The organism is Helicobacter sp. 11S02629-2 (genome assembly GCF_002272875.1).
In the GTDB taxonomy this organism is placed as follows: Bacteria; Campylobacterota; Campylobacteria; order Campylobacterales; family Helicobacteraceae; genus Helicobacter_I.
Window position 1 is genome coordinate 115,343 of the sequence record NZ_MLAN01000001.1, and the last position, 57,671, is coordinate 173,013.

Annotated in this window: 45 protein-coding genes (2 of these 45 running past the window's edge); 23 read left to right on the plus strand and 22 right to left on the minus strand. The window is 36.1% G+C overall.

What is annotated here, in order from left to right; all coding sequences use genetic code 11:
• The 3 genes from BKH40_RS00525 to cooS form a co-directional block, all read left to right on the plus strand.
• A protein-coding gene (locus BKH40_RS00525) for an autotransporter outer membrane beta-barrel domain-containing protein (RefSeq protein ID WP_095275871.1) crosses the window boundary here: on the plus strand, positions 1-139 show its 3' end. 2,588 nt of this gene lie to the left of the window's left edge; the window shows 139 of its 2,727 coding nt (coding positions 2,589-2,727); its start codon lies beyond the left edge, outside the window; its stop codon occupies positions 137-139.
• 61 nt (positions 140-200) lie between these two features.
• Positions 201-2,555: a phosphoribosylformylglycinamidine synthase subunit PurL gene (purL, locus tag BKH40_RS00530; RefSeq protein ID WP_095275873.1), complete on the plus strand. Its 2,355-nt coding sequence runs from the start codon at positions 201-203 to the stop codon at positions 2,553-2,555.
• A gap of 454 nt (positions 2,556-3,009) precedes the next feature.
• Positions 3,010-5,052: an anaerobic carbon-monoxide dehydrogenase catalytic subunit gene (gene cooS / locus BKH40_RS00535; RefSeq protein ID WP_095275874.1), complete on the plus strand. Its 2,043-nt coding sequence runs from the start codon at positions 3,010-3,012 to the stop codon at positions 5,050-5,052.
• Positions 5,053-5,267: 215 nt separating this feature from the next.
• On the opposite strand, the gene BKH40_RS00540 is transcribed toward cooS, so the two are convergent.
• A complete protein-coding gene (locus BKH40_RS00540; protein ID WP_095275876.1) occupies positions 5,268-6,470 on the minus strand; it encodes an aminofutalosine deaminase family hydrolase in 1,203 nt (400 codons plus the stop codon).
• Between the two features lie 4 nt (positions 6,471-6,474).
• Positions 6,475-7,269 (minus strand): mechanosensitive ion channel domain-containing protein, encoded by a 795-nt coding sequence (locus tag BKH40_RS00545; protein WP_095275878.1) that lies wholly within the window; start codon positions 7,267-7,269, stop codon positions 6,475-6,477.
• Between the two features lie 91 nt (positions 7,270-7,360).
• Here BKH40_RS00545 and BKH40_RS00550 point away from each other — a divergent pair, with 91 nt between their 5' ends.
• A complete protein-coding gene (locus BKH40_RS00550; protein ID WP_095275880.1) occupies positions 7,361-8,029 on the plus strand; it encodes a superoxide dismutase in 669 nt (222 codons plus the stop codon).
• Between the two features lie 105 nt (positions 8,030-8,134).
• Here the strand turns inward: BKH40_RS00550 and BKH40_RS00555 are convergent, their stop codons facing one another.
• Together BKH40_RS00555 and trpB are read right to left on the minus strand one after the other, a co-directional pair.
• Complete coding sequence (locus tag BKH40_RS00555; protein ID WP_095275882.1) at positions 8,135-8,971, minus strand: hypothetical protein; 837 nt, start codon at positions 8,969-8,971, stop codon at positions 8,135-8,137.
• Positions 8,972-9,567: 596 nt separating this feature from the next.
• Positions 9,568-10,881, minus strand: coding sequence for a tryptophan synthase subunit beta (trpB, locus tag BKH40_RS00560; RefSeq protein WP_095275884.1), 1,314 nt, complete (start codon positions 10,879-10,881; stop codon positions 9,568-9,570).
• 112 nt (positions 10,882-10,993) lie between these two features.
• On the opposite strand from trpB, the gene BKH40_RS08910 reads away from it, so the two are divergent.
• The 3 genes from BKH40_RS08910 to waaF are packed head-to-tail and all read left to right on the plus strand — an operon-like array spanning position 10,994 to position 13,264.
• On the plus strand, positions 10,994-11,119 hold the full coding sequence (locus tag BKH40_RS08910; RefSeq protein ID WP_257842460.1) for a hypothetical protein: 126 nt from the start codon (positions 10,994-10,996) through the stop codon (positions 11,117-11,119).
• Between the two features lie 34 nt (positions 11,120-11,153).
• Complete coding sequence (gene nadD, locus BKH40_RS00565) at positions 11,154-12,020, plus strand: nicotinate (nicotinamide) nucleotide adenylyltransferase (RefSeq protein WP_095275886.1); 867 nt, start codon at positions 11,154-11,156, stop codon at positions 12,018-12,020.
• Between the two features lie 2 nt (positions 12,021-12,022).
• Entirely contained in the window at positions 12,023-13,264 is a 1,242-nt protein-coding gene (gene waaF / locus BKH40_RS00570; protein WP_095275888.1) for a lipopolysaccharide heptosyltransferase II, read from the plus strand.
• Here waaF and BKH40_RS00575 read toward each other — a convergent pair.
• Positions 13,244-13,951 (minus strand): uracil-DNA glycosylase family protein, encoded by a 708-nt coding sequence (locus BKH40_RS00575; RefSeq protein ID WP_095275890.1) that lies wholly within the window; start codon positions 13,949-13,951, stop codon positions 13,244-13,246. The two genes, waaF and BKH40_RS00575, sit on opposite strands and share 21 nt — an antisense overlap.
• Positions 13,952-13,968: 17 nt before the next feature.
• On the minus strand, positions 13,969-15,381 hold the full coding sequence (aspA, locus tag BKH40_RS00580; RefSeq protein WP_095275891.1) for an aspartate ammonia-lyase: 1,413 nt from the start codon (positions 15,379-15,381) through the stop codon (positions 13,969-13,971).
• Between the two features lie 191 nt (positions 15,382-15,572).
• Here aspA and BKH40_RS00585 point away from each other — a divergent pair, with 191 nt between their 5' ends.
• Positions 15,573-17,969, plus strand: a complete 2,397-nt coding sequence (locus BKH40_RS00585) for a tetratricopeptide repeat protein (RefSeq protein WP_095275893.1) — start codon at positions 15,573-15,575, stop codon at positions 17,967-17,969.
• 404 nt (positions 17,970-18,373) lie between these two features.
• Here BKH40_RS00585 and BKH40_RS00590 read toward each other — a convergent pair whose 3' ends face one another.
• From BKH40_RS00590 to BKH40_RS00615, 6 genes are all read right to left on the minus strand, one after another.
• On the minus strand, positions 18,374-19,009 hold the full coding sequence (locus BKH40_RS00590) for a UPF0323 family lipoprotein (RefSeq protein WP_095275895.1): 636 nt from the start codon (positions 19,007-19,009) through the stop codon (positions 18,374-18,376).
• 6 nt (positions 19,010-19,015) lie between these two features.
• Positions 19,016-21,442 (minus strand): pyruvate, water dikinase, encoded by a 2,427-nt coding sequence (ppsA, locus tag BKH40_RS00595; RefSeq protein WP_095275897.1) that lies wholly within the window; start codon positions 21,440-21,442, stop codon positions 19,016-19,018.
• A 296-nt stretch (positions 21,443-21,738) separates the two neighbouring features.
• Positions 21,739-23,052: a hydroxylamine reductase gene (gene hcp, locus BKH40_RS00600; RefSeq protein ID WP_095275899.1), complete on the minus strand. Its 1,314-nt coding sequence runs from the start codon at positions 23,050-23,052 to the stop codon at positions 21,739-21,741.
• Between the two features lie 247 nt (positions 23,053-23,299).
• On the minus strand, positions 23,300-23,683 hold the full coding sequence (locus BKH40_RS00605) for a hypothetical protein (RefSeq protein ID WP_095275901.1): 384 nt from the start codon (positions 23,681-23,683) through the stop codon (positions 23,300-23,302).
• Between the two features lie 197 nt (positions 23,684-23,880).
• A complete protein-coding gene (locus BKH40_RS00610; RefSeq protein WP_095275903.1) occupies positions 23,881-25,443 on the minus strand; it encodes a 2-isopropylmalate synthase in 1,563 nt (520 codons plus the stop codon).
• Between the two features lie 43 nt (positions 25,444-25,486).
• Positions 25,487-25,897, minus strand: a complete 411-nt coding sequence (locus BKH40_RS00615) for a hypothetical protein (RefSeq protein WP_095275905.1) — start codon at positions 25,895-25,897, stop codon at positions 25,487-25,489.
• 142 nt (positions 25,898-26,039) lie between these two features.
• Here BKH40_RS00615 and uvrA point away from each other — a divergent pair, with 142 nt between their 5' ends.
• The 4 genes from uvrA to BKH40_RS00635 all read left to right on the plus strand — a co-directional run bounded on the left by uvrA (position 26,040) and on the right by BKH40_RS00635 (position 33,350).
• Positions 26,040-28,901, plus strand: coding sequence for an excinuclease ABC subunit UvrA (gene uvrA / locus BKH40_RS00620; RefSeq protein WP_095276139.1), 2,862 nt, complete (start codon positions 26,040-26,042; stop codon positions 28,899-28,901).
• A 26-nt stretch (positions 28,902-28,927) separates the two neighbouring features.
• Entirely contained in the window at positions 28,928-30,124 is a 1,197-nt protein-coding gene (locus BKH40_RS00625; protein WP_095275907.1) for a mechanosensitive ion channel domain-containing protein, read from the plus strand.
• Positions 30,125-30,209: 85 nt separating this feature from the next.
• A complete protein-coding gene (locus BKH40_RS00630) occupies positions 30,210-31,397 on the plus strand; it encodes a NusA N-terminal domain-containing protein (RefSeq protein WP_095276141.1) in 1,188 nt (395 codons plus the stop codon).
• Positions 31,398-33,350 (plus strand): ABC-F family ATP-binding cassette domain-containing protein, encoded by a 1,953-nt coding sequence (locus tag BKH40_RS00635; protein WP_095275909.1) that lies wholly within the window; start codon positions 31,398-31,400, stop codon positions 33,348-33,350. It begins immediately after the preceding gene.
• A 23-nt stretch (positions 33,351-33,373) separates the two neighbouring features.
• Here the strand turns inward: BKH40_RS00635 and BKH40_RS00640 are convergent, their stop codons facing one another.
• Positions 33,374-34,156: a hypothetical protein gene (locus tag BKH40_RS00640; protein ID WP_095275910.1), complete on the minus strand. Its 783-nt coding sequence runs from the start codon at positions 34,154-34,156 to the stop codon at positions 33,374-33,376.
• A gap of 463 nt (positions 34,157-34,619) precedes the next feature.
• Between BKH40_RS00640 and BKH40_RS00645 the strand changes: the two genes are divergently transcribed.
• A complete protein-coding gene (locus tag BKH40_RS00645) occupies positions 34,620-35,126 on the plus strand; it encodes a pyridoxamine 5'-phosphate oxidase family protein (protein ID WP_095275912.1) in 507 nt (168 codons plus the stop codon).
• 114 nt (positions 35,127-35,240) lie between these two features.
• Here BKH40_RS00645 and BKH40_RS00650 read toward each other — a convergent pair whose 3' ends face one another.
• A complete protein-coding gene (locus BKH40_RS00650; RefSeq protein ID WP_095275913.1) occupies positions 35,241-36,101 on the minus strand; it encodes a bifunctional riboflavin kinase/FAD synthetase in 861 nt (286 codons plus the stop codon).
• Positions 36,101-36,742, minus strand: coding sequence for a hypothetical protein (locus BKH40_RS00655; RefSeq protein ID WP_095275915.1), 642 nt, complete (start codon positions 36,740-36,742; stop codon positions 36,101-36,103). Before BKH40_RS00655 ends, BKH40_RS00650 begins: the two co-directional genes overlap by 1 nt.
• 364 nt (positions 36,743-37,106) lie before the next feature.
• Here BKH40_RS00655 and gatA point away from each other — a divergent pair, with 364 nt between their 5' ends.
• The 6 genes from gatA to BKH40_RS00685 are packed head-to-tail and all read left to right on the plus strand — an operon-like array spanning position 37,107 to position 44,938.
• The gene (gene gatA / locus BKH40_RS00660) at positions 37,107-38,447 is read left to right on the plus strand and encodes an Asp-tRNA(Asn)/Glu-tRNA(Gln) amidotransferase subunit GatA (RefSeq protein WP_095275916.1); all 1,341 of its coding nucleotides are present in this window, start codon (positions 37,107-37,109) and stop codon (positions 38,445-38,447) included.
• A 13-nt stretch (positions 38,448-38,460) separates the two neighbouring features.
• Positions 38,461-39,006, plus strand: a complete 546-nt coding sequence (gene hslV / locus BKH40_RS00665) for an ATP-dependent protease subunit HslV (protein WP_095275918.1) — start codon at positions 38,461-38,463, stop codon at positions 39,004-39,006.
• A complete protein-coding gene (hslU, locus tag BKH40_RS00670) occupies positions 39,006-40,352 on the plus strand; it encodes an HslU--HslV peptidase ATPase subunit (protein WP_095275919.1) in 1,347 nt (448 codons plus the stop codon). Before hslV ends, hslU begins: the two co-directional genes overlap by 1 nt.
• A gap of 46 nt (positions 40,353-40,398) precedes the next feature.
• Positions 40,399-41,658, plus strand: a complete 1,260-nt coding sequence (gene serS / locus BKH40_RS00675; RefSeq protein WP_095275921.1) for a serine--tRNA ligase — start codon at positions 40,399-40,401, stop codon at positions 41,656-41,658.
• A gap of 24 nt (positions 41,659-41,682) precedes the next feature.
• Positions 41,683-44,205 carry a tetratricopeptide repeat protein gene (locus tag BKH40_RS00680; RefSeq protein WP_095275923.1) on the plus strand — a complete coding sequence of 841 codons (2,523 nt, stop codon included), beginning with the start codon at positions 41,683-41,685 and terminating at the stop codon, positions 44,203-44,205.
• Between the two features lie 28 nt (positions 44,206-44,233).
• Positions 44,234-44,938, plus strand: a complete 705-nt coding sequence (locus tag BKH40_RS00685) for an ABC transporter ATP-binding protein (RefSeq protein WP_095275925.1) — start codon at positions 44,234-44,236, stop codon at positions 44,936-44,938.
• Between the two features lie 154 nt (positions 44,939-45,092).
• Here BKH40_RS00685 and coaE read toward each other — a convergent pair whose 3' ends face one another.
• Entirely contained in the window at positions 45,093-45,698 is a 606-nt protein-coding gene (gene coaE, locus BKH40_RS00690) for a dephospho-CoA kinase (RefSeq protein ID WP_180675037.1), read from the minus strand.
• Between the two features lie 132 nt (positions 45,699-45,830).
• Here coaE and moaA point away from each other — a divergent pair, with 132 nt between their 5' ends.
• Positions 45,831-46,799 (plus strand): GTP 3',8-cyclase MoaA, encoded by a 969-nt coding sequence (gene moaA / locus BKH40_RS00695; RefSeq protein WP_095275928.1) that lies wholly within the window; start codon positions 45,831-45,833, stop codon positions 46,797-46,799.
• A gap of 43 nt (positions 46,800-46,842) precedes the next feature.
• Entirely contained in the window at positions 46,843-48,264 is a 1,422-nt protein-coding gene (locus tag BKH40_RS00700) for a nicotinate phosphoribosyltransferase (RefSeq protein ID WP_095275929.1), read from the plus strand.
• Between the two features lie 536 nt (positions 48,265-48,800).
• Here BKH40_RS00700 and BKH40_RS00705 read toward each other — a convergent pair.
• From BKH40_RS00705 to leuC, 4 genes are all read right to left on the minus strand, one after another.
• On the minus strand, positions 48,801-50,282 hold the full coding sequence (locus tag BKH40_RS00705) for a hypothetical protein (RefSeq protein WP_095275931.1): 1,482 nt from the start codon (positions 50,280-50,282) through the stop codon (positions 48,801-48,803).
• Positions 50,283-50,335: 53 nt separating this feature from the next.
• Entirely contained in the window at positions 50,336-52,108 is a 1,773-nt protein-coding gene (locus tag BKH40_RS00710) for a hypothetical protein (protein WP_095275932.1), read from the minus strand.
• A gap of 513 nt (positions 52,109-52,621) precedes the next feature.
• On the minus strand, positions 52,622-53,062 hold the full coding sequence (locus BKH40_RS00715; RefSeq protein WP_219350143.1) for a DUF417 family protein: 441 nt from the start codon (positions 53,060-53,062) through the stop codon (positions 52,622-52,624).
• A gap of 235 nt (positions 53,063-53,297) precedes the next feature.
• Entirely contained in the window at positions 53,298-54,575 is a 1,278-nt protein-coding gene (gene leuC / locus BKH40_RS00720) for a 3-isopropylmalate dehydratase large subunit (protein ID WP_095275935.1), read from the minus strand.
• 120 nt (positions 54,576-54,695) lie between these two features.
• Between leuC and trpA the strand changes: the two genes are divergently transcribed.
• Positions 54,696-55,466, plus strand: coding sequence for a tryptophan synthase subunit alpha (gene trpA, locus BKH40_RS00725; RefSeq protein WP_095275936.1), 771 nt, complete (start codon positions 54,696-54,698; stop codon positions 55,464-55,466).
• A 27-nt stretch (positions 55,467-55,493) separates the two neighbouring features.
• On the plus strand, positions 55,494-56,657 hold the full coding sequence (locus tag BKH40_RS00730) for a PLP-dependent aspartate aminotransferase family protein (RefSeq protein ID WP_095275939.1): 1,164 nt from the start codon (positions 55,494-55,496) through the stop codon (positions 56,655-56,657).
• A gap of 129 nt (positions 56,658-56,786) precedes the next feature.
• Here BKH40_RS00730 and BKH40_RS00735 read toward each other — a convergent pair whose 3' ends face one another.
• On the minus strand, positions 56,787-57,587 hold the full coding sequence (locus BKH40_RS00735) for a shikimate dehydrogenase (protein WP_095275940.1): 801 nt from the start codon (positions 57,585-57,587) through the stop codon (positions 56,787-56,789).
• Positions 57,580-57,671, minus strand: partial view of an SH3 domain-containing protein gene (locus BKH40_RS00740; RefSeq protein WP_095275942.1) — the 3' portion only. It continues 1,330 nt past the right edge of the window; only the last 92 of its 1,422 coding nucleotides appear in the window; its start codon lies beyond the right edge, outside the window — the gene reads right to left on this strand; the stop codon is at positions 57,580-57,582. The genes BKH40_RS00735 and BKH40_RS00740 overlap by 8 nt, the downstream gene beginning before the upstream one ends.

A 57,671-nucleotide genomic window follows, 5' to 3' on the forward strand; every position in this document is an offset into this window, starting at 1 on the left:
ACCTCTTGGAGGCAACGTAAATGCAAGCATAAAGTATGATATAAATTCTAGTAATAATATATCACTTAGCTATCTTGGCACTTTTAAAGAAGCCCTTATCGCTACTGCTTTTAGCTTTAGGTATGGCTATAAGTTTTAAAAGCCTAGCTTTTTTGCTAGAATCAAGGCTTATAAAACACCTTAGCCTATAGGACTTCTACATGTCACAACATCCTTCAAAAAGCAACCATTTTATAGATGATAGCAAACTCCCAAAAGTCTTAAAGCAGCATAAACTTAGCGAGCAAGACTACAAAGAGATAAAGGCTATCTTGGGGCGGATTCCAAACTTCTTAGAGCTTGGAATCTTTTCTGCGATGTGGAGTGAGCACTGTAGCTATAAGTCAAGTAGGAAGTATCTAAAGGGGCTTTTTGTGGAGGCAACTCAGGTGGTGCAAGGTCCCGGAGAAAATGCCGGGATAATTGACCTAGGAGATAATCTCTGTGCAGTCTTTAAGATGGAATCTCACAACCACCCAAGCTTTATAGAGCCTCACGCAGGGGCTGCTACTGGAGTTGGGGGTATTATGAGAGATGTGTTTACTATGGGGGCTGACTTGCTAGCAAGTCTAAACTTTTTATGCTTTGGAGATATAGAATCTAAAAGCATGAAAAAGCTTCACACTAGGCTAGTTTCTGGTGTAAGCGAAGGCATAGCCCACTATGGAAACTGCATGGGCGTGCCAACTATCGCAAGCAAAAGCCTTTTTGAGCCTTGCTATAATGGCAACATATTAGTTAACGCCTTTAGCCTAGGTCTAGTTGAAAGAGATAAAATCTTTTATGCAAAAACTACTAATGCAAAAAATACTAATGCAAAGAATACTAATGAAAGTAACTCTACTATAGAAAGCCCAGTGATTTATGTAGGAAGTAAGACTGGAAAAGATGGTCTTGGTGGGGCTGTGATGAGTAGTGATAGTTTTGGAGAAGATTCCAAGTCTTTAAAGCCAACTGTGCAAATAGGCGATCCTTTTACTGAAAAGCTATTACTTGATGCCTGCTTAGAAGTCTTTAACAAAGATCTAATCATAGGTATACAAGATATGGGCGCAGCTGGTCTTACAAGCTCTAGCTTTGAGATGGCATCCCGTTCAGAATCTGGTATGAGACTAGATCTTGATAAAGTGCCTATGAGAGAAGAGGGGATGAGTCCTTATGACTTAATGCTTAGTGAAAGTCAAGAGAGGATGCTTTTAGTCGCTAAAGCTGGCAAGGAAGAAGAAGTACTTAAGATATTTGAAAGCTATGAGCTTTCAACTGCGATAATTGGCAAAGTGACTAACACTAAAAGTATGGAGCTTTACTGGCATGGTGAGTGTGTATCAAGCATGCCTATAGCTGCAGTCACTGAAAACGCACCTATGTTAGAGCGTGCTTTAAAACACCCAGACTACTTAGACAAGGTAGCAAGTTTAGATTCTAGTGTGTATGAGAATCTAGATCTAAGTGAGTGCCTTAAAAAGCTTTTAAGCAGTCCTGAGATAGCCAATAAAGCTTATATCTATGATCAGTTTGATGATAGTATAAAGGCTTCTACCTTAAAAGGCTGTGCAAGTCTTAATGATCCAGTTATAGCCCTCCCACGCAACATGTATAAAAATGCAAATAATGCTAGCAAAGCCCTCTCTATGGCACTTCGCTGCTACCCTAGGAAAAACTATCTTAATCCAAAAGAGGGCGTAAAACAAGCCATATTAAACGCTGCACTTGGCTTAGCTATAAACTCTGCAAAGCCCTTAGCGATAACTGACTGCTTAAACTTTGGCAGCCCAGAAAACCCTAGCGTCATGTGGCAGTTTAAAGAAAGCATAGAAGGCATAAAAGAAGCTTGCATAGCACTAGATACACCTGTAGTTAGTGGTAATGTCTCTTTATATAATCAAAGCGTAAGCGAAGAAGGTAGTAAAGATATCTATCCAACTCCAAGCATAGTTATGGTAGGGCTTGCAAGTGATAAGACGAAAGTTTTGCCAGATCACTTTGTGGGTGAAAGCACTACGCTTTGTGTGATAGGAGACTTAGAAGCCTTGCAAGCTACAAGCATGGAATCTAAGTTTGCAGGGGCTAGCTTACAAAAGATCTTGAGAGAAAAAGTAAGTGGAAGCCTAAAAAGCTTTGATGTGAGCAAGCATAAGGCTATGGTAGATTTTGTATTAGAAGCAACTAGGAGTAAACTTTTACTTAGTGCGTTAAATGTAGAAGAAGGCGGCTTGGCGGTAGCTATAACCAAGATGGCTATAAAGTCACAGTTTGGCTGTATGGTGAAGACTTCAGTTGTAAAAGAGGGGTTTGAAAGTATAAATCTTTTTGCAGAAAACACTCCTTTAGTGCTTTGTGAGCTAAGTCGCACAGGTGAAGAAGCACTCTGTGAGCTTGCTTCAAAGCATCATGTGCCATTAAGCTTTATAGGCGTGACTAGTGGGGAAGCTTTAATAAGTATAGATTCTATAAATATTAGCCTAGATGAAGCTAGGACACTTTATAACAAAGGCTTTATAGATACTTTAGCTTAGAATCTTGGCTTAAATATTAGTCTTGTTTTAGTGCCTTGCTTTGCTGTTTGATACTAGAAGAGTAGGGCTAGTAAAAAATATAGCAAGTATAAAAGTAGCAAGTTAGATAAAAGATCTTTAAAGCACTTACTAGCTTTTAACTTTTAGTACTTTTTATCTAGGGTCATAGCAAGCATAAAGATGAGAACTTTTATAGAATCTAGTTTTATCTCCTTAACTTGCAGGCCTTAAGCTTGTAGAAAGCGTTTCTTTTTTGGACGTTAAAAACCATCTTTATCTTTATAAGCTTTACTTTTACACATGGCATGATCTTCATTAACCTTACATTATTTAACTTTTATCTCAAAAAAATATAAAAAAACCAGCTTTTATTCTCAAAATGCATCCAAAAGTAGTAAGATTCCACTAGGTGAAATTTAAGGGTAACCTATAAACCAACTAAAGGAAGGTAACAATGGACACTAGAGAACAAATAAGTGAACTACACGCTGAAGCAGACGGAAGCCCAAAAACTACTAGTAGCCATGGCCATGAACATGGAGTTGATGACTATGACTATATGAAAGCAGTTAACGCATATAGGAAAACTTTTGCTAGCAAACAAGATGTTTTAGATCAAACACCAGACCCGGCAGTAAGAGAGATGTTGCTTTATCTAACTGAAAAAGGCATATCTACTCCTTTTGATAGATTTGATAGTCAAAAACCTCAGTGCGGATATGGGTTGTCAGGGATTTGTTGTAAAAACTGCAACATGGGACCTTGTAAGATAACTAAAAAAAGCCCTAAAGGTGTGTGTGGGGCTGATGAAAATATCATCGTTTCAAGAAACATGCTTAGAGCTATAGCTGGTGGTACTGCAGCACATGGTATACATGCTAGAGAAGTTATACTAGCTTTAAAGTTTGCAGCACAAGGCAAGCTAGATCTACCAATACTTGGTGAAAATGTACTAAGAGAAGTAGCACCCGGACTTGGTGTTGAAAACTCTGAGAAAAAAGGGCTAAAAGAGTTAGCTATAGAAGTAGCTGATGCTTTATTAGAAGACTTATCAAGAACTAGCCCTGATGAGTATAAAGTTTTGAAAGCTTTTGCACCAGCAGAGCGTCAAAAAGTATGGGAAGAAATGGATGCTATACCTATCTCTGCTTATCATGAAGTTTTTGAAGCCTTACATAGAAGTAATGAAGCAACAGATGGCGACTGGAGAAATATAATGAAACAGTTCACAAGATGTGGGCTAACTTTCTTATTCTCAACTGTTGTAGCGCCTGCTCTTGCTACTGATATCTTATTTGGCTTACCTACAAGAAAAATGTCAAGGGTAAACGTAGGTGCACTAGAAGAAGGCTATGTAAACATAGCAGTTCATGGTCACTTACCAGTGCTAATAAGTAAAGTCATCGAGCTTGGTAGAAGCCAAGAGTTTGTCGACCTAGCTAAGTCAAAAGGTGCAAAAGGCATCAAGTTTTATGGAATCTGCTGTACTGGACTTACTTCAATGTATAGATTTGGAGATGTAGTGCCTTTATCTAACTCAGTAGGTGCTGAACTTGTGCTTGGTACTGGTGCACTAGATTGCTGGGTGGCTGATATACAAGATGTTTTCCCGGGCATTATGGAAGTTGCAAAATGCTTTAAAACTACAGTTATCACAACAAGTGACTCTGCAAGGCTTATAGGTGCTGAACACTATGCTTATGACCATCACCATAGCAACGTTGCAGACACTGATAAGATAGCTAGAAAAATTATGAATAGAGCTATAGAAAGCTATGTAGATAGACGTGATGTAGAAGTACGTATACCAAAATATGAAGTTAACGCACTAGTAGGTTTTACTTCTCAAAATGTAGCTGAAACTTATGGTGGTTTTGAACCTTTAGCTAATGCTATAAAAGAAGGAAAAATCCTAGGTATAGTTAACCTAGTAGGCTGTACTAACCCAAGGGTGATTTATGAAAAAGCAGTTTATGATATAACTAAAAAACTTATCGCAAACAACATCTTAATCACAACTAATGGCTGTGCTTCTTTCCCTATGCTAAAAATGGGTCTTTGTGATCCAAGTGCTAGCAAGTTTGCAGGTGAAGGCTTAAGAGAGTTTGTAGAAGCTAAAGGTCTTCCTCCAATCTGGCATGTTGGTGAGTGTGTAGATAACACTAGATCAGTTGAGATATTTGGCGGCGTGGCTTCAGTCTTTGGTAAAGAGATGATGGAGATGCCTTTTGCTATGTCAAGTCCAGAGTGGGCGAATGAAAAAGGTATAGGTGCATCTTACTGCTTTAGACTTTTAGGTATGGATACCTTCCACTGCGTGCATCCGCCAGTATATGGTGCACCAGAAGTTATGGACGCTGTGCTACACCCTAAAGCTTTAGGCTCTACTATGAACGTAGATACAGACCCACTAGCCTTAGCTGATAAAATCATCGCTAACCTAAAATCTAAAAGAGCAAAACTTGGATGGGTTGTTGACACTAAAGTAGAAGCTTAGTCCTAGTGTCTCTTTTGGTACCTTGTGCATTTTCAAAATGTAAGACTTTTTAGATAAAAGTCTTACATTGTTTTCTCCTATAAGCAGGCCTTGGCTTGCTTAGATTTTATATCCATTTTTTATATATATTTTATATCTTAACTTTATAGACAAGTTTTGTAAGTCTATATTTTAGACCTTAAACCCTGCCTAAATACAAAGCTTTAAAGACTAGCTTAGAATCTTTCTACCCCGCCAACTATAAGACTTTGTGCCTCTTTTGCATAGAGTAATAGATGTAAGCTTATATCTTTTATATCTTCTAGCTTAGGAAAGCTAAAAAGTGCCATATCTGCTAACTTACCACTTTGTAAGCTGCCATTTTCTAGTCTTAAAGCAAGGGCAGCTTTGCAAGTTACGCTTTGAAGTAGTTTTATGGCTAAAGATTCTAAGTTAGTAGGATTTAAAGCTATGCTTGTAAAAAATGCAGCCCTTAACTCATCTAGCATATTTAGATTTATATTAGAGCTTTTTCCATCAGTGGCTACTATCTCATTAAGCCCCATTTTTTGATTTAAAAGAAGATTTGACCTTGGACAAGAGACAATCTTGCCTTTACTTAGAATCTTTTGCAACACACTTTCATCAGCTTGCAAGCAGTGCACAAAAAGGCAGTCTAGGTCATAAAAAGATTCTAAAAAACCTTCAACGCTAAAGTTTGGCTTTGGATTAGAGATGTGTAAGATATCTTCATAGAAGTGCTTGAAAAAGCCGCTACTAGATTCTAACCACTCTAGTTCTTCTTTGCTTTCTAGGAAGTGAGTGCTTACGAGTAAGTTTAGATTCCTAGCTAGATTTAGAGTGTATTCTAAAAGCTCTTTACTTATAGAGTAGGGTGAGTGCACGGCAAGACTTGGGATAAACATAGCACTTTTATGACTTAAGCTAGTTTCTAGCCTTTTAGCAAGGGCATCTATTTGAGATTGCAACTCAGTAATATTAGCCCCTAAAACTTCACTAAAGTAGACTGTTCTTAGACCAGATTCTAAAAGTGTGTTTAAGTCCATGTCATAGCTGCTAATAGCCCCTATAGTCCCAACTCCACTTTTTTTACTCTCGCTTATAGCTTCTTTTATAGCCTTGCTTGCATCTTTTAAAACCTCACCTCTGTTGCCAATCACACTTTCTAGCCAAGCCCCAAAGCTTCCATATCTAAACTCACCACTATTTTTACTAAACTCAAAATGCACATGGGCGTTTATAAAAGCAGGCGTAAGGATGGAATCTTTATAAAAGCTTTTATCCTCTGTCTTTAAACTTAAAGCTTCATAACTTCCAACTTCTACTATCTTATCGCCTTCATAAAGCACAGCGCCATTTTCTAGTATGGAAAAACTCTCATCAGCAGTTAGTACGTATCTTGCACCTAGTAGTTTCATAAGCTTAGCCTTTATGTTTGATGTATTCTTCTTGTAGTATATGTTTTAAAGCAGATGATAAGGCTTCTTTAGTTTGATCTAGCTCTAGCTTATCACACCATATCTTTATACTTGCTGCTACATAGTCTTCTTCAAAGCTAGTTATATCTACTTTATAGCCCTTTTCTTGGACTACGTTTTTAAGTGTCGCTAGAGTAGCTTTTAGATTCTCTTTTATAGAATCTAGATTTGTTTCATAAGGTAGCTTTAGGTTATAAGTCACTTCTTCTATGGATAAAATCTCATTTACTCCAGAGTTTATGATAGTTGAGTTTGCTGCGGCGTTATTAGGCATCGTTACTATTTTGCCATCGTCAGTTTTTAAGATAGTAGTGAAAAGATTTATAGCTTGCACTACCCCTTCAGTGCCTCCTATCTTTATAGTATCTCCTTTTTTATAAGGCCTTAAAACTATTAGTATGATACCGCCTGCAACTGAAGAAAGTGAGTTTTTTAAAGCTAGGGCTATGGCGACACCTATGGTACCAAGCAGGGCGATTATTGAAGCTATCTGCACGCCTAGGGCACTAAGGACGGCAATGCCTGCTATTACAAGGATGATGGCACTTGCTGCCTGAGAGATGAAGTTAGCTAGGATTTCGTCATTATTTGTAGCTTTATTAACTACGTGAAAGATACGCTTTTTAACTATCCTAGCTAGATAAAGCCCAACTATTAATATAACAATAGCCTTCAATATAGCTAGACCTAAAAGCTCTCCTGTGCTTAAAGCTTTACTTAATAATGCCTGCGAATCCATTTTTAACCTTTAAGTTTTCTTAATTATAAATCAACATAAGCTATACTTATCTAACTCTTATAGTAATTGTAGAGTATATCAAGGAGATAATATGTTTAAATTAAGAAATTTACCTAATCCAGTTAACGCTTTTAAAGATTTTTATAGTGAAGAAGCTTTTTCTTACCACCACGGCAAGCATCACCAAGCCTACGTAACTAATCTAAATAATCTAATAAAAGGCACAGACTACGAAAACGCAAAACTTTATGACATTATAGAAAAATCAAGTGGCGGCCTTTTTAATAATGCTGCACAGATCTATAATCACGACTTTTTTTGGGACTGCTTTGCCCCACTAGAAGGAAGCCCTAATAAAGGCGGTTGCTTAAAATGTCTAAGTGATGAACTTAAAAAAGCTATAGATTCTAAGTTTGGCTCATTTGATAAGTTCAAAGAAGAGTTTTTAAAATCCGCCACTACACTTTTTGGCTCAGGCTGGGCTTGGCTAGTTTATAACCTAGACACTAAAAGCTTAGAGTTAGTTCAAACCACTAATGCACAAACCCCTATCACTGAGCACAAAGTACCACTTTTAGTAGTTGATGTATGGGAGCACTCTTACTACATAGACTATAGAAACTTGCGTCCTAGCTATCTAGAAAAGTTTTTTAATCACATAAACTGGGCGTTTGTAAGCCAAGCTTATGAGTGGGCACTTAAAAATGGCAAAGGCACAGTTGCTTTTTATATCGATTCTATACACAAAGAAGAAAGATAAAAGCTTTAAGGCTTTTATGTGTAGACTTAGCTTACTTTGAAGTAGTCACATATTACTACAAGCCTGTTTAGACAGGCTTGTGTCTTAGAAAGCAACTTTTATATTTTAAAACACATGTGTATATCCAAAAGTGTATATATAGTTTCCTAAGACAACACTATTATCGCTATTGGTATAACTTACTAAAACAGGTGAAACTACCGTTACCCCAAGACTTATGATATTTTTACCAACCTTTTTGCCTGGTAGGTACTCAATGCCAAAATTACCAGTATATATAAATGAATTTCTATTTTGTATTTGATTGGCATTTGAAAAACCATTTAATCCGCTAAAAGAAATGGTGAATCCATTGTTAGAGGTGATGGAAGATGGCCTACTAAGACCATCAAAAACAGTTTGCACTCCTGATCCTCCTCCTACATATAAGCCCCACTTTCTAGTAAAGTTATAGTAAAAGTCTATATTTGCTAGCAATGAGTTAATCATCCATTCAGGGCCTACAGAAAAGCTATCACTTAGATAGAATCTCATTCCTATATATTTTGTAAAGGCTACTTGATAGCCAAGACGTAAGCCAAGTAATGCACCAGGAGCACTCCTATTTGAGTAAGAATCAGCACTTTGATAAGAGATACCTGCATCTATGCCAAAAAGTACACCACTAATTTTAGCCCTTTCCCCACCATGCACACTAACTCCTTGATCGTCATCACTGTTAAGAATGGTTACAGTAGGGTTTGTTTGAGTTGTAGGGTTTGCACTACTTGTCTGTTCTGGTAGATTAAGCCCTTGTTGACTGCAAAGAAATGATCCGGGATGATCTTGTGAAGGTAGACATATTAAACTAAAAGGTTTTAACTCATCCGCTTTTAAAATACTGCTACTTAGACTAAGTAAGGCTATTAGCGTAAATGAGCTAGCCAGTGCATATTTTTTCATTATTTCTCCTTAAAGTGTTTTTTGTTTTAAAATAAACTTGGTATGTTTGATTTGACTTGTGCATCTAAGTCTTGTGATAAGGTTATATTTGTTTTATTTAACAAATATTAACTTTTTTAGTTTTTATATTTGTAGATGCGGGAATATTATAAGCCGTTTTTTTTTTTTTTTAATTAAAGTAAGCTTAAAGTTGGATTTTTACTAAGTGCAGTACTTATTCTTATTAAAAATTAGTAAAAAAGTTTTTATTTAATCTTTGCTTGCTTGTATAAAAACTTTTTTCTTTTATCTTTAGTATGAGAAGTGAAGGCGTTATGGAAGATGCTAGGAGAAAAGTAGTATCCTTGTAAAGCAGCTTACTCAAATCTTTCTCTATGCCACTTTTTATAACATACTAAAATTTAAACATTAGCTTATCACACTAGACTTATGCCTTCTTAGTATATGACATAGTAGGGATTACCATGCCTTGCCTATGAAGACATATTATGAAGGCATCTTGCAGTGACATTTAATTAATAGTCCTATTTATAATTACCATGCATTAAGATATTTATAGACCTTAGTTTTACTAAGTAAAAGCGCTTTAGTATTTTTTAATCTTTCATACTTTCTAGCTCAGCTTCCAAAAAGGCCTTCCATCTATCTTTATCTAATACCTTGGCAGTTATAAAGATATCTTTATCGCCTCTTCCACTTACATTTACCACTATGTTTTTATCTTTAACTTTTTTACATACTTTGATGCATCCTGCTAGTGCGTGGGCAGATTCTAAGGCTGGGAGTATGCCTTCATTTTTAGCAAAAAACTCTAAGGCGTATAAAGCTTCTTTATCCCTAGCGTAGATAAACTCTACTCTTTTTTTCTTGCCTAAATTTGCAAGCTGAGGACTTATACCGCCATAATCAAGCCCTGCTGATATAGAGTGAGTTAGCTCTAATTGACCATTTTTATCTTGTAAGAAAAAGCTTTTATAGCCTTGGGCTATGCCAACTTTTGCATGGCCATTCATCCTCATAGCGTGCTCACCTTTTTTATCACTAAGTCCACCTGCTTCAACGCCTACTAGATGCACTTTTTTAGATTCTATATAGTGGCTAAAAACACCCATGGCATTACTCCCGCCACCAACACAGGCTATAACGTAGTCTGGCTTGCCTTTAAAGTAGGCCTTAGTTTGTTTTAAAAGCTCTTTACTTATGATGCTTTGTGCATCACGCACCATGTCTGGATATGGACTTGGCCCAAGGGCACTGCCTAGTACATAAAATATATTTTTAGAATCTTTACTCCACTCACGCAAGGCTTCATTAACAGCGTCTTTTAGCGTCTTTTCACCACTTTCTACGCTTACTACTTTAGCCCCAAAACGCTCCATTATAAAGACATTAGGTCTTTGACGCTTTATATCTACACTGCCCATGTATATAACACACTCCATACCTAGATATGCACAAGCACTGGCAGTTGCAAGCCCATGCTGCCCAGCACCAGTTTCGGCTATAACTTTCTTTTTGCCCATCTTTTTGGCTAGTAAGACTTGGGCTAGGGCGTTATTAATCTTATGGGCTCCTGTGTTTGCTAGGCCTTCAAATTTAAGATAGATGTTGTTTTTAAGTAGTTTTGAGGCATTTTTAGCGTGTATTAAAGGAGTAGGGCGAGAGATAAAGTTTTTATGTAAGAATCTAAGTTCTTTTTGAAAAGCTTTGGTTTGAAAGATAGTTTTATAAGCAACTTCAAGCTCACTTAAAGCAACATATAAAATCTCAGGTATATAACATCCCCCAAAGTCTCCAAAGTACCCATCCAAACTTTTTAAACTCTTTGGTAAACTTTTACTTAAGTTGCTTGAAGTTTTATCCTTAAGTATCGCGTTTTTCTTTTTCTCAATCTTTTTTGTGTCGTTCATAAATATCCTTTTTAACTACATTTTATCAAAAAGCTTGAAAGTAAAAGAGGTTTTGCTTCTAAAAAGCAAGCCTAAGAAGGTAAACTTAAGATTTTAGTAGGAGTTTTTAAAGATGGATGTTACTTCAGCCTTTGATCTAAGCAAGCCTATAGGCAACATAGAAGTTTTTAGTACAATAGTTGTTGTAGTTGTAATCTGTGCTGTGATCTTTTTGATACTTAGAAGTATAAAACCTTGAATGTTTTAAATGTGAACAAAAGGCCTTTGTAGTTATGAATCTAGCCTTATTTGGCGGTAGCTTTGATCCGGTGCATAAGGGGCATAATAAGTTAGTAAGACTTGCTTTAAAAAGCTTAGATATAGACTTGCTAGTTATCATGCCAGCTTTTTGTAATCCCTTTAAGGATAAAACACTTTTAGATTCTAAGACTAGATTAAGGCTTTGTAAAAAGGCTTTTTCTAGTTTTGATAGGGTAGAAGTTAGTGACTATGAAGTTCTAAAAAAAGATAAGTCTTACACCATAGACACAGTTAGATACTTAAAAGAGAAGTTTAAGCCTAAAAAGTTTTATCTTTTATTAGGCGAAGATAATCTTAAAAGTTTAGAAAGCTGGAAAGACTATAAAGACTTAAAAAAGCTAGTAAGTTTTGTAGTCTTTAGCAGACATGGATATGAAGAAGTTAGTAGAGATTCTAAGTTTATCTATATAGATATGGATGAAGATATAAGCTCTAGCTCTATAAGAAAAAGACTAGAAAGTATAAAAAAAGACCTCTGGGAAGAGGAGATATTAAAATCACTAGGAGAAAATATGGACTATTTAGAAAGCATAAAGACAGTTTTAGAAGATAAAAAAGCAAGCAATGTAGAAGTGTTAAACTTAAAAGATAAAGACTATATAAGTGACTATGTAGTAGTAGCAACTGCTATGGCACCAAAACATGCAGAAGGTCTACTAAACTACTTAAAAGATGACTTAAAGCCAAAAGGAGCAAAGTTTTACGCAGTAGATGATAGTAATAGCGAGTGGATAATAGCAGACCTTGGAGAGATAATAGTACACATACTAACTGAAGAGTATAGAAATAAATACCAACTAGAAGACTTTTTAAAAGAAGAGTTTTTAACTAGAAAGTAGCCATGCAAGATAGTGTTAATGCAGATTCTAAGCCAGTAGATTCTAAGATGATAAATCCCAAGATAGAAGAAAACCTTAAAGAGACCTTGCTTATACGCCTTCCAAACTGGTTAGGTGACTGCGTTATGCTAACTCCTACTTTAGAGCTTTTAAAAAAGCACTTTGAAGTAGTTTTAGTTGGTAACAAGCTTGTTTTAGAGCTTTTTAGCTGTGATAGTTTTATAAAAGAGCTAGTTATAGATAGCACTAAAGAAGATTCTAAAAAGCATAGATTTAAGCTTTTAGCAAGGATTAAAGCTACTATAAGTCTTGCTAAAAGCCTTAAAAAAAAGCATAACTTCAAATACGCTATAACTTTTCAAAATGCCTTTTTTTCAGCCCTCTTACTACGCTTTAGCTCTGCTAAAGTTAGGATAGGCTACTCTGGATTAAGAAGCTTTTTACTAACTCATCCTATAAAAAAAGCACTAGGCAAAGCACCAGTTTGCAAGCATCAAGTTTTAAGCTATGCAAGCTTACTAACTCCACTTGCAAGCTTGCTAGACTTAGAATCTAAAAACCTTAAAAGTCCCCTTTATGACACCGCTTTAATGAGTAAAAATCAAGCCTTAATATATGAAAATCTAGGAGCTTTAAGACTAAAAGTAAGAAGTAAAAAGCAAGATAGTTTAGATACTAAGATCTTAGGACTTTCTTTTGGGGCGTCCTTTGGCATTTCAAAAAGGTGGCCTTTAGAGTACTACGCTGAGCTTGCAAGCTACTTTTTATCTAAAGGATATGAAGTTAGGCTTTTTGGTGCTTTAAGTGAAAAAGACTTAGGCGATAGACTAGAAGCTTTAATCACTAAAAACGCTAGCAACCTTAAGTCTTTAAATAACTTAGTTGGAAAAACTACTATAAAAACTTTAATAGATTCTATAAATGAGTGCAGTGTACATGTTGGCAATGATAGTGGAAACTCCCACATAGCAGTAGCTTTAAGTGTGCCTTCTATATCCTTTTATGGTCCAACTCCTTCAAGGTGGGGCTACCCTTGGCATGTAACTAGTAAGGGTGCTGATGCTGGAGTGGATGAAGATGATCATACTTTTTTAGGAAGATTTATAGCCATTAGAAAAAAAGAGCTTCCTTGTCTTGGCTGCAAGCAAAGAATCTGCCCTCTAAAACATCACAACTGCATGAAGCTTATAACTCCAGATGAAGTTATAGACTTAAGTAACTATCTAGTTAGCCACAACTTTTAATAAATTTAGATGGCTTAGTGCGTCTTTTTTAAGGCTAGGATTTTTAAGCATATCTAGCAAGTCAAAAGTAACTATGCACTTGGCATTTTTATACTCTAAAATCTTCCCTAAGGCATCTTTTAACTCCAAACCAAAAAGGCTTTTTGCAAGAAGGCTTCCAAAAAATATGGCGTACTTTTTGTTTTCTAGTTCAGATTCTAAGTAGGGCTTACAAGTTTTGATATTGCTTTCTAAAGGCTGCGTTGTGCCACACTTTACTAGGCTTAAAAAGCAAGTCTTGCTAGGGTCTAGCTTGTATATATTTTGTGCTATGTTTTTTAAAGTGAGATTTATCTTAGTATCACTTAAACTCCCATCTTTTTCTAGACTTAAAGTTGGTGCTATAAAAGCAAAGCTTGATTCTATATTTGAGCCTTCTAGATTCAAGCTTGGGCAAGGCTTAAAGCTATTAGACCTTTCGCAAAGCTTGCAGTTTAAAATCTTATCTCTTAGACTTATGCTAGCTTGATTAGTAGTTTCTTCTTGCATAGCCTTAGAATCTAAAGACTTTAAACTAGCCCCTTGCTTTGAAGTGCTTTGTGCTTCTTTTAAAGTCTTGCCATCTTTAGTGCTTATATACTCAACTCCTAAGCTTTCAAGCTTATAGAGTTTTTCTAAGGTCTTTAATTTTTCTAAGTAAGAAGACATCTAGCTTAGCTTTTAATCTACTTTTTACCCATTTTTTCCATGCGTGGGTTAAGCATGTTTTCTGGTTTAAGTAAGGAATCTAGTTCTTCTTTTTTTAGATAGCCATGTTCTAGCACTAAGTCATAAACGCTTTTACCAGTTTTAAGTGCTTCTTTTGCGATGGAGGCTGAGACTTCATAGCCAAGCACTGGGTTTAGTGCTGTTACTATACCTATTGAGTGAAGCACTAACTCTTTGCACCTTTCTTCATTAGCTGTGATTCCAACTATGCACTTATCAACTAAGGTTTTAAAGGCGTTATTCATCATCATGATAGATTCTAAGATCCTAGAAGCGATAACTGGCTCAAAGACGTTTAGTTGGAGTTGTCCTTCAAGGGCAGCTAGCGTTACAGTTACATCATTACCTATAACTGCAAAACAGACTTGATTTACTACTTCTGGGATAACTGGGTTTACTTTGCCCGGCATTATAGAGCTTCCGGGTTGCATCTTAGGAAGATTTATCTCATTAATCCCAGTTCTAGGACCACTGCTTAATAGTCTTAAGTCATTACATATCTTAGATATTTCACCTGCTACTCTTTTTAAAACCCCACTTATTTGAACATAAGCACCTGTATCTTGTGTAGCTTGGATTAGATCGTGGGCTATCTTATAGTCTCTTCCAGTTATCTCTCTAAGGTATTTTTCTACGGTGTGTTTATATTTTGGGTGAGAGTTTATACCTGTGCCTATAGCAGTTCCGCCAAGGTTTATCTCTAAAAGTAGCTTATCTGCTTCTGCCACTCTGTGTATGCAGTTTTCAACCGAACTTGAAAAGGCGTGAAACTCCTGTCCTAAGGTCATAGGAACGGCATCTTGAAGCTGGGTTCTGCCCATTTTTATAACGTGCTTAAACTCTAAAGACTTTTTATAAAAAGCCTCTTTTAAGACTTGCATCGTATCTCTTAGCACAAGGCTTCTTTCATAGATAGCCATTCTTAAAGCTGTAGGATAGGTGTCATTAGTTGATTGAGAAAGGTTTACGTGGTCATTTGGATGGCAGTACTTATACTCACCTTTTTTATGTCCCATGATTTCTAAAGCGACATTTGCTATAACTTCATTTACGTTCATATTAGTAGAAGTTCCAGCACCACCTTGGATGATGTCTACTACAAACTGATCATGAAACTTACCAGCAAGGATTTCATCACAAGCTTTAACTATGGCATCTTTGATTTTAGAATCTAAAAGCCCTAACTCAAAGTTAGCTAGTGCTGCTGCTTTTTTTACTTGAACAAAAGAGCGAACTAAGAAATCATAAAAGCCTATATTTCTACCTGAAATGTGAAAGTTATTAAGCGCTCTAAAAGTTTGCACTCCATAATAGCAACTATTATCAATCTCTAATTCACCTATAAAATCATGTTCTATTCTAGTACTCATTTTATCTCCAATTAATATAAATTGGATGATTGTACTACTTTTGCTAAGAAAGTAGACTTGGCAACTATTTTTTGTGTCTTGCTTTCTATAAGTTTAGGAGTTTTGTAACTTTAGGCTAGTCTTAAAGCCTATAAATATAAAATAACAGCTAAAATAAAGCTTCATGAAACATCTAAGGTAAGTGTGCAACTATGCGATTTTTAACTTTTCTTGTAATAATTTTTAGCAGTTTTAACTTAGCCTCCGCACTTGAGATAACCCTAAACTACGGTAAAGAAAAAGGCGTAGACTTTGCCGTGCTAAATCTTAAAAATAACCATGACTTCACTTGCAAGCCTAATATAAACTTGCAAAATAAAATCCAATCCATAAGCTGCTACATAGAAGGCATACCACAAAGTGGCTTTAACCCAGCCAAAGGACCTTTTTTTGACCTCTCTTATAATATGGTAAAAATGGATTCCAAAAACTATATGAAAGTAGAAGTGATGCCTGCAAAAGACATGCATGTGAAGCTTTTTTCTACCTTCTTAGATCTTAAAACTCCTCTAGGTGTACCAAGTGGGGAAAGAAGCAAGTCTAAAAGCTTTCAGATAGTTGCTTATAATGGGGCAAATATCCCCTTTTTAGACCCTAGCTTTGAAGTTAAAAATAAAGATACTATAAACTTTCCAGTAACCATACTAGGCACTGAAGCTCCAACCTTAGGCGAGCTTGATGTAAACAGAAGACCTTTAAAGTATGAAGTAGGTCAAGACTTTGAAGCCTTTTCTAATATAAAAGATTTGATGGATAAAAAAGAATACTTAAACGCACTAAATGCCATTTCTTCCGCACTTAAAAGATATAAAGATAGCCTTTTTCTGAAAGATATGATTTACTACGCCATAGTAGCTTTAAGCAAGCAGCCAGGCTCTGATCCAGCCTCTATAATAGCTAGGGCAAAAGACTGGATAAGTGTTTACTCACGTGATGATAAAGCCCCTGAAGTTATCTACTATCTAGCCCTAGCTTATATAAAACAAAGCAGCCTTAAAAATGCCAAATACTACCTTATACGTATAATCAGTGAGTATCCTAACTCAAGGTACTCTCCACTAGCTAGGATGTCTTTAGCTAATATGCTAACTACAAAGGCTGATCTAAAGCAAGCCCCTTTGCTTTATAGAAGGGCTTATGAAGAGGCAAAAGATCTAGAATCTGCCTCAGAGATAGCAGTGTCTTGGGCTGTATTTAGCCTTAATAATGATGACTTAACTAACACTAAAAACTTGCTAGAAAAAGTAAGCAAGGCTAATCCAACCTACTTTTTAGAAAACATCTCTAAAAGCTACAACCTAGCTAAAGAGTTAGCCGATAAAGGAGTTTATGACCTAGCCGCCAAGATTATGTTTTATCTAAGTCAAAATGCAGAAGTACCTTCAAAAACACACGCAGAGATGCTTAATGATGCTGGAATCTACTTTGCAGAGGCAAAAGACTATGATAATGCCCATAAAGCAAACCTACTTTTTATCCACCACTATCCAGATAGTGCGCTAGTTAAGAGGGTTAAAAGTAGGGATGATGGTATATTATTTGGTGTAAATGGGAGTAATGATAAAAAGCTTGCAAGGTATGAGTACTTAATAAAAACTTATCCAAACACTCCAACTGCTAAAAAAGCTTTAGAGCTGAAGGCTAAAGTTTTATATGATGAGAAAAGATACAAAGACGTCATAGCCTTAAGTCCTTCTTTAGATAAAAACTTAGCTTTGATAGATGGTGCTTATAAAAATGCCTTTATGAGTGATAAAGACTGTAAAGATATAGCAAGTCTTGCTAAGAATGCACCTAATAACTTAGAGCTTGACTTAGACACTAGCATAAAAGTCTTTTCTTGTATGCAAAAAAAGCATCTTTATCAAAAAGCAAATCTTATGTTTAAAGATAAGCATAAAGATATAAACGATAGTGCAAAGCTAGCTAACTGGCTTTACTTGCAAGCTAAAAATCTCTACGCCCTAGGCGATGACAAAGATGCTATAAAAGCAAGCTATGATGTGCTAGACCTAGCCTTTGCTAATGCTAAACCAGAGTACTATGATATAGGATTCCCACTTTTTAGTGCTCTTTTTACTAGTGGTAGAAAAGATGAAGCTATAAAAGTAGCTAAAACTTTAGATGCACGTTTTGGGGATGATCCAAGACTTCTAACTGTGCACTTTGACTTACTAAACCTAGCTGAGACACAAAGAAATAGAAGTGCTATAAAACTAGAAGCAAGTAAAATCTTAGAGTTACAAGCTAAAAATGGAAGAAGTGACTTTAGTCCCTATGCTGACTTTTTACTAGCTGATACTGAAAGCGATGATAAAGAATATGATAAAGCCTTAAAGGTTTTAAATGCAATCTTAAATACAGACTTAAAACCACAAGACAAACAGCAAGCCTTATATAAAAGTGCAAATATCTACTATGTAAAAGGCGATAAGCAAGAAAGTGTAAAAAGACTAGAGACTTGCAAGGCAATTGATGCAGGTAGCTCTTTTGGGATACTTTGCTCTAATGCACTAGGCTTGCAGCAAGATACTAGCACCTTGCCTTAAGTATGACTTTAAGTCTATATGCTATCACATAACTTGATGTTAAGTTTTTAGATTCTATTTATGGAATCTAGTTTTTTGTGCTAAAGGCGCATTCTCGCCCATAGCCTTGTTTTGCTTAAAGAAAAAACACATAAGCAAGAAGATACAAAAAAATATTGGACTATAGAATCTAAAATCAGATTCTTATAGATTTATATAAACTTAAGGATAGCTGACTGCCACGGCTTACTAAAAGCAAGCCTTGCGATGATAAAGATGCAAGTGCATCCTTCCTTCTCTATAGCATTTAAGGGCGTGGGTAGTTAAAAGAGAAAAATAATTAAAATTAGCTATTACTCTTAGATTCTATAAGCTTATAAAATCTAACTAATTAAACTACTTAATATAAATTGATATAAAAATCCTTAGCCACCAAAGCTAGACGCCCCGCCAACTCCAGTGCCTCCCGCTCTCCCACTTTGGTTAAAAAAGCCACCTCTTGCACTACTAGGTGTAGCACCAGCCCTTGCAGTAGTAGCACCTGTGCCTTTATTAAAGCTAGAGCGTGATCTTTCATAAGCTTGAGGAGACTTGTAATTTCTTTGCTGATTTTGCTTAAAGTTTGGGTTATTAAAAAGCTTATTACCTATATAGCTTCCTATTATTGCCCCTGCGGCTGAAGCAAGGATGGCACTTCCTAGCCCAAAGCCGCCATTACCATCTCCTCCATTAGGCTGGGTTAGCTGACTAGTGCCATCATCTACTTTTTTAGCTTCAGCAGCAACTATGGCATCTACTTCTTGTTTGCTTAAGATTCTCTCACTTCCATCAAGCCCTTTTACTATAACCCTAGTCTCACTAGAAGGAACTTCTTCAAGTATCTTATACTTACCATCTGGTTGCTCTTCTAAGGTGACTATAGCACCTTGTTTGGCAACTACTTTATCTGTGGTGTTAGAGCTACCATTACCACAAGCTATCAAAGTAGTCATAGCTATAGCACTTATCCCTCCTACTATAGCAGCATCGCTAATCTTTCTTAAGTAGGTTTTTTTACTCACTGCTTTTTATCCTTTTGCCATTTCTTTTTCTAGTTTTACGATTCTATCCCAAGTGCTAACTACAGAATCTGGATTTAGAGAAACGGAGTTTATGCCTTCACGCACTAAAAACTCAGCTATCTCTGGATAGTCACTTGGTGCTTGTCCACAGATACCACAGTACTTGTTGTGTTTTTTACAAGCTTCTATTGCTTTTTTAAACATGATAAGCATGGCTTCATTTCTCTCATCAAAGATGTGACTTACTAAGTCTCCATCTCTATCCACGCCTAAAGTTAACTGCGTTAGGTCATTAGAGCCAATTGAGAAGCCATCAAACATATCTAAAAACTCATCTGCTAGTATGACATTAACTGGTAACTCACACATGACATAGATTTCAAGGCCGTCTTTGCCGCTTTCAAGGCCGTTTCTTCTCATGATCTCAAGGACTTTTCTACCTTCTTCTGGAGTTCTTAAAAATGGCACCATAACTTTCATATTAGTTAGTCCCATCTCATCTCTTATCATGGCTAATGCTTGGCACTCCCACTCAAAAGCACTTCTATAAAGATCAGAATAGTACCTTGAAGCCCCTCTATAACCTAGCATAGGGTTTTCTTCTATAGGTTCATAGTCTTCGCCTGATATCATGCCTCTATACTCATTAGTCTTAAAGTCACTAGTTCTAACGATAACTGGATTTGGATAAAAAGCTGCTGCTATCATCCCCATGCCTTCAGCTATCTTTTTGATAAAAAAGTCTTTTGGGTTAGCATAGCCTGAGATTAGTTTAGTAATCTTTTCTTGGTTACTTATAGGCTTTTTGTTTTGTAGGTCTAGGAGGGCTAAAGGGTGGGCTTTTATCTGATGAAGTATGATATGTTCCATCCTAGCAAGTCCTACGCCACAGTTTGGAAGCTGAGAAAAGCCAAAGGCTTTTGAAGGATCTCCTACGTTCATGTATATCTTAGTTTTTGGTGTGCCAAGGTTTGAAAGCTCTATACTTTCTACTTCGTAGTCGTGGATTCCAGCATAGATTAGCCCATCTTCACCTTCACTACAAGATACTGTTATATCAAGTCCTGAGTAAAGCTGATCTGTAGCACCATTAGCTCCAACTATAGTTGGTACACCTATCTCACGCGCAACAATTGCAGCGTGGCAAGTCCTTCCACCACGATTTGTTATAACTGCGGCTGCTTTTTTCATAGCCGGCTCCCAGTCAGGGTCAGTGTTATCAGTAACTAAGATCTCACCTTCTTTAAAAGTATGCATATGCTCTATGTCTTTTATGATTCTAACTTTACCATGACCTATCTTAGTACCTATAGCCATACCTTTTAGTAATACTTCTTTTGGCTCATTAGGATGTTTAAACTTAAACTTTTCTATCTTAGCAGAGCTACCTTTTTTCATATTCTGAGACTGCACGGTTTCAGGGCGGGCTTGCACTATAAAGATCTCTCCACTTTCACCATCTTTTGCCCACTCCATATCCATAGGTCTATATTCACCTGCTTCTTTGCTGTAGTGCTTTTCTATCTTTACAGCGTAGCGTGCAAGTGTAAGCACATCTTCATCAGTTAGCGAGAAGCTATCCATCTCAGCTTGAGTAGTTTTGACATTAGTAGTAGGGTGGTCACTTCCTAGTGGTGCATAGACCATCTTTACATCTTTTTTACCAAGCTGCCTTTTTATGATAGGAGTTTTTCCCATCTCTAAAGTCGGCTTAAAGACATAAAACTCATCTGGGTTAACAGTACCGCCAACGACATTTTCACCTAGTCCCCAGCTTGAAGTTATAAATACTGCGTCCTTAAAACCAGTCTCAGTATCTATACTAAACATAACCCCAGCACTGCCCTTATCAGCACGCACCATCTTTTGTATACCAATGCTAAGTGCTACTTTAAAGTGATCAAAACCACGTGAAGCCCTATAGCTTACTGCCCTATGGGTGAAAAGTGAAGCAAAGCAAGACTTTATATAGTGCACTAAGTCAACTTCGCCTTTTACACTTAAGTAAGTATCTTGCTGACCCGCAAAGCTTGCATCTGGCAAGTCTTCAGCAGTAGCTGAACTTCTTACAGCAACATCAGCTTTTTTCATGCCATACTCCTCACTTAGTATGTCATAAGCCTCAAATATCTCTTCTTTTAAGTCCTCTGGGAGAGGTGTGCTAAAGATAAGCTCTCTTATCTGTCTTGATCTATTCCTTAGCACATCCATTTCTGTGTAGTCAACGTCTTTTAGTAGTTGATATATCTTATCTTTAATACCACCACTTTCTAATAAGTACCAGTAGGCATCACTTGTTATAGCAAAGCCATTTGGTACTTTTATACCTTCACTTATGAGTTCTTGAAACATTTCGCCTATACTGGCGTTTTTCCCACCTACGAGTGGTACATCTTTATTATTCAGCTCTTTAAAAAACTTAATATATTTCATTTCACAAAACTCCCAACTTAAATGTTATGGAATCAATTGTAATAAAAAAAATCCCCATTTTGCTTAAATGAACCTTAAATGTCTAAACTAAGGCATTAGCTAGGCTAGTAGAGAGGTTTGGGGCTACTTTTCTTCATGGCTACTTTGTAAGATCTTAGTGTTAGTTTTGCTTATGCTTTTACTTTATTGATGCACGTATAAGATTTAGATATTAAATGCCTTTTAGGTATGGAATCAAAAGGTGGAATCTACTTACAGATTCCATCATAAAGACTTTATAAAGCTAGGAGTATATTTTAAGCACTAACTAGGTCTGGGAAGTCTAAGACTGGCTCTTTAGATATAAGCTTAATGTTAAAGTTTTCAACTAAAAAGTTTAGTATGTCTTCGTTTAAAAACTTAGGTAAGCTTGGACCTACGTAAATGTTTTTTATACCCAAGAAAAGCAAGGCACAAAGGATGATGATAGCTTTTTGCTCCATCCACATAAGTACTATTGTTAATGGGAGGTCATTAACTGCGATACCTGTAGCCTCACTTAAAGCTAGGGCTATTTTAACGCCGCCATTACTATCATTGCACTGACCTAAGTCTAGGTAGCGAGGTATATTAGTCCCCTCTATATAGCCAAAATCCACATCATTAAACCTAAACTTACCACAACTACTAGTTAGTATGACACAGTCTTTTGGAAGACTAATAGCTAGCTTTCTATAATAGTCTCTTTCTTTACCCGGTGCATCACAGCCTGCTATAACAAAAAAGCGTTTTATCTTTCCACTATTAATCGCAGCTAGTATCTCACCAGCTAGTGGAAGCACTGCTTTGTAGTGATGGCCTGTGCTTATGGTTTTTTCCTCATTAAAGTTAGTTTCTTCAGGGCAAGATAAAGTCTTTTCTATAAGAGGAGTAAAGTCCATAGTGTGAAGGTTAGTTATACCATCAGTGCTTGCTATATCAAAGCCAAAGATTCTATCTTGATACTTACAAGAGTTTCTAAGCGGGACTATGCAGTTAGTTGTCATTAAAACTGTGCCATTCCACTCATTAAAAATCTTTGTTTGATCAAACCACGCTCCACCGATGTTGCCTTTTAGATGAGAGTACTTTTTAAGCTCTGGATAAGCATGGGCTGGAAGCATCTCTGAGTGAGTATAGATATTTATCCCTTTTCCTTCAGTTTGTTTTAAAAGGGCTTCTAGTGCGTGGAGGTTATGTCCACTTACTAAGATAGCTTTTCCAGTGGCTTTGTTTTGAGATACTTTTAAAGGCGTTGGGATTCCAAGCTTTTCTACGTGGGCGTTACTTAGTAGGTCCATAACTTTTACACCTGCTTCTCCGACTTTTAAAACTTGAGCTATGTGGTCATTAAAGTTAAAGTTCATATTAGTAAGTGTGAAATAAAGTGTTTTAGCTATAACATCATCTACTTCTTTTGTATTAGCACCCATCTCATTAGCGTGAGTTCTATACGCACTAAGACCTTTTAGTGCGTATATCATCATATCTTGCAAGCGTGATTTAGTATCATCTTTACCGCAAGTTCCTTTTAAAGCTCCATTAATCCCGCAGCCATTAGGCGCACTCATTTCACATTGATAACAAAACATATTTCTTCCTTTAGTTACGTTAAATATATCTTGCAATGTACTACTATTAAAAAGAGAGTGTGTTGATATTTGTCAATGTAAAAATTTTAAAAAGTGTTTGGAATCTTAGATTGAAGGTCAAGCAAAAAAACTATATTAAATAAAAACTATATTAAAGTGAAGATCCTATGAAGCAAAATTTTATAGAGGCTTTACAAAGTAAGAAAGCCCCATGAAATAAGTAGGGGCTAAAAGGGGATAAGGCTACTTATTTTTGTTTCAAAGTAGCTGGTCTTCCAGTAAGGCTTACTTTATACTTTCTAAAGCCAGTCTTAGTCACATTAAATCTAGGCACTAATAATACATCTGCCTTATAAGTATCTAAGAACTTATTAATAAGGGCTTCTTTTGAACCCTTAGTTAGTGTATAGAATCCATCTACTTCTTCTATATCAACTAGCGAGTCTTTATTGGTAGTTTCAAGTATGGCTGGTGCGCCTATGTTTAAGTCGCTAGCACTTAGAGGTGCTATACGTGTGATATTAGAGCTTTTTACAGGCGCTAACTCAAGTTGTAATGGTCTTTGTGTGCTGCTACAAGCTACTAAGATTAAGCCAGCAAAGCAAGTAAGACTGAGTAAGACTTTATTCATAATAATCCTTAATTTCATATTGTAATAATTTTTATATTCTAGCAAAAAAGCCATCTTTATTGCACTTTAAGTCTTTAGATACTTTGTAAAAATAGCTTCTTAAGTCTTTTTTTAAAGCTACTAGATTCCATAAACTTACAGAATCTAATTTTCAAGCCAACGCACATTCTTACTTATTGAAATCCAGCAGTGCCACTTTATAAACTTCCATATCTCATATCTACGCCATCTTTACTTAAAAACTCTTTCATCCTTAGGTAGTTATTAAGTGCATTTATATAAGCTTTTGCACTTGCTTGCATAGTGTCTAAGTCACTTCCATGACCTATAACTGGGACGTTACCTTCAAAAGAAACTTTTACATTTACCTTTGCCATAGCATCTTTACCACTTCCTACGCTTTCTACTTTATAATCAAGCAGTTTTCCAGCCACACTAGTAATCCTTTCAATAGCTTTAAAGATGCTATCAACTGCGCCATTACCCAAAGCACAGTCACTTTTAATCTCACCATCTTTACTAATACTTACAGCACTAAAGTGAGCACCATTACTAGCAGTTGAACTTTGGATGCTTTCTAGTATAAAGACTTGTTTTAGGCTTGAAGTTTGCTCATTTAAGACCATCTCTAAGTCAGCGTCATACACTTCTTTTTTGGAATCACAAAGGATTTTAAACTGAGTAAAAGCTTTTAAAAGTGCTTCTTCATCTAAGTTATAGCCCATACTTACTATCTTATCTTTAAAAGCAGCCTTGCCAGAGTGCTTACCCAAAACTAGGTTGTTATTATCAACTATGCCTATATCACTTGGCTTCATTATCTCATAAGTCTCTCTAAACTTTAAGATTCCATCTTGGTGGATTCCACTTTCATGAGCAAAGGCGTTTTTCCCAACTATGGCTTTATTTGGCTGAGGGCGTATGCTAGTGACGTCAGCTACAAGCTTGCTTGCTTTATAGATCTCTTTAGTGTTTACATTTGTATCAAAACCACCATACTTAGCAAAAACATCTTTTCTGGTTTTAAATATCATTACTACTTCTTCTAAAGCACAGTTTCCAGCCCGTTCACCTAGCCCATTTATCGTACACTCTACTTGTCTAGCACCATTCATCACACCATAGATTGAGTTAGCTACAGCAAGGCCAAGGTCATTATGACAGTGGACTGAAAGCACTGCTTTATCTTTTATAGTCTCTTCTAACTCTTTTATAATCTCGCCTACTTCGTGAGGCAATCTATAACCTACAGTATCAGGCATATTTAGAGTGCTTGCTCCTGCTTCTATAGCAGCTAGACTTATCTCTTTTAAAAAGCTTATCTCACTCCTACAAGCATCCTCGCAGCTAAACTGCACATCTTCACAAAAAGTTTTAGCATACTTTATAGAATCTATAGCACGTTTTAAGACCTCATCTGGCTTCATCTTAAGCTTATACTCCATATGTATTGGCGAAGTGGCTAAGAAAACATGTAGTCTTTTATGTTTGGCCAAAGCTAGGGCAAGACCTGCTTGCTTGATGTCGTTTTCTACACATCTACTAAGTGAGCAAACTGAGCTTTTTTCTAATATACCACTTATCTCTTTTATCGCTTGAAAGTCACCCGGACTTGCCGCTGCAAAGCCAGCTTCTATGATATCAACTCCAAGTTTTTCAAGCTGGAGGGCGATGTTTATCTTTTCTTCTATGTTCATAGAAGCACCCGGGCTTTGTTCGCCATCTCTTAAGGTTGTGTCAAATATCTTTATCATCTCCATGTTGAAAATCCTTATCGTTTAAATATATATAAAATATTGTAACTTAAAGAAGTTTGGCTAAGACTATTAAAACGATCTGAACTGTGATAAAAACATAGTGAAGTGCATCATGGTGTCTTATCCTATTAAGATTAAAGCTTACTATGTAAAAAGCTATGACCATGATTAGCCCTAAGATTCCTTTTGCTAGGAGGATGTTTCCATAGCTTGAACCAAAAAAGTCCATATCTATGCCAGCAGCGCGAACATGAAACATATAAAGTCCAGTGATTAGCACTATGCCGACTATGACACGCATGGTGGGGACTATAACTACGCTTAGTTTAGATTCTATCTCATCAAAATTATCAATTTTAGTTTTCAAAGTATCAAGTATAAAAGTCCAAAAAAACACAGAGCCTATAAAAGTGATAGCACCTGCTAGGTGGATGATTAAGGCTATGGTATATAACATAAGTATCCTTTTGTTTTTGATAATAGATGTTACTACTAAGATAGTGTCATTGACATTGATTTCACTCAATATAGACTATAATAAAAGCTTCTTAAAAGCTTAGGAGTTGGTGTTGGAAAAAGTAGATGCATTGCATTACATAATGATAAGTGGTGCTAGGGAAAACAACCTTAAAGACATAAGTTTAAATATACCAAAGAACAAACTAGTAGTGTTTACAGGTCTTAGTGGAAGCGGTAAAAGCACGCTTGCTTTTGATACGCTTTATGCTGAAGGGCAAAGGCGTTATATAGAATCGCTTTCAAGCTACGCTAGGCAGTTTTTAGACCGCATAGCAAAGCCTGATGTTGATCAGATAAGTGGCCTTATGCCAAGTATCGCCATAGATCAAAAAACTACTTCTAAAAACCCAAGAAGTACAGTTGGGACAATAACTGAGATTTATGACTACTTAAGACTGCTATATGCTAGGGTAGGGGAGCAGCACTGCCATATCTGTGGTAGAAAGATAACTTCTATGAACGCAAGTGATATCATTAATGAGGTATTAAAACTAGAAAAAGATTCTAAGTTAATAATCTATGCACCCTTAGTAAAAGAAAAAAAGGGGACATTTACTGACAAGCTAGAAGACTTACGCCAAAAAGGCTATATAAGAGTTAGTATAGATGGCGTTACTACTAGGCTTGATGAAGATATAAGCCTTTCAAAAACTAAAAAGCACACTATAAAAGCAATCATTGATAGAGTAAGCCTAAATGATGATAATAAAACTAGGATAGCCCAAGCCATAGAAACAGCCCTAAAGATAGCTTATGGCGAAGTAGAAGTAGAAGTAACTAGTCCTAATGCTAAAGATTCCAAAGAATCTAGAGACTTAAAAAACCCAGAAGAAAAGCTTATAAATGGCAAGGTTAAAGAAAGCGTAGAAGTAAAAGATTCTAAAAAGCTACTTCACTTTAGCCAGCATCTTGCCTGCTTTGAGTGTAAAGTAAGTTTTGAAGAGCTAGAGCCTTTAAGCTTTAGCTTTAACTCTCCAAAAGGTGCTTGCCCATCTTGTAACGGCTTAGGGATGAACTACGCCCTTGATATTAATAAGATTCTAAATAAAGACCTACCTTTAACAAAAGGTGGCTTAAAGCTAATCTTTGGGTTTAATAAAAGCTATTACTTGCAGATGTTTTTAGGCTTTTGTAAGGCCTATAAGATAAGCCCAGAAGCTACTTTTAATGAGCTCGATAAGGCTACACAAGATGACTTGCTATATGGTGGCAGTATTAACATAAAAGTGCTTTGGCATGGAAGGGAAAACGAGATGCCTTGGCGTGGTGTCATAAAGATAGCTTTAGAGATACTAAAAAATGAAGCAAGTGAGTATATGAGTGAAAAAACTTGCAAGGTTTGTAATGGCAATAGATTAAAAGCTGAATCTTTAAGTGTAAAAGTAAGCGATAAAACCATAGCTGATATTATCAACATGCCAATTGAACAGTGCTATGAGTTCTTTAAAAATGCGGCAAGTTTTGAATACTTGAGCGAAAAACAACATCAAATCATCGACCTAGTTTTAAAAGAGATAAAAGAAAGGCTTTTCTTTTTATATGACGTAGGGCTTGGCTATCTTACTTTAAAGCGTGATGCTAAGACTATAAGTGGAGGAGAAGCACAGCGTATAAGGATAGCTTCACAGATTGGCAGTGGGCTAACTGGAGTTATGTATGTGCTTGATGAGCCTAGCATTGGGCTACATGAAAAAGATACTTTAAAGCTTATAAAAACACTTATTAATCTCAAAGAAAAAGGAAATACAGTCATAGTAGTTGAACATGATAAAGAGACGATTTTACATGCTGACTACGTAGTTGATATCGGGCCGGGTGCTGGAGTAAATGGAGGGGCTATAGTCTTTGCAGGCACTGTAAAAGATATGCTTAAAAGCAACACCTTAAGTGCACAGTATCTAAATGGCACTAAAAAGATTGACTATCACTTTAATAGAGTGCAAGAAAAGTGGATAGAGATAAGTAATGTAAATATTAATAATATTAAAAACCTAAGTGCCAAAATCCCACTTTGTAACTTTGTGTGCGTAACTGGAGTTAGTGGTAGTGGTAAAAGTTCTCTAATACTTCACACTCTTTTGCCTGTAGCAAAAGAGCTACTTAACCACGCAAGAAAGATAGAAATAGTTAATGGCGTAAGTATAAAAGGACTTGAAGAGCTAGATAAAGTCATCTACTTAGACCAAAGCCCAATTGGCAGAACGCCAAGAAGTAACCCAGCTACTTACACTGGTCTTATGGATGATATAAGAGTGCTTTTTAGCGAGACTAAAGAAGCAAAGCTTAGAGGCTACTCTGTAGGACGTTTTAGCTTTAATGTTAAAGGTGGACGCTGTGAAAAGTGTAGTGGCGAAGGCGAGATAAAAATAGAGATGCACTTCTTGCCTGATGTATTAGTAACTTGTGATGAGTGTAAGGGAGCAAGGTATAACGCCCAAACGCTAGAGATTCTATATAAGGGTAAAAACATAGCAGAAGTGTTAAACATGAGCGTAGAAGAAGCATCAGTCTTTTTTGAAAAGATACCAAAGCTTGCAAGTCGCCTTAAAACACTCCAAGATGTAGGCTTAGGCTATATAACCTTAGGGCAAAACGCTTTAACTTTAAGTGGGGGAGAAGCACAGCGTATAAAGCTAGCTAAAGAGCTAAGTCGTAAAGATACAGGTAAGACACTTTATGTGCTTGATGAACCAACTACTGGTTTACACTTTGCAGATATAGATAAGCTAGTGCATGTACTTCACCACCTTGTAAGCCTAGGTAACTCTGTCATAGTTATAGAGCATAATCTTGATGTGATAAAAAACGCAGACTACATCATAGACATGGGTCCACTTGGGGGTAATAAAGGAGGCCAAGTCATAGCTAAAGGGACACCTTTTGAAGTCGCTAAGATAAAAGGCAGCTTTACTGGTGAGTTTTTGAAAAAAGAACTTTTGTAAGATATGAAGGGTAGGGCACAGTCAAAGTGGATACAGTAGGCATATTTATAGAATCTATCCACTCTCAAAAGGCTTATACCTATATCTTTGTAGTTATAGCTTGTATAGTTTTAGCTTATATATCATTTTTTATAACTAGGCGCTATCTTGTAAAGTATGTGTCTTTGTTTGCCAAGAAAAAGCTTCCTTTTTGGGATGAGGAGTTTGAAAAGATAGGCTTTTTAAATAGGCTTAGCTACCTAGTCCCAGTAGTAGTTATAAACTACTTTTTGCAGTTTTTCCCTGACCAAGTTACCTTTCAGCTTACAAAACTTTTACTTTTTGTAACATTAGTACTTGCGATATTTATAGTTAATACCTTCTTAGATGTGCTTTTACATATCTATAACAACTTAAGTATCGCTAAGCTTCACCCCATCAAAGGCTATATACAAGTAGCTAAGATTCTAGTTGTCATAGTTTGTCTTATCACTGCGGTTTCTTTCCTTGTAGGTGTCTCACCAGTTGGAATCCTAACTGGCATGGGTGCTCTTAGTGCAGTCTTGCTTTTAATCTTTAAAGACACCATCCTTTCTTTTGTAGCTAGCCTTCAAATAAATGCACATGATATCTTTAAAGTAGGGGACTGGATAGAGATAAAAAGTCTTGGTGTTGATGGAGATGTTATAGATATATCCTTGCATACTGTTAAAGTAAGAAACTGGGATAGGACTATAGTTAGCGTGCCAACTCATAAGCTTTTAGAAGTGGGTGTTAAAAACTGGCGAGGTATGCGTGATAGTGGTGGTAGGCGTATAAAAAGGCATCTAAATATAGACTTTAACTCCATAAGATTTTTCACAGTTGATGAGTTAAAAGCACTTCAGCGTATAAAGCTTTTAAAAGACTACTTTCTTTCTAAAAAAGAAATTATAGAAAAGCAAAGCCCTGATGATATAGATTCCATAAACAATAGACAGCTTACAAACATAGGCACTTTTAGAATCTACATAAGAGAGTATCTAAAAAGCCTAGATACCGTGCATAAAGAGGGGTTTAGCTTTATGGTAAGGCAGCTTCAGCCAACAGAGACTGGGCTTCCTATAGAGATTTACTGCTTTACTACTGATGTTAGATGGCCTATCTATGAAGAGATACAAGCTGATATCTTTGATCATCTTATAGCAGTTAGTTCAAAGTTTCATCTTAGGATCTTTCAAAACATAAGTGGCACTTTAAAGTAGTGCCTAGAGAGTTTTTTTGATAGAATATAAGCCTACTTCTAAGCACGCTTGCTTAAAAAGACAATCAAAAAGGACTTGTACTAGTATGGAGAAAATTTTAGATATCGTAGATGTTGTCGCTTATGAAAAAGGGCTTTCACCTACTTTAGTTACCGAAGCTATCAAAGCTTGCATGATAAAGATGGCAAAAGAAGAGTTAGGTGAAGATGCTAACTTTAGGGTTGTAGAAGATAAAAATGAAAGAGACTTAAGACTAGTACAGCAGATGAGTGTTTGCAAAGATAGTGACTTTAGCGAAGACTTAAAAGCTACTCATATACCACTAAGTCTAGCCAAAGATGTAGCAGAAGATATAAAAGAGCATGACACCTTAGAATATGATATCAACGTAGATATCATGGGTAGGGGGGCGATAAATAAGATCTATAGAGATATAGAGTTTCAACTCCAAAGTCTCATAGAAAACCAAATCCTAGAAAAGTTTAAAACTAATATCAACAAGATTATCTCAGGGCGTGTTCTTTACGTAGATGCTAAGCAAAACACCTATGTAGAAATCGATGAGATGAGGGCAGTCTTACCTCTTAAAAACCGTATAAAAGGTGAGCACTTTAAAAAAGGTGACATGGTAAAAGCTATACTAAAGTATGTAAATATCAATAAAAACGGGATAAGTCTAGAGTTAAGCCGCACTACTCCAAAGTTCTTAGAAGAACTCCTAGCCCTTGAAGTTCCAGAGATAAAAGATGGCGATGTAGTAATTTATAAAAGCGCAAGACTTCCGGGTGATAAAGCAAAAGTTGCCCTTTACTCTAATAATCCTAGGATTGACCCTATAGGCTCTACTGTAGGCTCAAAAGGCGTGCGTATAAATGCAGTAAGCCGTGAGTTAAACGGCGAAGTTATAGACTGTATAGAGTACTCTAGCGTAAGTGATATCTTTATAGCAAAAGCCTTAAGTCCAGCCCAGATAGTATCAATAAAGACTGAGAAGCCTAAAGAAGTAGTTACTGAAGTGATAGAAGAGGGAATGGAAGGCAAGACTGAAATAGAAGCTAGTGAAGTAGTAAGTGAGCGTCCTCAAGCCTTTGTTAGCATCTTAAAGTCTCAAAAATCAAAGGCCATAGGGAAAAATGGAGTAAATATAAGACTAGCTAGTATGATAACAGGCTATGACATAGTCTTAAATGAGCTTGAAACCATAGAAGAACAAAAGGCTGAGAAAAAACTAGGGCTTGAAGTCTTAGAATCTTTATTTAAAAAAGATAGCTAGTTGCTACTAAGTTTACAATTAGCCAGCAAGCGTTTTGGCTTAAAGAATATATTTGAAAAAGTAAGCCTTACTCTAAACGAAGAAGAACGCGCCTTTTTGATAGGTAAAAATGGCAGCGGTAAAAGCACACTTTTAAAAGTACTAAATGGCGAGTTAGAACTAGATAGTGGCAAGCGTATACTTAGACAAGGCCTTGATATATTAATGCTTAGTCAAGAAAACTACTTTAAGCCAGATAAAAGCGTTAGTGACGTGCTAAAAGATTCTATGCAAGAGCTTGTCCTTGCCCATACAAGACTTAGTGAGATAAGTAAAGATTCTAACTTCCATAACGACAAGACTTTAAGTGAAGAATATAACCGTATACATAACCTCTTAGATAGGCAAGATGCATGGGACTTAGAAGTTAAAGTGAGTGAACTTATAAGGCACTTTAAACTTGAAAGCTTAAAAGACAGGCTTGCTATAAGTCTTAGTGGAGGGGAGCAAAAGCGTGTAAGCCTAGCTTGTGTGCTTTTAAAGGGGGCGGATTTATTAATCTTAGATGAGCCAACTAACCACCTTGATGTAGAGATGCTTTCTTTTTTGGAATCTATGCTTGTGCGTTTAAAGTGTGCCATGCTAGTTATAAGCCATGATAGATACTTTATAGATAAAGTCGCAACCAATATCATAGAGCTTGATAATGCAAAACTTACTTCTTTTAAAGGCAACTATGAAGACTATTTACATGCAAAGCAAAACATGCTTGATAATCTCAACAAAGAACATTTAGCCTTAAAAAAGATTCTAAAAAGTGAAGAAGAGTGGCTGCGTGCTGGTGTAAAAGCAAGACTTAAAAGAAATGAGGGCAGAAAGCAAAGGGTCTTAGAGCTAAGAGATAAGGTTAAAAAGATGCCAAGTCTTGCTAAAAATATGATGCTTAGCCTTGAATCTAATGTAGCACCTTCTCCAAAAAATAGTAAAAAGATGCTTTTTGAGCTAGATAAAGTAAACCTAAAAGTAGGGGAGAGAACTCTAATACAAGATCTTAGCTTGCGTATAACTCAAGGTCAAAGACTAGGTATAGTAGGGCGTAATGGCAGTGGGAAAACCACTCTTTTAAGACTGCTAGTTGAAGGCAAAGATATAGAGGGCAATAAGGTCAAGGGGCTAAAGGTAGGCGACTTTAAGATAGGCTACTATGAGCAGCATAAAAATGCTTTGAATCTAAAAAAGACCATCTTAGAAACCTTTTGTCCTAATGGTGGTGATAGGGTGCAAGTTAATGGCAAAGATATGCACGTTTATGGCTACTTAAAAAGCTTTCTTTTTGATAAAGACTTACTAACTCAAAGCCTTGATACACTAAGTGGAGGCGAAAAAACTAGAGTAGCTTTAGCCTTGCTTTTAGCCCAAGACTATGACTGTCTAATCTTAGATGAACCAACTAATGACCTTGATATCGCAACTATCAATATTTTGGAGCGTTTTTTAAGTGAGCTAAGCTGTGCTTTAATCTTTGTAAGCCACGATAGATACTTCAATGATAAGCTTGCTGAAAGGCTTTTAGTACTAGAAGAAGATGGCCACTTTATAACCACTGCAAGCTATACTGAAGTACTAGAGCATAAGCATATGATCCTAGAAGCCAAGGCTTTAGAATCTAAACTAGTGGAATCTAAGCCAATAGATTCTAAAACTTTAGAGGCAAAAGAGATGTCTAGCAAGCCTAGTCAAGAGCTACCTAAAAAAACTAAGCTTAGCTATAAGATAGCACTAGAGTATGAAAAACTACCTAGCGAGATAGAAGAGTTAGAGCTTTTTGTAAAAGAGCTTGAAAGAAGGCTTAGTACACCTAAGGAGTATGAAAAGTATGGTATAGATGCTTTAAGCAAGGAACTAGCACATAATAAAGAGCTTTTAGATTCTAAGTTAACACGCTACTTTGAGATAGAAGAGATGATGAGATAGCTAAGCTTGCTTTAAATTTATAGCTAGTTTGCTATATATCTAAGTGCTAACTTTAAGTACTCACTTAAGATATCCCCTAGCTTATAGCCACCATCAAGCTCTGCTTTATGCCCAGCATTTTTTACTAAAAAACTAAAGTAGCCCTTTAAAGTCTCTTTGCTTTCTTTTCTCTTGTCTGTTGTCATGTTAAGAAAAGTATCTATGTCTTTTTCTTCTTTTGGGCTTAAGTTATCCCAGTTTACAAAAAACTCAAATCCATCTAAGTCAACGTATACTTTTCTATTTTCATTTTCTATAACCCTTAATTTCTCTATACTTCCATGCTGTCTAGTTTTAAAAAACTCTGGATTAAAGTAGTATAACTTGCCATTAGTGTCATAGTTCATAGTACTTTCATAGCTATTAAAGTAGTCATAAAATTCATTGGCTGTTTTATTAAAAATATTTGTGATATTTTGTATCTTAAAGCCTTGTAGTCTAGGGCCTAGCCCCCTGCGACTTAACTCTATATAGTTTTTTACAAACTCGCGCCATAAGTCAGAAAAAAAATCTTTTTCTATCTCTTCTAAGTGTGCTTTAGCACTCCTTTTAATGCCTTTTTCTTTATCTTGCAAGCTTAGCACAACGCTTGCAGCAAGGAAGGAAAAATCAAGCTTTGCAAAAACAGGACTAGAGATATAATCAAAGTCAACTAATAATAAAAGTGGATTGCAAGGTTTATCATGCAAGATATCAGCTGCGATGGCTTTTGTGCGTTCTACATAGCTATGTGGATAATTAAACTCTTGTGTGTGAAACTCCTTCATATCAGACTCCTTTTTTAAAGTCTTTTAACTGCTTTTTAAGTAGTTGCTTGTTAGCTATTTTATCCAATCTATAAAGAGGTCTATATAAGCAAGCTAAAAGTTTTATGCTTATATCTAAATATATGACTAGTAATCTTCTTATCACAAAGCACTCCATTTAGCTCAGACACGGGCAGCAACTGAGCTTGGGGATTGATATATAATTTCCCCACCTTGTTTTAGCTTGCTTTCTATGTTTATAGTACATATTAATTGTAAATGTATAAAACCTTTGTTTTCAACACATTTTATTTTTAACCCCCTATACCCCTCTCTAGAGATTTTGGCTTTGAATTTAGTGTTTTATGTGAAATTTTAAACCTAGTGCTTATTTTAAAATCTATTTTTAAACTTATATTTTTTATAATAGATTTCATTCAATACAGATTCACATTAATACATCTTAGACTTAAGAGGATGCTTTATGAGACGGAAAGATAGAGAGATAACTAACTTTAAAGATATGTTTGAAATTTTAAAGCTTTGTAATGTCATAAGACTTGGGCTTATAAATAATGATGGCTTAGCTTACATCTTGCCTCTAAGTTTTGGGTATACAGAAGTTGACTGCCATATCAATCTTTACTTCCACAGCAGCACTGAAGGCAAAAAGATAGAGCTTATCAAAAAGCAAGAACTTGTAAGCTTTGAGATGGATAGAAAACATAGTCTTATAGCTGGAAAGCTTGCGTGCGACTACTCTTTTGCCTATCAAAGCATCATGGGAAAAGGAAAGCTTTGCATAGTTGAAGACGAAGAAGAAAGACTATTAGGGCTAAAAGCACTCATGTCTCACTATACTTTAGATTCTAAAGATAGCCCTAAAGATGCCCATGAGTGGGAGTTCAAAGAGGCCTCACTTGCAAAAGTTGTAGTTATCAAACTTAGCATTACTTCATGGAGTTGTAAGGAGCATTTAAAAGGGATGTAAAGGCTTTGTGCTTAGAGATTTTTAAGCTTTTGCTTAGTCTTGCTTATAGCTTTTAAGATTCCAAAAAGACTAGGCTGGTTAAATATTTCAAATGCCTCTCATATTATAAAAATACTAAAGCTGGCAAGATTCTAAAGCTTTTTTAGCATCAATTATATCCTTGCTTATTTGATTTCTTAGCTCTTCTAGATTCTTATATCTTTTATTAGCACGAAGATATTTTATAAATCCTATCTTTATATAGCCACTAACTTTTGGGATGGTGGTATCTATTAGATGGGTTTCTATGCAAAACATATTATCAGTGCTTACTCTATGACCTATGAAACTTACACTTGGATAGGCCTTGCCTTCTATATAAGTTAAAGTAGCATAGACGCCATGAAGTGGAACTATATATAAGATATTTCTCATATTGATAGTTGGATAAAGCTCTTTTTTCCCAAGCCCCTGCCCTCTTATGACCTTGCCACTTATCTCATATATCCTACCTAGCATCTTATTAGCAACATCTACATTGCCATTTTTTATTAGACTTTTTATTAGCGAGGTATGAAGTGTTAGTCCTTTATAGTTTTGCCTATCTAGGACTTTTAGTCTTATCTGTGGGTAAGAAGATTCTAGAATCTCTTTTAGGTCTATAACACTGCAAGATTTATTACGACCAAATGTAAAGTCATAGCCCACTACTATAAGCTCTAACCTAGGAAGATGCGTAGTTAAAAGCCTTATAAATTCTTCTCCACTAAGATGCTTAATACACTCTAGCCTTATCTTAAATATAGGTAGTGGTGAGTGCTCTGCTCTATATTTAAAAGGAAGCAAAAGAGGCAAAGTATAAGAGCTAATACTTAGTATACAGCCTTCTTTTCCTAGATAAGAAAAAAGCTTAAGATGTGCCATATGCATGGAATCAAACTTCCCTATGGCAACACTTTTATAAGGGAGATTACTAGAAGCTAGAAAGCTTTCCATTAGCCAAGTAGTTCTTTAACTCTGGATTCACTTGGCTCTTTATGTGCCATAGCTAGGCTTTTGTGATTAAGCTTGATATCTGGGAGTAAGTCTGTTGAAGTTAGTCCATCAAGTTGCTTGCTTAGCTTTGAAAGAGAAGTTTTGATATTAGCTTCCTCTGTATTTAAGCTTTTTATAAAGTCTTCAGAATCTAAGTCTGCAACATCTATCTTTTTTGGATCAAAGTCTAAAAGGCTAGTTTGAAAGACTTTTTTACCATCAAAGCTAGTATCTTGAATCTTTTTTGCTATCTCTGCTTTTATACCGCCTGCTTCTTTTTCTAACCTGCTTTGTGCTTCTATATCAGTTGTGTGCTTGGCATTTACATTTATACTTTTATAGTCACTAACTAGGCTTTTTACTTCCTTGATAGCCTTAGCAGCGCTTTGTAAAGTGCCTATTTCTTTATTGATAGTTTTTACTTTAGCCCCTAACATCTCTTTAGGATTTTGAGATTTTAAAGTTAGATCATCTTTTGGTATGCTTGTAATCTTTGCTGGAGTGGCATTAGCCTCTGCTACTATGGCACGTGGCTTTTCAGGGGTCTTATTAGTAGTTAAAGCGCCATTAGACGCATTAGGAGTATTTTTAGAAACTATCATTACAAAATCCTTTTAGTGATAAATTACCAAACACAGAAGCAATTTTTGTACCTAAATAGATAAGCCTAAGCTTGCCACGACATAAAGACCGATTTTATAAATAGCTTAGTTTGTAAGTGCTTATATTTGTTAAATATCTAATTACTACATTGATGCAAATATCTCCTAAAACATGGCAGTATTAAGATTACATATCATTAGTATCACACTTCTAACACTAAAACAAAGCGACACTAAAAGACTAAAATAAAACAATAAGTCTGCATAAGATAACCAATCTTTTCTGCTAGGATTAGCTAATCTTAAAACACTAGATAAGCTATAATTAAAGCTTATAAATCATTGATATATAAGGGAAGCTTAAATGATAACGCTTAAAAAAGCACTCTCACTTAAAAAAGAAGAGATAGAAGAGATAAAAGCAGATATAACTAGTAAAGTTGAAGGAGATAAGCTTAATGCCTATATATCAAAGCCTACTTTTCTAGATGGGGACTATGGAAGGGTTCCTATACTTATAAAAGATAACATCTGTGTGAAAGATAGCGAAGCTACTTGTGCTTCTAAGATTCTAAAAGGCTTTAAGTCACCTTTTGATGCGGCAGTGATAAGTAAGCTTCATGATAACAATATGTGTGCTTTTGGACGGGCTAATATGGATGAGTTTGGCATGGGCAGTACAACTATGACTAGCTGTTATGGTCCTACTTTAAACCCAGTTGATACATCTAGAATACCAGGTGGTAGTAGTGGTGGAGGTGCTGCAGCAGTAGCTAGTAAGATAGCTATAGCAAGCCTAGGAAGTGATACTGGTGGCTCAGTTAGACAGCCTTCAAGCTACTGTGGATGCGTTGGCTTAAAGCCAAGCTATGGAAGGGTTAGTAGATATGGCCTTATAGCTTATAGCTCTTCACTAGAGCAAGTTGGCACTATCACCCAAAACGTAGAAGATAGTGCTATCTTACTAGACTGTATAAGTGGGGGTTGTAGTAAAGATTCTACTTGCATGCCTTTAAAAGCTACTAAGACTTTTGATAATCTTGATAGCAGCCGTACTTTAAAAGTTGGCGTTTTACTAGATTCTATAAAAGATGCCAGCAAGGAAGTCCAAGAAGCTTACACTAAAACTATAAAAGTACTAGAAAGCCTAGGGCACAAGATAGTTCATAAAAAACTTACTGATACTAGCTATCAACTAGCTGCTTACTATATCATCTCAACAGCTGAAGCCAGCAGTAACCTAGCACGCTTTGATGGCGTAAGATATGGTAATAGAGTAGAGGCTAAAAGCTTAAAAGATATGTACTTTAATACTAGAGCACAATTTGGCGATGAGGTCAAAAGACGTATCATGCTAGGAAGCTTTGTCTTAAGTAGTGGTTACTATGATGCTTACTATAAAAGAGCTAAGAATCTTCAAGCTATGATAAAGCAAGAATATGAGGCTATATTTCAAGACTGTGACGTTATACTCTCTCCTGTAGCACCAAGTGTAGCACCAAAGCTTGATGCAAAAAGTAGCCCCCTTGAGATATATCTAAGTGATATCTATACTATAGGGGTTAATATAGCAGGTCTACCAGCCATTAGTGTGCCTGTGATAAAAAGTCCACTTCCTATAGGCATGCAGTTTATTGGCAGAAGCTTTGATGAGCAGTCTATATTAGATATAGCTTACGGACTTGAATTAGAACTTAACTTATAAAAGGATAGAGTAAATGTTTCATGCAACTACCATACTTGGATACATAGGGCAAAAAGATGGAAAGCCTTGTGGTGTTATAGGAGGGGATGGTCAAGTTAGTTTTGGCTCCTGTATCATGAAGGGCAATGCTACAAAAATAAGAAGTCTCTATAATGGAAAAGTACTAGGTGGTTTTGCAGGAAGCACTGCTGATGCCTTTTCACTTTTTGACATGTTTGAAAGAATCTTAGAATCCAGTAAGGGAAATCTTGCTAAATCAGTACTAGACTTTAGCAAAGAGTGGAGAAAAGATAAGTACTTAAGACGCCTAGAAGCTATGATGATAGTGCTAAATGCAAACAGCATATATATCTTAAGTGGTACTGGAGATGTAGTCGAGCCAGAAGATGGCAAAATCGCTGCCATTGGCAGTGGTGGTAACTACGCACTAGCAAGTGCAAGGGCACTAGATAAGTTTAGTAGTGTCTCTCCTAAAGACTTAGTTTATGAGTCTTTGCAAATCGCCGGTGATATATGCATTTATACCAATCATAATATTAAGATCTTGGAGATAGATTAATGGAAAGTGATAGTTTAAAGACGCTGGATAAAAAGCCAAAAGAGATAGTTAGCTATCTAGATGAATACATAATAGGACAGCTTGATGCTAAAAAAGCTATAGCTATAGCCTTAAGAAACCGCTACAGAAGGCTAAAGCTAAGTAAAGAGTTACAAGAAGAAGTCACCCCTAAAAACATCCTTATGATAGGGTCTACTGGAGTTGGTAAAACTGAGATAGCAAGGCGTATGGCAAAGATCATGGGGCTACCTTTTATAAAGGTTGAAGCTAGTAAATACACAGAAGTAGGCTTTGTGGGGCGTGATGTAGAATCTATGGTACGTGAGTTAGTCTTAGCTAGTATTAATCTTTTACAAAGTAAGTACAAAGCAGAATCTTCAAAAGAGATAGATGACTACATAGTAGAAAGGATAGCTAAAAAGCTTATACCACCACTTCCAAGCACTGTTAGTGAAGAAAGACAAAAAGAGTATGAAGTCAGCCTAGAAAAGATGAAAGATAAGATTAGAGATGGCTCTATGGATGATAGAAAGATATCAATAGAGATTAAAAAAAGCTCTAAAAAACTAATCGATGACAACTTGCCAGTAGAGATGTCTAAGATGCAAGAATCTTTAATGAAGGTCTTCCAAAAAGATGAAAACATCAAAAAAGAGCTAAGCATAAAAGAGGCTAAAGAAGTCTTAAGAAGTGAAGCACAAGAAAATGTACTAGATCATGAAAACATAGAGCAAGAAGCCTTAAAGCTAGCTAGTCAAAGTGGGATAATCTTTATAGATGAGATAGATAAAATCGCAGTTAGTGCTAAAAATCAAAGCCGCCAAGACCCTAGCAAAGAAGGTGTACAAAGAGACTTACTGCCTATAGTAGAAGGAAGTATAGTTAATACTAAGTATGGTCAGATAAAAACAGATCATATACTTTTTATAGCAGCAGGAGCATTTCACCTAAGTAAACCAAGTGATCTAATCCCTGAGTTGCAAGGTCGTTTCCCACTAAGAGTAGAGTTAGATAACCTTGATGAAGAAGCCCTCTATCAGATTCTTACTTCTACTAAAAACTCTATCATCAAGCAGTACCAAGCCCTTTTAAGTGTAGAAGGAGTGGAACTTAGCTTTGAAGATGAAGCACTGCGTGAGTTAAGTCGCCTAAGCTATAGGGCTAATGAAGACACTGAAGACATAGGTGCTAGACGCCTTCACACAGCTATAGAAAAAGTTATAGAAGATATAAGCTTTAATGCTGATGACTACAAGGGTCAAAAAGTAGTAGTAGATAAAGAACTAGTTAATAAAAAGTTAGATAGCTTAGTTAAAAACGTAGATCTAACACGATATATACTATAAGACTTAAAGCAAAGCAACAAACAAAACTTAAATAGGGGAAGCTTACATGATAGATACAAAACTGCTATTAAGAGATTTACAAACGTGTACAAGAAAGCTTGAGGCTAAAGGCGTAAGCAAGCAAGATATAGACAGCCTTGTTAGCCTAAGTCTAGCTTACAAAGAAGCAAAGACTAATGTAGAAAAGCTTCAAGCCACTCAAAATGCCCTTTCAAAAACTAAACCTGATGAAGAAACTAAAGCAAAGATACTCTCCTTGGTACAAGAGCTTAAAAGTGAGCAAGAAAACTTAAAAGACATAGAATCTAAGTTTGAAGCTTTACTACTTGGAACCCCTAATCTAATAGATGATAAAACCCCTATAGGTAAAGATGAAAGTGAAAACTTAGAGCTAAAAAGAGTACTAACTCCACCTACTTTTAGCTTCACTCCAAAAGCCCACTGGGAGCTAGCAGAAAAAAACGGCTGGATAGACTTTGAAAATGCTGCCAAAATCGCCAAGTCAAGATTTAACATATTAAGAGGAATGGCAGCTAAACTTAACTTTGCCCTTATCTCTTACATGCTTGAGTTTAACCAAAGTCGTGGCTTTGAGTACGTACACACTCCAGTGCTAGTTAATGCAAATGCTTTGCTTGGCACAGGGCAACTTCCAAAGTTTAAAGATGACATGTTTAAGCTAGAAAACACCCTTGATCCAGATACTAACAAAGGTCATGAACTTTATCTTATATCAACTTCTGAGATTTCACTTACTAATATCTACCAAGATACCATTATCCCTTATGATGAGTTGCCTTTAAAGCTTACTTCTTATACTCCTTGTTTTAGGAAAGAAGCAGGCAGTGCTGGCAGGGATACACGCGGCATCATAAGACAGCATCAATTCGATAAGGTTGAGCTTGTAAGTATCACTTCAGAAGAAGATAGCGAGGCTATGCAAGCTTATATGATAGAAACTGCTTCACTTCTTTTAGAAAGACTAGGACTTCCTCATAGACTAGTACAACTTTGCAGTGGCGATCTTGGATTTAGCGCTAGTAATACAGTGGACTTAGAAGTGTGGTTTCCTTCACAAGATACTTATAGAGAGATAAGTTCAGTTTCAAACTGCAGAGACTTCCAAGCAAGACGTGCGAAAATCCGCTATAAGCAAGATGGTAAAAACAAACTAGCCCATACGCTAAATGGCTCTAGTCTTGCAGTAGGAAGAACCTTAGCTGCTATCATGGAAAACTACCAAGATGAACAGGGTAATATCAAGATTCCAAAAGTATTAGAAAAATACATGCCGGGCATTAACTAAGACATTTAGGGATGGGATTAATACGTGCCTAACGCTACAGATAACAAAGGCAAAAAGGCTAGCCTTAAAGAAAAGCTTGATTTTTCAAAGATATTTTATGTCATCAAGTCCTTTTTTCATCCACTAAAAGGGCTTGCGGTCAAAAAAGCAAAGATAGTGCCTAAGCCTAAGGAGTCTTTAGGTGACCTTGAGCTTTTAGAAGCAGAAAGAGAAGGCACTAACCACCAAGCTAGTAGTGAAGAACTTAAAGCAGCAGACAAAAGACTAAGTAAAAAAACACTTGGGATAATAATAGGCATTGTTGTAATAATCATCATCATATCTATACTAATAGCACTAATTATTAATAAAAAAGAAAGTCAAAGCCAAGCAAAAGCTCTAGATAATCTAGCAGCCAGACAAGCACAGATAGCAGCACAAACTGAGATAAAAGAAACTGCCCTACCAGATATCCCCATGCTTTCTTCTATAAATGCTCCCATAGTTGATGATAACAACTTACAAGACCTAATCAAAAAAGCAGACATCCTTTATAAAAGTGGCAACAAAGATGATGCCCTTGATATCTATAAGCAAATAGCTAGCTTTTCTAAGGCCATAGCTAACTATAACTTAGGTGTAGTAGAGGCAAAGTCAAAAGACTATCTAGCAAGCCTTAGATACTACGACTTAGCTATAAACTCTGGAGAAGATATACCACTAAGTGCTAATAACGCTATGGCTGATGCTTACTATCTAAAAGATGAGGCAAAATTTAAACACTACTTAAATATAAGCAATACCTACTTAAACCAGATAAGCACCCTTGTGCCCTACCCTTATATCTATGCACTTAATCAGTACTATAATGGCAACTACTTTGAAGCCCTCTCTCCACTTTCTCATCCAAGCAGTGCTTTTAGTAATGGCGAAAAACGCCTTGCAAGTAAAATGTATGCAGTCTTTAATGACAACCTTAATGCTTATAAGAATCTAAAAGAAGTAGCCACTCCAGAAGATGAGCTAGCCTTAGGTCAGCTTGCTGCAAGAGAGGGCAACTTAAAAGAGGCTTTAGCGCATATAGAAAACTATCTTATAAGCTATCCAAATGATATAAATGCCCAAATGAGTGCTGAGCTTATAAGCTTAAGAATGGGGGCTTATGCTAATGCTGCTAAGTTTATGGGAAGCTATTCAAGTATTGCTAAAAATGTCCCTAATCCCTACCCGATAAAAGTAGTTATCTCACCTAATATATTTGATGTAAATCTAGCTCAAAGAGAGCTTTGGAGAAGTACTTTTGAAAACTCAAAGCTTTTCATAGCCAAGATCTTATTTTACTATGCGCCTTACCGCGTATTTGACGTAGATAGGGCTTTAAGAGTTATAGTTGAAGGAGTGCTTGACACTCAGATAAATCAAAACAGACTAGAAGAAAGCAACTCCATACTAGTTAAAGGTGCTACTATCTCTGAGATAAACCAAGACATAGCACTTGCCTTAAAACGCATTAATAACAACGACACAAGAGGCGCTTTAAAGCTTTTAGAACGAAGCCTTAAAAGCAATATAGACCACGCTGTGCTGCACTATGATATAGGTGTGCTTTATGCACAAATGGGTGAGTTTGATAAGGCCTACTATCACTTTTTACGTGCCTACCACTTAGATAACAACGATATATTAGCCGGTAACCTAGCCTTATTAAGTGGAGTTATAACTAAGCATGATAACATCCAGCTAAATGCCTCTATATCTGAAAGTATAAGAAACTCCAAGCTAGATTCAAAAAAGCTAAGTCTGTATAAGTCTATGCAAAACTGGATAAATGACCCTAGGGTTAGACCCTATATAGCACCAAAAAATGCCTCTTTATTTGAATATGCTTATAGCTTAGTTAGTGCTACAAGCCAGCAAAACAAACAAGTGATGCTTGAAGCAACCACAGGCTTAAAAGACTTACAGCCTAATGACTTAGTGGCTAACTATCTTTATGGCATAGCATCTAACTTCGGACAAAATGCAAAAAATATGTCTTTAAACCTGCAGTATCTTTTTAAGGGCAACTTAAAGCTTGACTTAAATCCAGTCTTTTATGGGCCTACTTTAGCACGTGAGATATATATAAAAATAGGCTTTATAACCGGTAACTTAAAGCTACAAAAAAAGATACTCCAAGATAAGCTAAGCACGCAAGACCTTAATCCTAATGGCATCATGCAAGCCCTAGCCTACCTTGATATCTATGATAATAACTTTGAAGAAAGCTATAGCCTTTATAACACGCTGATTAATGATAGAAAAGAAGATGATAGTAATACTAGATTTTTCGGTGCCCTTGCGGCAATTGGCGCTGGACATAACAACATCGCTACTTTGTTACTTCAACTTGCTAAGATGGATTCTAGTAGTAACTTTGAAAGCAAGTACGCTTTAGGGCTTTTATATCAAGAGCAAGGTAACTATAACGCAGCCGCCCAGCACTTTAACTCTATTAGCAATACTGACTTGAACTCTGAGTACTTTAGCTTTAAGATAGATGATAGCAAGATCAAAATCCCACAATAACACCTAAAACAACAAAGGCCATATACAAATGTCAGACACCCTACTCTTAGTAAAAAATCTAAGTAAAACCAAAAACAACATAGAGATACTAAAAGATATAAACTTTTCCATAGATAAAGGGCAAGTTGTAGGATTACTTGGGGCTAATGGAAGTGGAAAAACTAGCCTTTTAAAACTAATTGCCCTTTTAAATCGCCCAAGCGAGGGCAGCATAGAGTTTGATTCTAAGCCTTTAAGTATAGAATCTAAAAACGAAATGGTCTTCTTACCAGACCTTGATGTCTTAGATGCCAAGTCAAAGATAAGTAGTATTATTAGTTTTTATGAAGGTGTATTTTATAACTTTAAAAAAGATATAGCCCTTGAGATTCTAGATAGCTTAAAGATAAAGTCTAATGCTTATATAAATCGCTGTTCAAAAGGCACTAGGGAAAAAATCGCCCTTGCTTTAACCATGGCTAGGCAAGTAAAGCTTTATATGTTTGATGAACCCATAGTCGGCATAGACCCAGTGGCAAGAGACTTAGTGCTTGGCATCATCTTAAAGTATAAAAAGCAAGATTCTAGCCTTATCATCTCAACTCACTTATTAAACGAAGTAGAAGCTATCTTGGATACTGCCCTTTTTATGTATGAAGGAAGACTAATAGCTAATAAAAAACTAAACGATATAAAAGAAAGTGGCTTATCTTTAGAGGCAAGCTTTAAAGAGTTAATCCTTACGCAAGGCTAAGTTAGAATTTATAGCTATTACTAAGGCCTATCATAAGGCATCATAAGAAGCACAGCACGCACGAAGTGGCAATCATATATTTTATAGATTCCATAAAGCTATGGAATCTATTTTTTAACTAATGCACCACAAAGAAAGCTTAATATAAACCCACTCATCCCCTAAAAGCCTTTTCAAGTTTTTCTAAAAAAGATTCCACATTAGCTTGCAAGTCTTTAAGTAGGCCTATATTTTCTATCACAAAGTCACTTTTTTCTTTCTTAACTTCTATATCTAGTTGAGATTCTATCCTTTCAAGTGCGGCTTTTTCATCTAGCCCATCCCTACTCATAACTCTTTTAAGCTGCATGGATTTTGGTGCATAAACACAGGCTACAAACCTATAAGTATAGTGATGTGTGCTTTCAAAAAACAAAGGCAGATCTAAGAAATAAGGAACTTTAAACTTTTCTAACGCCAAAGACTGTCTATCAACTTCTTGATATATATAAGGATGAAGCAAAGATTCTAAAAGTTTTCTTTTTGCCTCATCGCCAAAGACTAAAGCTCCAAGTTTGCTTCTTACTATCTCGCCTTTAGTATCTGTTACATCCTTGCCAAAAAGCTCTAAAACCTTATCTTTTTTAACTTCTAAGGCATCTTTTGCGATCTTATCTACATCTATAACCTTATAGCCTTGCAACCTCAAAAGATTAGCAACTGTAGTCTTGCCACAGCCTATAGAACCAGTTAGTATCACGGCTTTTGTGTCTTTATCCACCATTTTTCCTTTGCTTTTTTAAGATTTAGGTCAATATGCGATTTAAAAAAACTTAGTAATAATTATAGACATAAAATAAGGCTTAAATAAGGTTTGAAAATATGATGTTTGATAAAAATATAAGTTGCAACCATGCTAATAGATAGCTTCAACAGAGAGATAGACTACCTAAGGATCTCAGTTACAAAACAGTGTAATTTCAGGTGCCAGTACTGTATGCCTAATACTCCTTTAGACTTCCACGAAGAAAGCGTAGGACTTGATAAGATACTAAACTTCGTAAAAATCTGCATAGATAATGGAGTAAAAAAGATAAGAGTAACTGGTGGCGAGCCCTTACTAAGACCAGATCTAAGTAAGTTTTTACATGATATAAAAAGCTATAAGCCAGAAATCGACCTAGCTATAACTACTAATGCCTTTTTACTCCACAAGTATGTAGATAGCCTTCATGATGCAGGCTTAAGACGTATAAATGTAAGCCTAGATTCCTTAAAGCCAGAACGCATAGCACTAATCTCAAAAGTTAACGCCCTACCTTCTATCCTAAAAAGCCTAGAGCTTGCCTCTAAAAAAGACTTCATTATAAAGCTAAATATGGTGCCTTTACAAGGTATAAATGACGATGAGATAGGCGATATGCTACATTTTGCCATGGAGCATAACTTTACTTTACGCTACATAGAGTACATGGAAAATCTAAGTGCTTCTAGTAATATAAAAGGCTTTAAGTCCAATGAGATATTAGAAAAGCTTAAAAAAGACTTTCTAATAAGCTATGAAGAGAAAGAAAAAAAGGGTCCTGCTAAAATCTACACTGCTACTAACTTAGAATCTAAGCTAGTTTCTGAGTTTGGAATCATCTCTCCTCACGATGATGACTTCTGTAAAAGTTGCAATAGGATACGTTTGACTGCAAAAGGAGTGCTTTGTCCTTGCTTGTACTATCAAGATAGTGTAGACTTAAAAGATGCTTTAGAGAGTGAAGATGGAGAGAAGCTAGATTCTTTACTAAAAAAAGCCATCAAAGACAAACCAGAAAAAAATCTTTGGTCAGAAGATGATATATCAGCTCGTGCATTTTATGAAACAGGGGGATAAGTAGTTTAAGGAGGCTTAAACTTTCTTTTAAAAAGGATGCATAATGACAAGCAAGGCGCTTTTAACTGACTTATACCAACTAACGATGATGCAAGGCTATAGCAAAAGTCAGATGTTAGATAAAGTGGCAGTTTTTGATGTCTTTTACAGAGGGACTAACCACGCTATTGCCTGTGGGTTAGAGCAGGCTTTAGAGTATGTTTTAAACCTAAGATTTGAAAAAAGCGATCTAGAGTATCTTTGGTCTTTAAAGATGTTTGATGAAGACTTTTTAAATCTACTAAAAGACTTTAAGTTTAGCGGTGATATCTACGCTATCAAAGAAGGAACTGTGATCTTTCCTCAAGAGCCTTTTGTGACTATAAAAGCTAGACTTTTTGAAGCCCAGCTTATAGAAACCGCTTTGCTTTCTATCTTAAACTACCAAACTTTGGTTGCCTCAAAGGCTGCTAAAGTGGTCTATAGTGCCAAAGATAAGCTAGTAGCTGACTTTAGTTTAAGGCGTGCACAAGGTGCTGAAGCAGGAGTTCAAAGCTCAAGGGCAGCTTATATAGCTGGAGTTGATGCTACTTCTAACGTTCTAGCTGGCAAGATGTTTGATATACCAGTAACTGGCACTCATGCCCATGCTTGGGTTATGAGCTTTGATAGTGAGCTAGAAGCTTTTAGGGCTTATGCTAAAACCTATCCAGATAGCTGCTTACTGCTTGTAGATACCTATGATACGCTAAATAGTGGCGTGCCTAATGCCATAACAGTTTTCAAAGAGCTTGCTAGCAAAGGCCACAAGCCAGTTGGTATAAGGCTAGATTCTGGAGACTTAGCCTATCTTTCAAAGAAAGCTAGAGAGATGCTAGATGAAGCGGGATTTAGCGAAGTAAAGATCTTTGCTTCTGGTGATATAGATGAAAACATCATCATCTCTCTTGAAAGTCAACACGCAAGGATAGATGGCTTTGGTGTTGGCACTAAACTAGTCTCTAATGCAGAAACTCCTAGTCTTAATGGCGTCTATAAACTAGCTGCTATAAGTGAAGGTGGAGTTTTAGTACCTAAGCTAAAAGCTAGCAACACCCTAGGCAAGATAACAAATCCGGGCTTTAAAAAAGTACTTAGAATCTATGACGCCAAAACTAACAAAGCCGAAGCTGATCTAATCTGCCTTATGGAAGAAAACTTTGATGACTTAGAAGAGCTAACCATCTTTGATCCACGCTGTCCTTATAAACGAAAAACTATGAGTAACTTCTACACTAAAACACTTACAACGCTTGTAGTAAAAGAAGGAAAGCTAGTGTATGACTTGCCAAGCGTTAAAGACATAGCTAGTTTTCATAAAGAATCTTATGCTGAGTTTTGGGATGAGTACAAAAGAACACTTAATCCACAAAAGTATAAAGTAGACCTTTCACAAAAACTTTTTGATATGAAAAATGATCTTTTAAAAAAGTGTTTATTAAGCTAGATTAAAAGTAGCCTTAAAGCTTTGTCTATCAAATGTCATTGCAATATAGCTTAGCAATGACAACTTTTAAGTCATCAATCAAGCCGCATATTCATGCACTAAGTAGTGATTAAACTCCTAACAAAGTATCCCTTATCTTCATATTATTGCAAAACTACTTATAAACTATAGTAAGAAAATATTAAAAAACTATCACTTGAAGCACATATAAAAAGAAGTACAATAAAAAAGGGCTAGATTAGACCTATAAGCTTTTGTCACTAATAAAAGCTTATAAAGTTTATCTAGCCCTAAGCGATCTTAAAAAGACAAAGGTTTAAGTTTTTGTTGTGACTATAAACATACAAAATATAATCACTCCTAAAAACTTAAGTCTTTAAGTAGTTTAAAGTTAGTTATAAAGATCAAACATACAAAAAGATCTTTATAAACTCTTAGACTACTTTTTAAGCAATGCATCCCACCCACCCAAACCCATAACTCTTACTAACTCATATCAACAACCTTTAAGTCAAGCTTAAGTTAAAACTATATTCTTAGTTGCCTCCAAAGTAATATGTATAGTTAAGTGAGATATCACTACTTGCAAAAGAAGAGCTAGTATTTCTAAAGTAGTACTGATACTCTAGTGACACTGCTTGATGTTTCCCAAAGAAAGCTATAAGACCAGCTTTAAGGGTTGGGAGGATATGTGCTTGATTATTAGCCCTAGCAGCATTTAGTCTATCTTGCTCTTCTTTAGCCCGATTAGCAGCTACTAATTGTTTCCTATCCAAGTCATCAACTTGTGCTTGTGCATCAGCTAGTTGTTTGTTTACATCATCTAGCTTGGACTGTATATCTGTTACCCTATCATTAGCAGCTTTTAACTCACCAGTTTTTTGTTTAGTGACATCTCCTATCTGGCCATTTAGCTCTTGTACTTGTTGTTGTGCTTGCTCTAGCTTACTTTGTAAATCAGCCCTACTGCTAGTTAGTTGCTCTATTTTTGGTTGTAAATCTGATATTTGTTGTTGCATAGAAGCAGAATTCAATGTTGCACTAGATATTTGAATTCCTAAATCGACTAATTTATCAGCCTTATTTTGTAGACCAGGTATAGTATCCGCTTGTTTTTGAAGTTCATCTGCCTTATCTGCTTGAGGTTGTAGCTGACTTATCTTATCTTGCAATGCTTGTACATCTTTCTGCTTGGATACTGCATTATTAACTACACCATCTTGAAGGGCTTGTATATAGTTACGCACAGCATATGATGTATCTAAAAAATTCTTTAGCATCCTCACATCGCCACCACCATTACTTCTATTGAAATCAATATTCAGAGAATTTATGTTTCCATTAACATTACTTAATGCACCTGCATAGTCACCTTGCTTTGCACTGTTAAGTGCCTGTAGTAATTGAGCAGCAGTTGCTCCTGTGTGAAATCTACTTGGTAAAGTTTCTGTAGTGCCAACAGTTTGGTTAAAGCCACTAGGATCACCACTAACATATGCCGTTCCACTAACAGCACTAGTTGGCAACCTCCATACTGCTGCCCCAACTACACTATCACTAATGTGATTCCCACTTCCATTACTTCCAGCATCATTAGTCCTTATAGTAACACCAGCTCCTAAGATATATCCTAGTTTTACATAGCCAGTGCTTCCTATTTTAAAGGCTTGGATAAAGTCTAGATTAAGTGAGTACTGAGGGTTAAAGCTTGAAGTTGTTCCAATAGAGTTTGCACCAACTCCTAAACCAACTTGAATCCCTAAAGTGCTAGATCTAGTAGTAGTAAAGATTCCAGTGCCTAGTTTTAACCTTGCATCTAGTCCTGCATTTGGAGCAAAAAGCACTCCTCCATTAGCACTTTTTGCACTTAGCCCAGTTCCTACCCCACCACCTAGTAAGAATCTGATTCCATTTATATCGTTATTTTGAGTGCTTCTTTTGTGGGTAGCTGCCATAGCTACACTACTAAAGCTAACTATAAGACTAGTTGCTAGTATGATTTTAGTAACTTTTTTCATGATCTTTCCTTATATATTTTTATCTAGTTATTTTGTTATGTGATTTAGCAGGCTTACTTGCTACCAAAGTAGTAGGTGTAGTTAAGGCTGATATCACTGCTTGCAAAAGAAGAGCTAGTATTTCTAAAGTAGTACTGATACTCTAAAGATACTGCTTGATGTTTTCCTATAAAGGCTATAAGACCTGCTTTTAAAGTTGGCAATACAGGAGGTATGCTATCTTTAAGGGCTTGACGTTGACGTTCTGCAGCATTTGCTTGATTAGCCGCCACTATTTGCTGGTTTCTATAATCATCAATCTTTTTTCTAGCTTCAGCTAGTTGTTGATTTATATCTGCTAGTTGCCCTGTTAGGTTTTTAGCTTTATCTAAAGCGGCAGCTATATCAGTATCTTGCTGTTTTCCAGTAGTACCCCTTTGGGCGATTAATGCAGTTATCTGATCTTGTGCATCTTTTATTTGTTGTTGCAAGTCACCTGTAACCTTAGTTAATTTATTAAAACTTTCTTGAGCAGCTGTTAAATCCTCTTGTGTTAGTTGATTAGAAGAGGTTAGATCACTAAGCTTTTTAGTTAGATCATCAACTTTATTAGCATTGGCTTGTAGTCCAGGTATGGTATCTACTTGCTGTTGTAAGCTAGATAGCTTATTTGCTTTAGGCTGCAAGTTATTAACCGTTTCCTGTAAGTTTGATGCTTGATTAGCAAGATCCCTTGCCTTATTACTTGTATATGTGCTTACAAAGCTAGCAAGGCTATTTGCAGTGGCTTGTAGGTCTTTTAAAAGTCCATAAGAAGAAGGAGTATAGCCACTACTAGAGCTGTAGCTAGATAACATACTTTCCAAATCCTTTTTGCGCTGATTTACAACATCATTGCTAACACCATATATAGCCTTACCATTACCAGCTCCTCCTGATACAAATTGATCAATGCTTGCTGCTAGGCTTTGTGCATTTGCTGCATTAACTCTTGCTGCTAAAAAGTTTCCTTGTTGTAAATTACCAATTGCATTTATCATAGCCTTTATGGAATCATTATAGGTTTCGCTTATGCCAACCATATTTACATCCGCTTGTCCACCACTAGCACCTGATGAAGCAATTATCACACTTGGTAAAGTAGAAGTATTTCCAACCGTATCATTAAACATATTAAGCCCACTTACTCTCATAACTGCACCACCAGCTCCAGAACCACTAACACCAGTTGTTGACTGAGGTGATGGAGTAGTGCCACCACCACCACCGCCTCCACCGCCTCCATCGAGTCTTTGATCAACGAGAATATTCATAACATTAATACTTGCTGCCCCAACTACACTATCACTAATATGATTTCCACTTCTATTGCTTCCAGCATCATGAGTTCTTATAGCTAGTCCTGCTCCTAGTATATAACCTAGTTTTACATAGCCACTTCCTACATTAAAGGCTTGTATAAAGTCTAGATTAACAGAGTACTGAGGGTTAAAGCCAGTGCCTGAGCCTAGGGCATTAGCCCCAACCCCTATAGTTGCTTGCAAACCTATGGTGCCAGACCTTGTAGCACTGAAGATTCCAGTACCTAGTTTTAACTTTGCATCTAGTCCTGCATTAGGAGCTAACACGCTAAACCCTCTACTAGCACCTTCTACATTTAGTCCTGTACCTACTCCACCACCTAGCAAGAACTTAATGCCTTCTATATTGTTATTAGCACTAAATGCTTGTCTAGCATTGGTGTGATGCACTCTTTTATGGGTAGCAGCCATAGCCATACTACTAAGGCTTGCTATTAAACTAGTAGCCAATATTATTCTTGTAGCTTTTTTAGTAATCTGCTTCATATCCTTACCTTTTAGAAATTTGATTTAGCACCACTAACTTAGTGAGTTAGAAAATTCTAATTGTTTTTTTTTTTTTGTATTAAAGGAAGCTTAAAGTGAAAACTTTTATAAAAAATATTTATTAGTTAATATTAAAAATGAAATAAAATTTTACTTTTAGCTATTTTTAGCTCTTTTTCACTTTAAATATTAAAATGATCTTTTACTAATAATTAAGATAAGAAAAGGGGTAGTTAACTTTAAAAGCTAGACTAAGCAAAGATAGATAGGTGGCATTAAGAAGTTTTAAAAAGTAACTTATATAAACCTAAGAGAGGATATACATAAAGCTTTCATGTCATTAAAAAATAATAATAAATGCATAACAACATAAAATCTATAAAAGCATAAAAGTTAAAAAGTAAAAGTTTATAAAGTCAAACCCTAAAAAAGGGCTTGCAAAAAATGTAGAAATAAAAAATAAAAGAAATCAAAAAATAAAAAAATATCTACAAAAACAGATAGTGTTTTTGCTTATCTTCTTCTTTTTTCTCTAAAAGGATCTACTGCTATATAGATAAGTCCAAGTCCTAACATAGGAAGATCTTTAAGCATAAAAAAGTCTATATGCCCTACTCCATCTACCACCTTCCAAATACCCGGTGTTGTAAAAAGAAAAGAAAGTGTAAAAAGAAAGGTTATAACTATACAGATACCTGCGATGATGCGTATGACCTTAAAGTAAAACCCTAGGATGATTAAGATTCCAGTTATTATCTCTATGACACCGAAGAGATTTGAAACGCCTTGATCGTTTAAAATATCATAAAGCCAAAAGAGTAAAAAGTGGTTGCTAACTAGGGGCTTGATAGCTGCAGCTTCTGTCGGGGTAAACTTATAAACCCCTATCCAAATGACTATGATGGCTATGCCAGCGTAAGCTATGAAATAGCCTATACGAGAGAGAGCTTTCAAAATGTAATCCTTTAATGTAGTGTCCTGTGGCTTAAATCAGGTTCTAAATTAAATTATAAAACCTGTTAATATATTATTAAGTCTGCTGGTGTCAGCCTAACTGCACTCTTTTAGTAAATATATTATTAACTTTTTATACCAAAACTTAACAAAAACTTAAATAGATAAAGATTTTTTTAACTTATATAGATTAGAGGTAGGCTGCATTTTTATAAGCCCACCTACACCTATACTCTTACTTTCTAGGGTCTTGTATAACTCCACTTAGTGCAGAAGCTGCTACTACTGCGGCATTTGCTAGATAGACTTCTGAGGTCCTATCGCCCATACGGCCTACAAAGTTTCTATTAGTAGTAGAGATGCACTTTTCATCTTCTCCTAAGATTCCCATATAGCCGCCTAAGCAAGCCCCACAAGTTGGGTTACTTACTAAGGCTCCAGCATCAAGCAAGTCATTGATATAACCTAGCTCATAGGCTTTTTTATAGATCTTTTGAGTGCCCGGGGTTACTATAAGCCTAACTCTTTTATCTATCTTTTTACCCTTTAGTATCTCGCTTGCTATTTTTAGATCACTTAGGCGTCCATTTGTGCATGAACCTATGAAGGCTTGATCTATTCTTACATTATCTTTAGCTGCCTCGCTTATGCTTTTGCCATTACTTGGTAAAAATGGATAAGCAACTAAAGGCTCTAGTTTATCTAAGTCTATATGTAGCACTTGCTCATAGTTAGCATCTTCATCACTATAAAAAAACTTAGGCTCACTTCTTAACCCAGCCTCTTTGCGTCTATCTTCTAAAAAGGCTTTAGTTATCTCATCAGCAGCGATTATGCCGTTTTTTGCACCTGCTTCTATGGCCATATTACAAAGGGAGAATCTATCATCCATACTTAGATGCTTTATAGCTTCTCCTGTAAACTCTAGTGCCTTATAAAGGGCACCATCAACGCCTATTTGACGTATCACTTCTAAGATTAGATCTTTACCGCCTACCATCTTTTGAGGTTTGCCACTAAAGACTACTTTTATACTTCTTGGCACTTTAAACCAATTCTTCCCAGTTATCATGGCATAAGCTATATCAGTACTTCCCATGCCCGTGCTAAAAGCTCCTAAGGCACCATGAGTGCAAGTGTGAGAATCTGCACCTATTATCACATCACCACTTACAACTAAGCCTTTTTCTGGGATTAAAGCGTGCTCTATGCCCATATCTCTTTCATCAAAGTAGTTTTTAAGATTCTGCTCTAAGATGAACTCGCGGCTGATTTTGGCTTGATTAGCACTTTGGATATCTTTAGCTGGGATATAGTGGTCCATAACTAGGCTAAAGTTTTCAGGGCGTGCTAGCTTTTTAGCCCCTGCTTCTTTAAAAGACCTTATAGATATGGGCATAGTTATGTCATTAGCTATAACCATATCTATATCGCACTCTATTATGGAATCTGCCCTTGCCTCTTTGCCAACGTGGTCGCTAAAAATCTTTTCTGTGATAGTTAAACCCTTCATCTTATTCCTTCCCTTAATTTCACACTTATATATTTATATTGTAGTTTGAATCTATGTAAATTTAATAAATTTATCTTAAAAGATATAATACTAGCCACACAACTATATTAAGGCAGTTTTATGAAACTAATGGGACATATGATAGCTGGATATCCAGATATCAAATCAAGCATAGATGTTGGAAGGGGTATCTTAGAAGGGGGGGCTAGCTATCTTGAAGTGCAGTTTCCTTTCTCAGATGGCAACGCAGATGGCATTTTAATCCAAAATGCAAGTATGGAATCTATAAGTAAAGGTTTTAGTCCAAAAGAAGGCTTTAAGATAATAAAAACGCTAGCTGGCGAGTTCCCAAAAGCTAGAATCTTAGCCATGACTTATGCAAATATAATCTATGCTTATGGAATCTATAACTTTATAAAAGACTTAAAAGAAGCAGGAGGCTATGGTCTTATAGCACCTGATTTTTTATACACAAAGCAAGATCATGAAGGCATAAGGGGTATATGTGCAGCCCTTGATGTTAAGTTTATAGAGTTAGTAACTGCAACTTCTAGTAGTGCGCGGATTAAAGAGATAGATTCCAAAAGTAATGCACCTTTGCTTTATGTCGTAGCAAGAGAGGGTATAACTGGGGCTAGCACTGATATAAGCCCTGCTTTAAAGGCTAATCTTACTAGGATAAGAAAGCTTAGTAAAAAGGAGCTTTATGTTGGATTTGGCATAAATTCTAAGGAACAAGTAAAAAGTTTAGAAGCTTTTTCTGATGGTTTTGTAGTTGGCTCTTACTTTGTAAAATGCGTAGATGCGACAAAAGGCAAAAAAAGTAAAGTAAAAAAAGAAGTAGATTTTATATCTGAGCTTAAAGAAGCTACAATGTCTCTTCTGAACTAAAAGATAACATCAACTTAAGGATGAAAAATGAAAAAATTTGCAACTAGAGCTATCATAACTAGTGAGATACCAGATCTAAGTGGTAATACAACTAGCGATGTAGTCAGTCCCATACACCTATCAAGTACATTTGCTAAAGCAGATTTTGAAAACAATATCTTAGGTCACAGCTACTCAAGACTAAGCAATCCAACTCGTGAAGTTATAGAAAAAAAACTTGCAAGCCTAGAAAATGCAAAACACACTATCTGCTATGGAAGTGGACAAGCAGCTGAGACTATGGTCGTCTTAAGTATGTTAAAAAGTGGCGATGAAGTCATCTGCTTTAATGATATCTATGGTGGCACAAGAAGGCTTTTAAGCACAGTTATGAGTAACTTTGGTGTAAAAACTGTCTATGTAGATATGACAAATATCGGCGATGTAAAAAGAGCTATAAGTGAAAAAACTAAGATGATATGGATGGAAAGTCCAACTAACCCTTTTCTTTCACTTTGTAACATAGAAGAGATAGCTAAAATCGCCCGCGATGCTAATGTAATAAGCGTAGTTGATAACACTTTTGCTACTCCTTACTTACAACAGCCTCTAAACCTTGGTATAGATATAGTAGTACACAGCATGACTAAGTATATAAATGGTCATAGTGATAGCGTAGCAGGTGCAGTTTGTCTAAATGACTTTAAGCTTTATGAAAAGCTAAGGATGGTTAGTAACTCTTGTGGGGCGATCTTAAGTCCATTTGATAGCTACCTTAACTCAAGAGGTATAAAAACACTAGCCTTAAGGATGAAAAAGCACTGCGAAAACGCCCTTGAGATAGCAAAGTTCCTAGAAGCCCATGCTAATGTAGAAAAGGTTTTCTATCCGGGACTTCCAAGTCATCCACAATATGAACTAGCCCAAACACAGATGAAAAACGGTTTTGGTGGTGTTGTAAGTGCTTATCTTAAAACAGACTATGAAGGCATGAAGCGTTTTGCTAAGAATCTAACGCTTTTCACTCTTGCTGAAAGCCTAGGTGGAGTTGAAAGCCTTTATGGTATGCCTTATTATATGAGTCATGGTAGCCTAAGTCCTGAAGTTAAAAAAGAGATGAATATAACTCAAAATCTCCTTCGTTTCAGCATAGGTCTTGAGGATGTTGAAGACTTAAAAGAAGCACTAAATGAAGCTTTGAGAGCTATATAATCTTAAACCTCTCATATATTTTTAAAAACTAAAAAAGATGGAATCTTAAAAGCTTTTAAGATTCCATCTTAAGCTATATTCACCCCTAACTTTTTAAAAAGCAACTAAGTGTGCCTTTATCTAAAAGACTTATTTTAAAAGTGCTTCCCTCATATAAAAAACTACCTTATCTAAAAGCCTCTCTTCTAAGTCAAAAAACTTTAAAAATGCCAAAGCTCCTTGATATATAAGCATCTCCTTGCCATCTTTTTCTTCTACTCCTAGTGTACTAGCAAGGGCGCAAAAAGGAGTCTTTTCATCTTTATACATAAGATCAAAAGCAAGTTTGGCATTTGCTAAAAGCTCTTTTAAAACCACCTCTTCTAGTGGGAGTGTGCCTTCTAAGCTAGCACTAGTTGCATTAATCACTAAATCATAACTTTCTTTGGAATCTAACTCACTAAAAAGCCTAGTCTGCACACCTTTAAAGTCTTTAAGTTTGGCTTTACTTCTATTAGCTACAACTACCCTAAAACCCTCTTTTTGCAGGATCAAACTTATAGCCTTTGCACTTCCTCCAGCACCAAGTATAAGCACACTTTTAAAGTCATACTTTTTTATGCACTCATAAAAGCCCGGCGCATCTGTGTTATAGCCTATAAGCTTTTTATCTTTAAGCACTATAGTATTTACAGCGCCTATATCTTTGGCTAAGCCTTCAAGCTTAGTTACCGCAGTAAAAGCTAGCTCTTTAAAAGGCACGGTGACATTAAGCCCGGTTAGACCAGTTTCAAATATAAAGTCTTTAAGCTCTTCTTTTGTTATATCAGGCTTAAGTCTTATAGCTTCATAGCTCCCACTTAACCCAAGCTTTTCCATAGCATAAGTGTGCATTTTTGGTGAGAGTGAGTGTGAGATAGGATTCCCAATAACGCAGAGTTTTTTACTCATACTTTAGCAATCTTTCTAATATATAGCCTTTGATGTTTAAGATATCATGTCTGCCTTTAAACTTATACTCTATCAAAGCCCAAC

Excerpts from the sequence above, each read along its gene's own strand:
- BKH40_RS00555 (WP_095275882.1), bottom strand. The coding sequence starts at position 8,971 with ATGAAAAAATATGCACTGGCTAGCTCATTTACGCTAATAGCCTTACTT.
- hcp (WP_095275899.1), bottom strand. The coding sequence starts at position 23,052 with ATGTTTTGTTATCAATGTGAAATGAGTGCGCCTAATGGCTGCGGGATT.
- BKH40_RS00655 (WP_095275915.1), bottom strand. The coding sequence starts at position 36,742 with ATGATAGTTTCTAAAAATACTCCTAATGCGTCTAATGGCGCTTTAACT.
- BKH40_RS00550 (WP_095275880.1), top strand. The coding sequence starts at position 7,361 with ATGTTTAAATTAAGAAATTTACCTAATCCAGTTAACGCTTTTAAAGAT.
- BKH40_RS00735 (WP_095275940.1), bottom strand. The coding sequence starts at position 57,587 with ATGAGTAAAAAACTCTGCGTTATTGGGAATCCTATCTCACACTCACTC.
- BKH40_RS00585 (WP_095275893.1), top strand. The coding sequence starts at position 15,573 with ATGCGATTTTTAACTTTTCTTGTAATAATTTTTAGCAGTTTTAACTTA.
- BKH40_RS00545 (WP_095275878.1), bottom strand. The coding sequence starts at position 7,269 with ATGGATTCGCAGGCATTATTAAGTAAAGCTTTAAGCACAGGAGAGCTT.
- ppsA (WP_095275897.1), bottom strand. The coding sequence starts at position 21,442 with ATGAAATATATTAAGTTTTTTAAAGAGCTGAATAATAAAGATGTACCA.
- cooS (WP_095275874.1), top strand. The coding sequence starts at position 3,010 with ATGGACACTAGAGAACAAATAAGTGAACTACACGCTGAAGCAGACGGA.
- BKH40_RS00605 (WP_095275901.1), bottom strand. The coding sequence starts at position 23,683 with ATGAATAAAGTCTTACTCAGTCTTACTTGCTTTGCTGGCTTAATCTTA.
- BKH40_RS00685 (WP_095275925.1), top strand. The coding sequence starts at position 44,234 with ATGTCAGACACCCTACTCTTAGTAAAAAATCTAAGTAAAACCAAAAAC.
- BKH40_RS00645 (WP_095275912.1), top strand. The coding sequence starts at position 34,620 with ATGAGACGGAAAGATAGAGAGATAACTAACTTTAAAGATATGTTTGAA.
- purL (WP_095275873.1), top strand. The coding sequence starts at position 201 with ATGTCACAACATCCTTCAAAAAGCAACCATTTTATAGATGATAGCAAA.
- BKH40_RS00575 (WP_095275890.1), bottom strand. The coding sequence starts at position 13,951 with ATGTCTTCTTACTTAGAAAAATTAAAGACCTTAGAAAAACTCTATAAG.
- trpA (WP_095275936.1), top strand. The coding sequence starts at position 54,696 with ATGAAACTAATGGGACATATGATAGCTGGATATCCAGATATCAAATCA.
- BKH40_RS08910 (WP_257842460.1), top strand. The coding sequence starts at position 10,994 with ATGGATGTTACTTCAGCCTTTGATCTAAGCAAGCCTATAGGCAACATA.
- leuC (WP_095275935.1), bottom strand. The coding sequence starts at position 54,575 with ATGAAGGGTTTAACTATCACAGAAAAGATTTTTAGCGACCACGTTGGC.
- BKH40_RS00615 (WP_095275905.1), bottom strand. The coding sequence starts at position 25,897 with ATGTTATATACCATAGCCTTAATCATCCACCTAGCAGGTGCTATCACT.
- BKH40_RS00610 (WP_095275903.1), bottom strand. The coding sequence starts at position 25,443 with ATGGAGATGATAAAGATATTTGACACAACCTTAAGAGATGGCGAACAA.
- moaA (WP_095275928.1), top strand. The coding sequence starts at position 45,831 with ATGCTAATAGATAGCTTCAACAGAGAGATAGACTACCTAAGGATCTCA.
- BKH40_RS00700 (WP_095275929.1), top strand. The coding sequence starts at position 46,843 with ATGACAAGCAAGGCGCTTTTAACTGACTTATACCAACTAACGATGATG.
- aspA (WP_095275891.1), bottom strand. The coding sequence starts at position 15,381 with ATGAGTACTAGAATAGAACATGATTTTATAGGTGAATTAGAGATTGAT.
- BKH40_RS00705 (WP_095275931.1), bottom strand. The coding sequence starts at position 50,282 with ATGAAAAAAGTTACTAAAATCATACTAGCAACTAGTCTTATAGTTAGC.
- waaF (WP_095275888.1), top strand. The coding sequence starts at position 12,023 with ATGCAAGATAGTGTTAATGCAGATTCTAAGCCAGTAGATTCTAAGATG.
- hslU (WP_095275919.1), top strand. The coding sequence starts at position 39,006 with ATGGAAAGTGATAGTTTAAAGACGCTGGATAAAAAGCCAAAAGAGATA.
- trpB (WP_095275884.1), bottom strand. The coding sequence starts at position 10,881 with ATGAACGACACAAAAAAGATTGAGAAAAAGAAAAACGCGATACTTAAG.
- BKH40_RS00640 (WP_095275910.1), bottom strand. The coding sequence starts at position 34,156 with ATGAAGGAGTTTCACACACAAGAGTTTAATTATCCACATAGCTATGTA.
- gatA (WP_095275916.1), top strand. The coding sequence starts at position 37,107 with ATGATAACGCTTAAAAAAGCACTCTCACTTAAAAAAGAAGAGATAGAA.
- BKH40_RS00730 (WP_095275939.1), top strand. The coding sequence starts at position 55,494 with ATGAAAAAATTTGCAACTAGAGCTATCATAACTAGTGAGATACCAGAT.
- BKH40_RS00650 (WP_095275913.1), bottom strand. The coding sequence starts at position 36,101 with ATGGAAAGCTTTCTAGCTTCTAGTAATCTCCCTTATAAAAGTGTTGCC.
- serS (WP_095275921.1), top strand. The coding sequence starts at position 40,399 with ATGATAGATACAAAACTGCTATTAAGAGATTTACAAACGTGTACAAGA.
- uvrA (WP_095276139.1), top strand. The coding sequence starts at position 26,040 with ATGATAAGTGGTGCTAGGGAAAACAACCTTAAAGACATAAGTTTAAAT.
- BKH40_RS00540 (WP_095275876.1), bottom strand. The coding sequence starts at position 6,470 with ATGAAACTACTAGGTGCAAGATACGTACTAACTGCTGATGAGAGTTTT.
- hslV (WP_095275918.1), top strand. The coding sequence starts at position 38,461 with ATGTTTCATGCAACTACCATACTTGGATACATAGGGCAAAAAGATGGA.
- BKH40_RS00710 (WP_095275932.1), bottom strand. The coding sequence starts at position 52,108 with ATGAAGCAGATTACTAAAAAAGCTACAAGAATAATATTGGCTACTAGT.
- BKH40_RS00630 (WP_095276141.1), top strand. The coding sequence starts at position 30,210 with ATGGAGAAAATTTTAGATATCGTAGATGTTGTCGCTTATGAAAAAGGG.
- nadD (WP_095275886.1), top strand. The coding sequence starts at position 11,154 with ATGAATCTAGCCTTATTTGGCGGTAGCTTTGATCCGGTGCATAAGGGG.